Below are 42302 nucleotides of genomic sequence, written 5' to 3'. Positions count from 1 at the left end.
TTTAAAGCATAACAGCAGTTATGTCTATTTCTTTTACCCATTTTTCTACTTTTATTTGTAATTCAGACAATATTTACTTGTCAAAGTGCTTTTGTCAGCTTTGCTGACATGATCTCTCAAGATTCCGAGAGATTATTTATTAATACAATAATTTATTTTTTATTTTTTTTTATTTAATACATATATAATGTAACACCTATCTGTTAAAGCAATATAATGCTTATGTTAAATCTATGTAAAGTCATATCTATATAAAAAAAAGCCCTGAATAATTTATTAAAATTATTCAAGGCAGTTATTATTCTATATCTACATTCTATTAGCTAACACTATAATTTGGAGCTTCTTTAGTTATTTGAATATCATGAGGATGACTTTCTTTTAAGGAAGCGCTTGTTATTTTTGTAAATCTACCATCTTCTCTAAGATCATTAATAGTTTTGGTACCACAGTATCCCATTCCAGCCCTTAATCCACCAAGCATTTGATAGATTGTATCTTCTACAGGACCTTTATAAGCTACTCTTCCTTCTACTCCTTCAGGAACTAATTTCTTAGCATCTTCTTGGAAATATCTATCCTTACTTCCTTTTTCCATTGCACCAAGTGAACCCATTCCTCTATATACCTTATATTTTCTTCCTTGATATAGTTCAGTATCTCCAGGGCTTTCTTCACAACCAGCAAATAGACTACCCATCATACATACATTACCACCTGCTGCAATAGCTTTAACTACGTCACCAGAATATTTTATACCACCATCAGCAATAATAGGTACTCCAGATTCTTTTGCAGCTTCTGCACAATCATAGATAGCTGTAATCTGTGGTACCCCTACTCCTGATACTACCCGTGTTGTACATATTGAACCAGGACCAATACCTACTTTTACTGCATCTACGCCAACTGCAATCAAATCTTTTGTTGCTTCTGCTGTAGCAACATTACCAGCTATAAGTTGAAGTTCCGGATATCTTTCTTTTATTCCTTTAACTGTATTGATTACTCCTTCTGAATGACCATGAGCTGTATCAACAACTATTACGTCTACACTAGCTTTAACTAATGCATCTATTCTATCCATATAATCTTTTGTAACACCCACTGCTGCACCTACTAATAATCTTCCTTGCCTATCTTTTGCTGATTGTGGGTATTTAATAGCTTTTTCTATATCTTTTATAGTAATAAGTCCTGAGAGATTTCCTTCAGCATCAGTTAATGGAAGTTTTTCAATTCTATGAAGTCCCATTATTTCTTTTGCTTCATTAAGAGTTGTACCAACAGGAGCTGTAATCAAGTTTTCACTAGTCATTACTTCTTTGATCTTTTTATTAAAATCAGTTTCGAATCTTAAATCTCTATTTGTAAGTATTCCTACAAGTTTTCTTCCCTCAGTAATAGGAACTCCTGATATTCTATATTTAGCCATTAATGCGTTTGCTTCATATACATAATGTTCTGGGGATAAAAAGAAAGGGTCTGTTATTACACCATTTTCAGATCTTTTTACTTTATCTACTTCTTCTGCTTGCCCACTAATAGACATATTTTTGTGAATTATTCCTATTCCACCTTGTCTAGCCATAGCTATGGCCATTCTTGATTCAGTTACAGTATCCATACCCGCACTCATAAATGGAATATTCAATTTAATTTTTTTAGTCAAATTAGTAGAAACATCTACTTGATTAGGAAGCACCTTAGAATGTGCTGGTATTAATAATACGTCATCAAAAGTTATTCCTTCGCTCACAATCTTATGCATTGTAATCCTCTCTTTCTTTTCTCTACTCATATTTTTTGATAGTATTAGTTATAGATAATCTTTATATTTATAATAATAGAAATATAATTATTTATTATTAAAGATTAGGAATACATTATCCCTAACCTCTTTATTTTATAGCAGGAAATAATATGATAACTATAGGTAACTCCTACTACTTAATAATATATATTTTGTGAGTTTAACAAAAATCCTCTTATTTGTCAACATTAATTATTAATTTTGTTAAATATTTTTTAGTACTGCATTATTTTTCTTGGAATATATTTTTTTATGGCTTTTAACATTTTTTCATTAGGTTCAAGAATAAGTTTTTCTCTTTTACCATTTCTAACTATCATTGCTGCGTAAGTATTGTTGCTATTAGTACCACTACTACAATCAATAACCTTTTCGTAATTTGACAATTGACTAGCATAATCCTTACTATTAACTGGTGCCATAATCTCTATTTTCCTTACATCAATAGATATGAATTTTTTTCTTTTATTCTTGTTGAAGATTTTATCAATATCCAAATCCCCGCTTGTAAAAATATACTCAAACTCTACGTTAAGCCTTCTCATCAAGAAAATTGCTCCAAATATTAGAACCATCGCTATAGGTATAAGAAAACCTACTAAAATAGGTATTATCGAACAGACCATAATTAACACTATAGCACCAATAATTATCGCTACTCTCATAAGATTATCTTTTAGAGAATTGCTTTTTTTAACTAATTGTTCATTAAATATATCACCCATATTTTTCCTCCTATGATTAAATTGCTATCTACGCTGTAAAATAATAATTAATGAATATATTGTACAATTACATCCATTATATAACAATACTCTTCACTATACAACCATAAAAACTGAATACCTTTAATTCCTAATATAGAATCTTTCATTAAATATAAAACATATATTGTATAAAATCACAAAAACCATCAGCGTTAACTGATGGCTTTTTAAAAATTATTATTTATTTAATTACATCATGCCCATTCCTGGAGCTCCACCGCCCATTGGCATTACTGGTTCATCTTCTTTTATATCTGCAACAACTGATTCTGTTGTAAGTAAAGTTGAAGCTACAGAAGTAGCATTTTGAAGAGCACTTCTAGTTACTTTTGTTGGATCAATGATGCCTGTTGCAACCATATCAACATATTCTTCAGTTAGAGCATTGAATCCAATGTCATCATTTGCTTCTTTTACTTTATTTACAACTACAGACCCTTCAAGTCCTGCATTAGTAACAATCTGACGAAGTGGAGATTCTAATGCTTTAAGGATAATATTAATACCAGTCTTTTCATCACCTTCAGCATTATCTAATAATTTAGCAACTTCTTTTGAAGCGTGGATATAAGAAGTTCCACCACCTGCAACAATACCTTCTTCTACTGCTGCTCTTGTTGCTGCTAAAGCATCTTCCATACGTAATTTCTTTTCTTGCATTTCTGTTTCTGTTGCTGCTCCAACTTTGATTACAGCAACTCCACCAGCCATCTTAGCTAATCTTTCTTGTAATTTCTCTTTATCAAATTCAGAAGTTGTTTCTTCTATTTGAGCTCTGATTTGGCTAACTCTAGCATCAATATCTTCTTTAGCGCCAGCACCATCTACGATTATAGTGTTTTCTTTTTGTACTTTAACAGATTTTGCTTTACCAAGCATCTCTATAGTAGTCTCTTTAAGATCAAGACCTACTTCTTCTGAGATAACAGTACCACCTGTTAAGATTGCTATATCTTGAAGCATTGCTTTTCTTCTATCACCAAAACCAGGAGCTTTAACAGCTACAACACTGAATGTTCCTCTTAAACGGTTAAGAACTAATGTAGCTAAAGCTTCGCCTTCTACATCTTCAGCAATGATTAATAACTTAGATCCTGATTGGATTATTTGCTCAAGAATAGGTAATATCTCTTGAATATTACTGATTTTCTTATCTGTAATTAAGATGTATGGATTATCTAAGTCAGCAACCATCTTATCCATGTCTGTTGCCATATAAGGTGATAAATAACCTCTATCAAATTGCATACCTTCAACTAATTCAAGTTCAGTTTCCATTGTTTTTGATTCTTCAATAGTGATAACTCCATCATTAGAAACTTTTTCCATTGCATCAGCGATTAATTGTCCTACTTCTTCATCACCAGCTGAAATTGCAGCAACTTTTGCAATTTGGTCTTTTCCAGTTAATGTACTGCTCATTTCTTGGATAGCTTCTACTGTTTTCTTAGTAGCTTCTTTCATACCTCTTCTAAGAATAATAGGATTAGCTCCTGCTGCTATGTTCTTGATTCCTTCTTGAATCATTGATTGTGCTAATACTGTAGCAGTAGTAGTTCCGTCACCTGCAACATCATTAGTCTTAGTTGCAACTTCTTTCACAAGTTGTGCACCCATGTTTTCAAAAGCATCTTCTAATTCAATTTCTTTTGCTATTGTAACACCATCATTAGTAATAAGTGGTGTACCGAATTTTTTATCTAAAACAACATTTCTTCCTTTTGGTCCTAGTGTTACTTTTACTGTATCTGCTAATTGGTTAACTCCTGCTTCTAATGCAGCTCTTGCACTTGCACCAAATTTAATTTCTTTAGCCATTATGTAGCCCTCCTTATTTTCTTTGTTTTCTTTATTTCAATTCAATGTTTATTCAACTATTGCTAATATATCACTTTGCTTAACAATGATATACTCATTATCTTCTAGTTTAACTTCTGTACCAGCATATTTTGAATAGATAATCTTATCTCCTACTTTAACTTCCATCTTCACTTCTTTTCCTTCAACCATTCCACCTGGTCCTACGGCAACTACTTCTGCTTCTTGTGGCTTTTCCTTTGCTCCAGTAGGTAATACGATACCTGATTTAGTTACTTGTTCTGCCTCTAATTGTTTAATTACTACTCTGTCTCCTAAAGGTACTAATTTCATATTTATTTACCTCCTTATAATTATCTTTCATATTTTCTTTTGTTAGCACTCTCTTTAATCGAGTGCTAATCTCAAGGTATATATTATTAAAATAGGCAATTAATTGCAAATGTTTATTTTAACCATTTTCATCCGTTATATAGTATCAGCTCGTTTTTTCTTTTTTATACTCTTGTTTTCTTCAATTTACTCTTATTTTCATTATTTTTTAGTTTAGATACATATATCCCTTGATTATAATCACGGAAGATATTTGTTTTATCTCTGTATTATAGTCTATAATTTGTGTCATAGCTAATATATATTTTCACCATTAGTACTAAGGTTTATACACCTTAATTATCATTTTTTGCCAATCTTGAAATCCCTAGCATAATAAAATAGGAATTGCTGTGCAAATCCTGCTATGGTTCCATAATGTTCTACCGCAAATTCATGTATCATTTTTATTTTTGTATCCTTATTAAAATAATAATGCTCCATTATTCTTTTAACCCAAACATCAGTAGGAAATACTTCATATCTCTTAGCTCCAAAGAGTAATACACAATCTGCTACTTTTGGACCAACCCCTTTGATTTTCATCAATTCATTCTTAGCTTCTATAATCTCTAAGGAAGCCAAACCAACCAAATCTACTTCATTGTTAATAACTTTTTTACACGCATCAACAATATATGGTGCTCTAAAACCAACTTTCAGATCTCTTAGGTCTTGTTCACTTGCGGCTGATAATTGTTCTATAGTAGGAAAAGAATAGTATTTAACACTATCTTCTTCCCCAATATAAGTACCGTATTTATTTGATAGCTCTTCTATTAATATTTTAATATGTGCAATGTTTTTATTTTGAGATATGATAAATGATATAAGAGTTTCCCATGTATCCTGTTGTAAAATTCTTATACCACCTTTTTCTGAAACTGCCTTATGTAAATGTTCATCTATGTCACTTAGTACTTTCTTAATATCCCCATAATCTCTATCCAAATCAAAATAATTCGTCCATATTGTATCAAAATCATTTGTATTTGTATTATGAAAAATGATTTTATTATCCCCTTGAGTAATTCTTAATATCTTATCATAAGCAATTAACAAATAATCTTTGTGAGATTTTTTATAAAATCTAAAACATTGACCACATTCTAAGATATGTTCAATATCAAAATCAAGATAATCATTAACTAGTATATTATTATTTTCTACAATATATTCCATTATTTTTCCTCCTAAGATAATCTATATATTCTAACTTAACATCAATACATCCATTTCAATAAGTTAATATATTTCCTTAATTAAACTTATCTATCTAATAAACTCTATCACTTATCCCATATCTATGCTATACTCAATATATTCCATATACTTATAAAGAAGCTCCCTGCTTCTATATCATAAAATATATTATAAAACAAGTGGGTGTAAAAATGAAAGAAAAAATATATACAATTCCTGTAATCGATTCATTTAAAGAAGAAGGAGAATGTCCTTTTTGCAATATGTACAAGACCCTAGAGGAAAATACAATTCAATTTGTACTAGGTCCATCTTATATGGAAACAGATGTAAGGGAAAAAACTAATAATCTTGGATTTTGCAAAGAACATTTAACTAAGATGTACACCAACAAAAACAGATTAGGTCTTGCCCTTATGCTTAACAGTCATCTTGATAATTTACAAAAAGAAATTAAAAATCTTATTTCATCTGGCAATCCAAAATCAAAGAAAAAGCTTTTTTCAAAAAATGATAAATTAGACACAAAACTTTTTACCTATCTAAAAGAAAAGGAATCAAGTTGTTATATATGCCATAGAATAGAATCTACCTTTCAGAAATATACTGATACGTTTTTCTATCTAATAAAAAAAGATAATTCTTTACTTGATTTAATCAAATCAAGTAAAGGATTTTGCTTGAACCATTTTGCATTACTTTATAATGAAGCACCAAAATATCTGAATGATTCTCAGCTCGAATCATTCCTTGATATCATAATATCAGTTGAAATAGATAATCTTAACCGTTTAAAAGAAGACTTAGATTGGTTTATTCAGAAAAATGATTACAGATTTGTAGATGAACCTTGGAAAAATTCTAAAGACGCTCTAATAAGAACTATATTAAAAATAAACAGCCTCAATGTTAATTGATTTAACTTATTTAAGGTGTTAATATAGTAGTTTTTAGTATGGTACAAATTTGGAAGATAAGGTTATATATATACCATTAAACCTTATCTATCTTCCTTGATATTAACGTAAAATATATAATCCTATTTCATGTTTATTATTAAAATTTAATCATCAACTTCAATATTATTTTTAGCATTTATCATTTTCTGTTGTTTAACAAGAGCTTTAATATTTCTAGCTTTATCTTTCAATCTCTCATTAGCTGTTCTTGATACTATCACTTTTGATACCCATTTAGTTGATTCATCCAATTTGCCTAACTTTCTAGCTAAATCACCAATTAAATACATTACTGTCATTTCATTCATACCACATACTGGAAAATCTTCGTTTTCATATGTATTAATAAATCCTTCATAGGCTTTTTCTATAAAAATCATTTCATTTTTACGGTTATTTTCTATTAATTCATTAGAATGATTCTCATTTTGTAATAATTCTTCAGAATAACATCTGTATAACCAAGCAATCTTAAGACATATATAAGCTTTTTCACTTGCTTTCACTTTTTTCACTACGGCACTAAGTAATGCTAATTTGTACCTTTCAATAGCTACTTCATACGTATATTCATCTGGGTATTGTCGTCCTCTATAGGTATTAGCTATCTGTTTTCTAATCCAATCTGACTGTGTAACAGTTATCTTTTTAAAAAACTTACTTAGAGCCGCATACCCACAGCAATTACAAAGGATAACATCATACACATAAGGAGTGATAATATCATATTTAGGTCTTAGATCTGTATCAATAGACAATAATTTAGCTTTACCTGCTCTTACCGTTCTAGTAATAAATTTTTCACCACAAACCGGGCATAATACTTTTCTATCATAAAGTAAATCTATTGCTGAAATTTTAGACGTTTTTTTTATTTTCATTTTAGCTCTCTTCTTTTTTTCATCTTCAAATATATCCATAGTTTTTATATTGTTAAATCCTAGTTTTTCTAGTCCAGAAAATATATCACTCATAAAATTACACCTTTTCTATTGTGGTATATTAGAATCAATTGAGTATTTCTTATGTTATCATCTTTTTTAAGATATGTTTTAATTATAAGCACAAGAAAAAATACATTAGGAAATGTAATATTATATTTTTGTTCTACCTATTTTTTTCTTTATTAGTATATAATATCATAATATGTAAAAATTTCATAGACCTATACATAATAATTTAATAGTATTTTTAAAAAAAAATATAAATAAATAAAATATTGTCTATTTATAGGGACTATTATTCAATCTGATACTAGCTTATTTTTATTAGATATTGTATTATAAATATGGAACTTTTTACAATTTAGTTCGTCTAATAGACATACAAACATTGAAAAGAAAGGAAAATTATAATATGAAATACAAAAAAAAATATGTTGCATTAGCTTTGGCAGGAGTATTAACACTAGGAGCAGGAATGACTTCACAAGCGATGACAGACCAAAAAATAATTTGCTATAATAATGAGGTGACATTGGAAAAACCTGTTTTAATTAATACCAATATAGGAGTAGAAGGTTTATCTTATCAAAAAGACGGGTATTTAATGTTGCCACTTAGACTTACATGTGAAAGATTAGGCTATGATGTTAAATGGATTGGCAAGACACGTTCTGTAGAGGTTTCAAAAGATAATATATGGACATCTATATCAATAGGTAAAGACGCTTATTTCAAAGGCAAAGCAACTCCATTTCCACTAGGTATAGCTCCTGAAATAGTAAATGATTCAACTTATGTACCTGTAGAATTCTTTGAGGAAATACTTAACCAAGATGCTTTTGATATTTTTGAAAGAAATAAAGTAGATGGTAATGTAAGTAACATTCTAGAAACAAAAAATGGGCATATGATTACTGTTAAATATGGAGAGGATAGCATAATATTTCTTGTTAATAAAGATACTAAAATCGTAGACCCATCAACTGAAAAAGAATTAAGTGTTGAAGATATAAAAGAGGGAGACAAATTATTAGTTCTACATGACTCAATTATGACTAGGTCTTTACCTCCTCAAACATATGCTTATAGAATTAATATAGTAAATGAAAATATCGTAGAAGGCACGGTATCTGAAATCAAAAAAACTAAAGATGGACATATGCTTACTGTAGAATATGGAGATAAAGAGGTAATTATTTTCTATGTTAACGAAGAAACTAAAATTACTGATCAATCCACGGGAGAAAAATCAAGTATTAAAGATATAAAAAAAGGAGATATTTTGCTCGTAAAACATAGCAATTTTATGACTTTTTCAATACCGCCTCAAACACATGCATTAGAAATTGATTTACACTTATTACAAGTATGTGATTAAATAATTAATTGCCTAATAACTTATACATGATATGATATTATAAATAAATAGTGTCAAACATATCAAAATAGACTTAGTATAATATAACTAAGTCTATTTTTTTAACCTACAACACATATGAAAGCTGAAGAGCAGACTTGAACTGCCGACTTCTTGCTTACCATGCAAGTACTCTACCGAACTGAGTTACTCCAGCATACTGGCTAATTTTATAATATTTAATAGTATTTGTCAAGTATTATTATACTCCCTTTTCAATTAAAATAAGTTCAACCTTTTTCTTAATTCTCTGCAAAGCATTATCTATTGATTTTACTGGTCTTTTTAGATTCCTAGCAATCTCAACATAGCTTTTTCCATATATATAACTTTGTAAAACTTCTTTTTCCAGTTTACTAAGTCTCTCATTAAGTTCATGCTCAATAATACTTAGATTCTCTTGTCCTATCAATAAATCTTCTGGATTAATTATTTTTCTTGAAGGCATCTTATCTATTAAAGTTGTTTTATCATTCTCTTCTTCATAAGAAGGTTTATTCAATGATATATATGAATTTAATGGGAGATGTTTCTGCCTTGTTGATGCTTTTACAGCTGATATAATCTGTCTGGTTACGCATAAATCTGCAAAAGAATAAAAGGACGCAGTTTTTTCTTCTTTAAAATCCCGAATTGCTTTAAAGAGTCCAATCATGCCTTCTTGAATAATATCATCTCTACTAGCGCCAATTAAAAAATATGACTTTGCTTTTTTTTCAACTAAAATCTTGTACTTGTTCATTAAATAATCAAGTGCTTCATTATCCCCATCTCTCACTAATCCCACAAGTTGTTCATCTGAATACGTAACATATGAATCGTCGTACCAAGTAGCATAATCCAACTACATCAACCCCTCTATCATTCTCTACGCATCTTTTCCATCCACTCTAAAACTTTAGGGTCTAGGTGACCTTCTAAACGATTATTATCAATTTGAACTTTTTCAATGAAATTCTTACGAATATCACTTTCTATCATATTAACTTCATTATGTAATTCTCTAGCTGATATACGACTTGCACCTTTTCCTAGTATTATAGTTTGTTCTAGACCATCAGATGTAGCAACTCTTACTCGATAATCTCTACCTATTGAATGAGCAACTTTTTCAATATAATGATCCGCTGTCTCAACTTCCTTTGTAAATACTACATCTATATTATTGTATTTCTCTATTTTCCTAGTTCCTTTTACTCTATGTGCATCAAATACAACTATAACTTCGATTTTTTTATATCCCTGATAATTGGACATTATATCCAATAATTTTTTTCTGGCAATCTCTAAGCTTTCTTCTTCTACTGCCCTTTTCAGCTTGTCCCAAGCATAAATAATATTGTAACCATCTACTAATAAAAATTCTCGTGTCAAAACATATCCGCCTTCCTTTAATTTGAAAGCATATTTTAGTATACTATATAATTTTTAGTTTGTAAATGTAATTACAATAGATAATTTTATAGAGTCTAGTCATAATCTCTTTGCCTTAGAGCTTCATATGTTAATATTCCTGCTGCAACTGAAGCATTAAGAGAAGTTATCTCACCTTTCATTGGTACTTTAACTATAAAGTCACATTTTTCTTTCACATTCCTTGATACTCCTTCGCCTTCGTTACCAATAACTATAGCAAGAGAACCCTTCAAATCAACATTATACATAAGTTCTCCATCCATATCAGCACAAGCTATCCAAAAACCCTCTTTTTTTAGTTCATCAATAGTTCTAGCAACATTGGTTACTCTAGCTACTCTAGTATGCTCTATAGCACCAGCTGATGTTTTAGCAACAGTAGCTGTCAATCCTACAGCTCTTCTCTTAGGTATTATTACCCCATGAACTCCAGCAATATTAGCGGTTCTTAGTATAGCTCCTAGATTATGTGGATCTTCAATGCTATCAAGAATTAATATAAAAGGTGCTTCACCTTTATCGTTAGCATATTGTATCATATCTTTTACTTCAACATAATCATATGCTGCTGCATAAGCTATGACTCCTTGATTCTTTTTAGTTACTGAAATATCATTTAATTTATCTTTACTTACAAAATTCACGATTATGTTCTTTTTTCTAGCCTCAGAGACTATCTTTTTTATTGGTCCATCATGTTTACCATCTATAATAAAAATCTTATCTATACTTCTATCAGCTTTTAATGCTTCTGTTACAGCATTTCTTCCTTCTAGAATCAAATCATTATTTTCCATTGCTATTCCTCTCTTGTCATTTAATAAGTTTCATGCTTTTAAGTTTTCGTGTTATTTTTTTATTATTAGGGATAAATACAAAATCTTCTTCTTGCAAAGTTCTAGTCAATATCAGCATAAATATATATATAATCATACCAGATACAATTGCTAGAAGAGTTGATATTGCATTGCTATTAATAAGCTTATACATACCTTGATAAATTACATAAACACCTAATCCCATAATTCCTGCTGATAATAAGGGTTTAATAATTATCTTGATAACATTAAGTTTCAGTTTAGTTTGTCTCTTTATCATCAAGTAATTTAATAGGACATATACCACATAATAGCATATTGAGCCTATAATTGCTCCTTTTAATTGTAGATCACTTGCTACTAGAGAATAGTTTATTATAATTTTTATAACTACACTTATTGCAAGGGATGCTAATGGAAAAAAATATTTACCCATTCCTTGTAGTATACCTGCTAACGCCTGTCCTAATATTATAAATATTAAGCAGATAGCATATAACATAAGATATTCATATCCTGTAGAAGTTGGATATAATAATTCCATTATTGGTTCAGCTAGTAAAAAGAGTCCCACTGCAGCGGGTAAAGCAAGTAAAAGAGCAAATCTTATTGCTAATTTTATCTTAGCTACTAAATCAGAATTATTACTCTTAGCTACAGCAACTGATACAGCAGGAACAATACTAATCATAAGAGCTAAACTTATTGTCAAAGGTACATTGACTATGGTGAAAGCATTACCCATCTGTCCATACATATCAACAGCTTGTTGCTTGTCAATAAATATGGCACCTAACCTTTTATATATTGTGCTAGAATCTATCAAATTCATTATAGAATACGCAGCCGAAACAATTGTAATAGGTATAGCAATTACTATTAGTTTTTTTGCGACTTCACCAAATCTGATGTGGTTCTTGCTTGCTGTCGCCATTACTTGTTTATTTATATCTTTTCTTTTCTTAATATAATACAAGATAATAAATAATGTGGATACTAAAAATCCAAGAGATGTTCCAAGTGCAGCTCCACCTACTGAATATGGTACACTATGATTCATTTGTATCAGCATATAAGTAATACCTATACCTAATACCACTTTTGTTATATTTTCTATTATCTGAGTCATAGCAGTAGGTACCATTATCTGCATACCTTGAAAATATCCTTTGAAAGCTCCTGTAATAGATATAAATATTGGAGATACAGCTAGTCCAAATATTACATATCTAGATTCACTTGGCCAATCCCCCATATTAATAATCTGATCTACACCAAGTACCATTAACAATGATATAAAAGCACCGAATATGGTAATTATTATCATTGAGTATTTATAAATATAATGTGCATTATAATAATCTTCCTTAGCTATTTTCTCTGATGTAAGTTTTGACAGGGCATTGGGTATTCCTACTAGAGATGCAGAGACCAATAATGAATATAATGGATACACGGTAGTGTAATATCCAATCCCTTCTGTTCCAACTAAGTAAGCTAAAGGAATTCTATATAGAGCACTAAATATCTTTGCGATCAAACCTGCAAGTGAAAGAATCATTGCCCCTTTTACAAATGTTTTCGTTTGTGTAGTCATTATTTTACTCCTCTAACAATCAATTCAATAATTCTTTTGAATCTATTCTCTAAATATAGAAAACCAATTAATGCTTCAAGGCCAGTTGCAACTCTGTAATCAATTAAATCAGCATTCTTAGGAACTGTACCCGACTTAGCATTTCTTCCTCTTTTATATATGTTCAATTCTTCCTCGGTCAACATGTCCTCAATTTCTCTGAACATTTTTGCTTGAGCTGATGCTTTTACATAATTACTTGTCTTTTTATGTAGTCTATTAACAGGTGAATTACCTTCTGCTATAACTTTTGATTTGATTATTAAATCATATACACTATCTCCAATATATGCAAGAACTAAAGGTGAATATTGCTTAGGATTTACGTCTTTTATATCAAGACTATCTTTGAAGTAGTCAATAAAATCTTGCATTAATTCCATTCCTTTCTCATAAGTAACCTATTACCCTCTATGCCAACGTACACCTTCACGTGTGTCTTCAAGAATAATGCCTTTGTCTTTTAAATCATCTCTTATTTTATCTGCTAATGGGAAATCTCTATCTTTACGAGCTTGTTGTCTTTTTTCAATTAGATCATTTATATCCTCATCTAGTAGAATTTCCTTTTTCTTACTTACTATTCCTAGTATACCACATAGTTCATCAATTAGTATAATAATATCTTGAATGAATTTTTCAGAAGAATCTGAATCAGTTTTTTTATTAGCGAATTTTACTAATTCGAATATAGCTGATATAGCATCTGCAGTATTGAAGTCATCCTCCATAGCAGTTTCAAATTTTGTTTTATATTTTTGTAATTCTTTATCTTCATTGAATATGGATTCTTTTTCATTATAATCATCTATTTGTGCATTCCTTTGTAAATGCTCTAGATTATCTCTACAAGTCCTAATTCTTTCAAGTCCGTTAGCTGCAGCCTGTATTAGCTCCCTACTGAAATTGATAGGACTTCTATAATGAACATTCAGCATAAAGAATCTTATAACATCATAAGAAAATTCATCAACTATTTCTCTTACTGTGAAGAAATTGCCTAGAGATTTTGACATCTTCTTATTATCTACATTGACAAATCTATTGTGCATCCAGTATTTAGAGAATTGCTTATCATTAACAGCTTCACTTTGTGCTATTTCATTCTCATGGTGTGGAAAAACAAGATCTTCTCCACCGGCATGTATATCAATACTATCTCCAAGATATTTCTTAGCCATTACTGAACACTCTATGTGCCATCCAGGTCTACCTTCACCCCAAGGTGATTTCCATGCAGGCTCTCCTTCTTTCTTTGGCTTCCATAAAACAAAGTCCATTGGATTTCTCTTTTCAGTATCAACAGCAATTCTAGCACCTGCTTCTAAGTCCTCTTGATTCTTATTAGATAGCTTACCATAAGATTTGAATTTTTTGGTTTCAAAGTAAACACTGCCATTAACTTCGTAAGCATAACCTTTTTCAATTAACTGCTCAATCATCTTGATCATATCATCTATTTCTTCAGTTGCTTTTGGATAAATAGTAGCTGGTTTAACATTCAATCCCTGAGAATCAATTAAAAATTCTTTCATATATTTATTTGATATCTCGCTATACTCTACCCCTTCTTCATTAGCTTTCTTAATTATTTTATCATCTATATCAGTAAAGTTAGAAACATAAATAACTTCATAATTTTTATACTCAAAATATTTTCTGACTGTATCAAATACTATTAATGGTCTAGCATTTCCTATATGAATATAGTTATATACTGTTGGACCACAAACATACATTCTTACCTTGCCTTTCTCGATTGATTCAAATGTCTCTTTTTTGTTAGTTAAAGTATTATATATTTTCATTTTATCCTTTCCTTTCTCTATTAGAATATGTTTTATCTGCTAAATTTTTCACAGTTAAATAACTTGAAGTAATCTTCAGGTGGTATTGATGCTACCTTTTGTTCTAATCGTTCTATTCTCGTTAACAATTTGCACATTTCCATTCTAACAGGGTCTGGTAGATGTGTTTGGTCGAGAGTATCACAGGGAGATACTTTTTCATTGTTTCTACGAACAACTCTAGCCGGTATACCAACAACAGTACAGTTAGGCGGTACTTCATTAAGCACAACTGACCCTGCTCCTATTCTACAGTTGTCACCAATTTTGAATGAACCTAATACCTTAGCCCCTGCACTTATCATAACATTATTACCAATAGTTGGATGTCTCTTTCCATGCTCTTTTCCTGTTCCACCTAGTGTAACTCCTTGATATATTGTCACATTATCGCCAATCTCACAAGTTTCACCTATGACCACTCCATGTCCGTGGTCTATAAATAGATTTTTTCCAATTGTGGCTCCCGGGTGAATTTCTATTCCCGTTTTTCTTGCCGCTCTTTGAGAAACCCATCTAGCTAAAAAATAGTGTTTTTTTCTAAATAGTGAATGAGCTAATCTGTAACTCATTATAGCTTTGAAACTACCATAAAGGAATATTTCTGATGTAGATTTTATAGCTGGGTCTCTATCTTTAATTACATTTATCTCTTCTCTAATATACTTTATCAATCCCATACTATCACACTCCTTATTGTACATATTAAGTCAAATGACTCAGTAACATAACAAACTCAAAGAATTTTTTTACAAAAAGCTATCCAATAATTCTGAAATAAAAAAACTCCATCTCTTAATTAATAAGAGACGAAGTTATTCCGCGGTTCCACTCTTCTTGAATAAATATAATTATTCCAACTTCAGGCTGTATAACGGTCAGCACCGTACCCAACTACTATTATTTCACTGGACAAGCTCAAGGATGCACTTCATTTAACTTCACTTAAGGAATGCTCTCAGCCGATGACACTCCATCTCTTTTAAGATTCATTTAACTACTCTTCCTATCAAAGCTATTAATATTATATGTTCTATATTCTTTTTTATTATTAACTAAACCTAGGTTGTATATTAATACTATTATTATATGTTGTGTTTTAATTTTTGTTAACTTAATAATATATTACCTTTAATAATTAGTCAAGAATAAATTTATTACAGCCTCAGTAGAAATAAATCTAAAATTTTCTTTACTTGAACTAGAGCATAGTATTCCTATTCAACTTATAATTATTTTTGATTATAAGATACAAAAGTATCCAAAGCTTTTACTGACGATCTTATATCATCGTATACAGCTACTTTACCTTCTTCCATTATTGATATGAATTCACGATAAAACTTACCAGCATTAACAGAAACTGTAATAGGTTTATTATATTTTTTTACCAACCTTACAAGTGAATTAGCCAAACTATCATCATCATAACATGCGTTAGGTAAAGCTCTCAGATCATTTGCATGGGGTACAATACTTACAAACATAGCATCTACAGCATCATCTTGAATTATAGCCTCTATATATTTAGCATATAGAACATCTTCAGTCATTGGAGTTACATCAATTATTGAAGAAGATGTATCTATAAGTCCATGATAGTTGAGCTGCTTTAGTTTTTCTTTAGTTTCTTCACTAAAAGTTGCTAACTCCAAGTTCCCTAATTCATCAGCTGCTATAGTTGCTTCAAAACCTGCATTAACCACACCTGCTACTTTTCTTCCTTTTACCTTTTTGTCAGCAAGTAAAGAAAAGGCTTTTATACAATCATAATATGTTTTTATATCATCAATGAGAATGACTCCTGCTTGCTCACATACAGCCTTAAACACATTATAATCACCTGTCATAGCAGCCGTGTGGGAAGCTGCTGCCTTTGCTCCTGCATCTGTCTTACCAGATTTATATATAATGATTGGTTTATCTATATCTTTTGCCAATTCATAGAATTTTCTTCCTTCCCCTTGATCAAAACCTTCAACATAAAGGGCTATATTACTAATCTCTTCTTGTGGAGCAAAATACTTAATTAGATCAACAATCTTAACATCATATTTATTACCGAAGCTGACTACGGATTTAAATATTTTTAAATGACTAAATTTATCAATAAGAGTAAGAGCCATACCACCGCTTTGAGTCAAGAACACAGTATTACTATCTTCACATGTATTCAATTCCAATCTTTCTTCATCAATGAATAATGTATTCACTCCTAGATTATTTTCATCATCTCCATAGAAAACACCCATGCAGTTTGGTCCAATGACCCTGACGTCTTCTGGCATTACTTTTGACAGATTTTCCTTAAATTCATCATACTTCATATCAGAAGGAATACCTGGAATGAGTACTACTGATTTTGGGATATTAGTTTTCATTTCTTCAAAGAATGAGAAAACATATTTAGCTTTAGCTACATATACTGCTAATTCAGTTTCAACTGGTATTTCATCTATACTTTTATATAGCTGATATTCTTTATCACCAATAACGGTTTTTCCACCTTTTATATTAACGAAATATATATCTTCTCTACCAAGATCATGTAAGAGTTTAGCTATTTCTCTTCCCATACTGTGCTTATCTGGATTTGCTGAAACGCCAATAACAGCTATCCCTTTTGGATTAAAGAATGGTTCAATATTTCTAATATCAGCTTCTTTCATCACCTCTTTATTGTCTTCCACTTTTTCAAATTGTGCAAATCCATCTACAGCAATAAATCTGTTATCTCTTGTAATAACAAATGGATTAATGTCAATAGCCTTTACAATATACTTAGTCTTCTCTTTGCAAGCATTTGAATAGTGAAAAGCAAATGAGCTTATCAAACTTGCTGCTTTTGCCATTAGCTCAAGATATTCTTCATGACCAATATCTTTGAATTTATGACAAATGTTCAAATCATTAACAAGCTCTAAGGCTTTATTATACCTGAAAGGAGGAAGGAATAAATTAGCAGGATCATAATATTTAGCGAAAAATTCTGCATCATCTCCACCTTTTGTAAATGTTATTACTGGACCGAATGATGAATCATCTTTTGAACCAATAAGTACTTCATATCCTATACTTTGTGTATGAGGAATGAATTCTACAATTAAGAATCCTTCAATATTTGGTTCATGTTCAAAATGTGAAAGAACCTCTTTTCGCATTTTATCTAATACATACCCCACATATAACGTTTCATGATTCTTTACTACTTTTACCCCACCTAATTTTTGTTTATGGGAAATATCTGATGAAACAATTTTAACTACAATATCACGACCAAATTTTTCTAACATCTTTTCAGTCAATTCATTGGAATTCTTTATAAATACAAATTTTGGAACATCAAGGCCTATATTCTTCAAAATCATATATACTTCATGTTCATATAGAGTTTTTCTTCCATTTTCATAAGCATTATCAAATATATTATTGATTGTGCTCATCGATTCTACTGAAATATTCATTTAACCACCCCGCATAGTATTCTTAAAATATTACATTGCTATTATAGCAAAAAGCAATTTATAATAAAAGTCAAATGGAAATTAATTTTATTTTATAAAGATTATTTTACTATTATTTAATTTTTTTAAGTGGTTAAAGCAGAATTTAGAGTTATTCTAGTATCACTGGTACAAAAAAAGGGCTGTATTATAACAGCTCCTTAATATTTGGGGTGGTTGAAATATTGCTAGCATACTATTTATTTATTCTGTTACACATTTGTTGCTTCTTCTTACAATATATATTCGTTGATTTACATTTAGGACAATGAGCTGATTTTGAAAAATCAAATTCATATTCATGATTACAATCTTTACATATCACTTGACATTTTTTAGTACAATAAATGCCTCCAGTAATATTTATTGCCATACCCCTAGTCAAAGCTTTAGTAACTTTTTGCCTAGCACTATCAATAATATTTTGAAAAGTTTGTCTTGAGACATGCATTTTTTCTGCACATTTTTCTTGATTTAATTTCTCAATATCCTTCAGTCTCATAGCCTCTAATTCTTCTATATTCAGAATAATTTCTTCCAACTGTTTGTCAGATTTGCCTCTAGGTCTAAAATAGGTATACTCGGGAAAAAAGTCCACTTTTCTACACTTTTTTGGTCTTGGCATAATTATTCTTCAATTATTCCATCAGTTATTTTTTCGAACATGTTAGCTATTTCATCTGACTTATTAATTCCATCTCTTGCAATTTCTTTAGTCATTGGTAGTTCACCTAATAATCTAATACCCATTTTATCTAAGAATTCCTCTGTATTACCTTCAAACATTTTAATAGTTTTACCACAATCTGGACATTTGATATAACTCATATTTTCAATAACACCGATAACATCTACATCCATTTTCTTAGTCATATTGATTGCTTTTTCTACAATCATAGATACCATATCATGAGGTACAGAAACCATTACTACACCTGTAATAGGCATTACCTGCATAACCGTAAGTGCTACATCACCAGTTCCTGGTGGTAAGTCAACTACTAGATAATCCAAGTCTTCCCATAGTACGTCTGTCCAAAATTGTTTTACTGTTCCAGAGATAATTGGACCTCTCCAGATAACAGGTGTATTTTCTTCATCAATTAAGAAGTTAAGTGACATAACTTTTAATTCATTTTCAGCAATAACTGGTAAAATACCTGTCTCAAGAACTGTTGCCCTTTTATCTTGTAGTCCTAATAATCTAGGTATACTTGGTCCAGTTATATCTGCATCTAACAATCCTACTTTATATCCTTTTCTAACTAAGTCGTTAGCAAGCATAACAGATACTGTAGATTTACCTACTCCACCTTTTCCACTCATAACTCCTATAATATTTTTAACATTATTAATAGGATTATTTTCCACCATACAATTTTCTTTCTTGCTATCACTGCAATTACCTTTTGATGCACATGTATCACATGATGCCACTTTAAATCACTCCTATCATTTTTATTTACTTTTATATTAAAAATTGAAACGTTCTATTTATGAACTCTTTTTGGCATTATACACTATAAATATCTTTCTATTTATTAGCATATGCCAATCAAAATATACACCTTTTTTTGTATATTGTCAATTAAATAATTTCTAAGTCAATCTAGTCTAACTGGAGTAATAATAAAACCATAATAATATTTTTTATTTGCTAATAGTTTATAAGGCTCTTTTAGATATGCCATAGCAGGTAAATCTCCTCCAACTCCTCTTTGACCATAATCAATATTTATTGTATTAAAATCTCTTCTAGGCATTTTATAGCTATGTGTTGTATCCTCTAGATCCTTCATGGTATAAGGCCACATACTCATATTAATGAACTCTCCTGTTATATCAATAATCTTAATCCCCTCTTGATGTTTGTTAGTTATCTTAGCCCATCTTATGTCAGTGCGATTCCCATTTTCTTGTGGTACCAAATAGTCATGAACCAAAGCCTCACAATCTGCCCTATAAACACCAACCATTGCACTTTCCTTCCTATCTACATATGATTCGTGAACGCCTCTACCATACCAAGTCATAGTATTATAATCCTTTTTAACAGCCATCTGCATTCCGAATCTTACCATGTCCTTAAGAGGAATAATATTATTTTCTACTTTAACTGCTCCATCAGAATAAAATGTATATGTAGTTGTTAACCCATCTTCAGTATTGAATACTTTTGACCTAACAATAACTTCTACAATATCATCTTTCTGATTAATAACAATATTTTCTACCTTCCTATTTTCTGTAGCCTTTTTCCACCTCTGACCTATATTCATTCTCTTTAGTATTGGAAACATATCTTTTAATGTATAGAACCTATCATTATCTATCGGCGCTCTCCAAAAATTAGGTTTTAATTCTTCACATAATAATTCTTCATGATTATATTTAAGTGAATTGATTCCACCACTTTTCTTATTTATAATTGCATGGAAATTTTCATTGTATATAATTACATCATTACTATTATCTTTGGTAATAATACTCTCAGTATTATTATTCACTTTATATTTTTTAATAAGTGTTACATTGTTAAATCTTATTTGAGACCATGAAATTACCTCTTTAGCGTCCATCCAAGTGGCTTTATCTTTTAATAGGAATCTTGCATTCAAGTAATACTCCTTGTTCTTTTTGAATTCATAATTATTGTAATTAAGTTTTATTTGTCTAATTTCATCAGGAAGAATATTATCTAGGTTAACCTTACCTTTTAATATTACGAAACCATCCTCTATTACTTCCCACACTAATTTTACAAATGATAAATCAATGAAATTATATTTATTTCTTATATTAACTACGCCCTTTTGTACATCTACATCTTCTACATTAATATTTTGATAAACTTTCTTTACTTCATAGAGAGCAGGATGAGGAGTTCTATCTGCTGCTACAATACCATTACCACAGAAATTGTAATCATTAGGATAGTCTCCAAAATCTCCTCCATATGTCCATATATCTTTACCATCTATAGATTTTTTACGTATACTTTGGTCAGAAAAATCCCAAATAAAACCTCCTATACATCTTTTATATTTCTCAAAAGCTTCCATATAATCTTTGAAATTCCCAAGACTATTACCCATACAATGGGCATATTCACAAAGTAAGAATGGTTTATTCTCATACATTTCTGGTGTTAATTTATGACCTAGTAGACCTGTATTTTCACCTATTCCAACTCGTACAGCCTTATTCTGTCCAATTTTATTGACCTGCTGTGTGGTAGCATACATCATACTAAATATATCAGTGTATTCTAATTTATGATCCCCTTCATAGTGAATTGGTCTTGTAGTATCAATTTTCAAGGTAGCCTCTCTCATCTTTTTGAAAATTTTTCCTGTTCCAGCTTCATTTCCAAGAGACCAGAAAATTATACAAGGATGATTCTTATCCCGTTCAACCATCCTTTTCATTCTATCAACACAGGGCTTAATCCATTCTCTTCTGCTACTTGGAATTTTATTTCGAATGCCATGAGTTTCTAAGTTACATTCGTCCATAACATACATACCATAGATATCGCATAAATCATAGAACCATTGACTATTAGGGTAGTGAGAAGTACGAATGGCATTGACATTATTGGCTTTCAATAGTCGTATATCTTCTTCTGTCTTGGCATATGGTACTGCGTGACCATAATCTGGATGAAATTCATGTCGATTTACTCCTTTAATAAGTACAGATTTACCATTAATATATAATTGATTATTTTTTATTTCAATTTTACGAAATCCAAATTGACAATATCGAATATCCATCCTCTTATGCTTATTATCCAATAAGCTTATAATAACCCTATATAAATAAGGTGTTTCTGCCGTCCATTTATGAGGACTACTCAACTTCCCTGTTAATCTAAGCAGATCCCCATCAATACATTTTATATCACAATAAAGTTCACGTTGTTCATTATCAAAAACTTTGACTTCAACCAATCGTTGCTGACTATAATACTCACATGCTATCTTAGCATCAATAATTAAGGTAGCCTCTTGATAATCATTATCTAGATCACAATGAACGTAAAAATCCTTTATTTCTTCTTTAGGTCTGCTTATCAGATCTACATCTCTATATATACCTGATAACCGCCACATGTCTTGATCTTCTAAATAGCTTCCATCACACCATCGATAGACCTCTACAGCTAAATCATTTTCGCCAAGTTCTACATATGAGGTTATATTGAATTCAGCAGGAGTAAAAGACCCCTGGGAATAACCTACTTTCTGTCCATTGACCCAAAGATAAAAAGCTGAATTTACACCTGAAAAGTTGATGAAAACATTTCTTTCTAACCATTCTTCATCAATGTTAAACTTTCTTTTATAAGACCCTACTGGGTTATATTCAGTACTTATATTTGGAATATTTTTTAATTTTATACTGGTAGGATATCTAATATTGAGATACATGGGCTTTCCATACCCTTTTAATTGCCAATTGGAAGGTACTTCAATCTGTTCCCAATTATTAATATCGTAGTCCCTTTTATAAAAATCCACTTCACGATTAGACGGTCTGGTAACCCATTTAAAATACCACCTTCCATTTAAACTCTGCTTCCATCTGGATTCCTTATCATCCAGAATTTGCTCAATATTGTCGTAAGGTAAGGCGACTATATGAGGTGGCTCTTTGCTAATCCCAATTACTTCTACATTGTTCCATTCAACCTCCATTTTCCCTTTCATAAATACCTCCTAATTTTGAAATAATCTATGTTATTATAGCCCCCAAAAGAAGAGTTTATCTATATAATGTACTTAACAAAAAAACATCTTTTAGTAGCAATATTACTACAGAAAGATGTTTTTTATTAATTCAATAACCTTGATACTCTTAAGGTACGAAAGTCATACTCTTATCTAGTTCTTCTTTTGGCATTTCACTAAGATTACCTGCTATATAATAAACTTTTATTATTAAATTTATTCCAACAAACAAATAGCTTGGGATGCTATCCCTAGCCCTTCCCCAGTAAATCCTAATCCTTCTTCTGTAGTTGCTTTTATATTTATATTTTCTATTTCAATATTTAGAATATTTGCTATATTCACCCTCATTTCTTGTATATAATCAGCCATCTTAGGACGTTGAGCAATAATCGTTGAATCTATGTTTATTATACTATATCCCTCACTAGTAAGTAATTCTTTTACTTGTGCCATTAATTTTAGACTGGATATTGATTTTAATTTGTTATCTGTATCTGGAAAATGCTTACCAATATCTCCCTTACCCATGGCTCCCAGCAAAGCGTCCATAATTGCATGGACTAGAACATCTGCATCAGAATGTCCAAGCAAACCTTTCTCGTATGGAATTTCAACACCTCCGAGAATTAATCTTCTATCTTCAACTAATCTATGTACATCATAACCCATGCCAATCCTCATTAGTAACACTCCTCTTGTCTATTTTTCCTTTATTATACCTTTGTGATATGCTTGAAGTAGCATCTTCAATCCGATAATCTCCTTCTTCAATTCTTTACCTATATCAGTGTTTTTTACTCTTAACCTTTTATTGTTCTTTTCTAATATCTGATATGAAGATACAATGTCTTTTTCGTTTTCAATAGCTTTTTTCTTAGATTCAAATTTCTCATGAGCAACCATAAGTAGACCATATGAATTATAAATGAGTGTGTATCCTGCTATTCCTGTTATATGCTGATAGGCTTCTGATAAACCTCCATCTATAACTAATAATTTACCCTTTGCTTTTATTGGACTTTCACCTTTTTTTACCTCCACAGGAACATGACCATTAATAATATGAGAATTATCTTCACTTATACCAAATTCGTGTAATATCTCTCTACATTTTTCTTCGCTGTCTCTATATCTATAATAACTATTTTTATACTCTTTTTTGATATCCTTGTCATTAAGGAAATATCTTTCAAAAGTAGCCATTTTATTTTTACCGAACAACGGTGAATTAGGTCCAGTCCATAGATACCAAAAATAATCAATATTATTAAGTTCATTATTGTTATTAAAATAATACTCCCTGATTAACATTTCTATCTTATCAATAAGTTTTTTACCACTATAGCTTTTACCATCTATAGTAACTTTATTAAATACTCCTTTTATATCCATAGGAATACAACCATGAAATAGTAAATTAGAGTTATATGTTAGATACATACTGCCCTTTGAGAACAAGAATCTTGTATGTTTTTGTAACTTTTCATTATTCCTATAGGACAATCTTAATTTTTCCATTACATCTTTTTCTTCAATTGTTAATTCATATGGGTTTTTTGGATTAATAGTAGGAAAATAATTATCTGAGAGTTTATAAGTCTTTTCAGCTATTTTAATTGTGCCTTTTTCATAATCTATCATATTAAGTAATAGCCTGTCATTCATTATATAATTAGGATTTCTTTGTATTATCTTTCCCTCTAATTTGAATTGAATTATAGATATTGCTTTATGGATTTTTTTAATAATATTGATTTCTTTACAGGTGTATGCACTTTTATCAGACACCACCAAATCAAAATTGTCACAATTATCATCTTTATAATACTCCATAGCAAAAGTAGCCAGAGGTAATAGATTAATACCATATCCCTCTTCAATAGTGTTCAAGTTGCCATATCTAGCCGATATTCTTATTGTACTAGCAATACAAGCTAATGAACCAGCTGCTGCTCCCATCCATAGAATATCATGATTGCCCCATTGAATATCTATAGAATGATGCTGCATCAATTTATCAAGTATAATATGTGCTCCAGGTCCTCTATCATATATATCACCAATTATATGAAGTCTATCAATAGCTAACCTTTGAATTACTCTACAAATAGCTATCATAAAATTATCTGCTCGGTTAATTTTAATGATCGTATTAATTATTCCATCATAATACTCTTGTTTATTAACTTCTCTTTGTTGTTCATGAAGCAATTCCTCAATTATATACTCAAAATCTTTTGGAAGCGCTTTTCTTACCTTTGACCTGGTATATTTTGAAGATATTTCTCTACATACCAATACCAACCTATGAAGTGTTATCTCATACCATTCCAACAAGTTCTCTTCTTCATTTTTTACTCTTTCTAGTATTTGTTCTGGATAATATATCAACATTGCCAACCGTCTTTTTTCATGCTCTCTGATGGTATTGTCGAATATATAATCGATTTTTCTTCTTATAACACCTGATGCATTATTAAGTACGTGTATAAAAGCTTCGTATTCTCCATGTATATCAGAAAGATAATGTTCAGTTCCTTTTGGTAAGTTAAGTATAGCCTCAAGATTAATAACTTCTGTACATGCTGAATTAATAGTGGGGTACTGTTTAGACAATTGTTTAATGTATTGTATGTTGTTATTGATTTCTTGGTCCCAATAATTATTCATAATCCACCCTTCTTTATAATTTAATATATTTTTATGTATATAATCCATTTAAATATTTACTGTCCATTTAATTTACATACTTGATTATACAATAAAATTATTATTCAATCTATAATTATAGTAAAAGTATTAAAAAAAGAACAAAAAATTGGAATCAATTTATTAAAATAAAAAGATAAAACATATTCTATACGTTAGTTAAATATAAAATATGTTTTACCACTTTTATTAGCTCAAACTATTAATCAACTGTATCTGCATCTCTAGTCAGTACTATATTAACTCCTTCTACTATATCTCTAATAGCAATATTACCTATTTTCATAGGAGCCTCTAAAACAACTTTATTTATTGCTTTCATGCACTCAAATAGTGATTCTTTTGGTAATGGCTTATCAGACTTAACTGACACAAGAGGATTCTTGCCATTACGCACTCTCATAGTAGTTGTCAATGTTCTAGTAGGATGAGTACATTCTGCTATAGCATATGTTTCTCCTCTTTTACAAGTATTTCCTTCAACATTTATTACTTTACCTTCTTCCAATGTAACTGCTATATTACACCCGATTGGACAGGCAATACATACCAACTTTCTTTCTTCAATCATGCTAATACCTCCATTTCAATAATAAAGAATTATTGTTTCTCCAACATAACTACTAAATTTTCGCCTTCTGTCATGGCATCTAATATTTTATTAGTTAATTCTATACTTTCCATTTCTCCTGGAGCTACCTTAGGTCTTTTCTTAGAATAGATAACTTTATCTTTTGATTTTAATACTATATTAACTTTCTTCTTAACATCTACTACTCTAAAATAGAGTTTATTCTCATCTTGAACTAATTCTTTATTAATTAAATGAGGAACTACATATCTAATACCCTCACCAGCAAATGTCTTAATTGTATCTTTTTGTTTTACTTTTTTATTATCGCTTATGTATCTAGCGGCACATCTTCCTGCTAATCTACTTTCAGCTGTAACAAAATCCACTAAATCATGAACATGAACTACATTACCACAAGCAAATACACCTTCTACAGAAGTTTCCATAGATTCTGTCACAACAGGACCTGATGTGACTCTATCAATTTTTATACCTAATTCATGTGAAAGCTCATTTTCAGGAATTAGTCCAACTGATAATAATAGCGTATCACAAGATACGTACTCATATGTTTCTTTTATAGGCTTTCTATTTTCATCAACCTGGGCTATCGTTATACCCTCCAAACGTTCTTTTCCATGAATGTTAACAACTGTATAACTTAGTTTGAGAGGAATATTATAATCATCAAGACATTGTACAATATTTCTTGTCAAACCTCCTGAATAAGGAAGTAACTCACATACCATCTTGACTTTGGCACCCTCTAGAGTCATTCTTCTAGCCATAATAAGTCCAATATCTCCTGAACCTAATATTACTACTTCTTTTCCAGGAATGTATCCCTCCATGTTAACAAAACGTTGGGCAGCTCCTGCTGTATAGATACCAGCTGGTCGTAAACCAGGTATATTAAGAGCTCCTCTTGTTCTTTCTCTGCAACCCATAGCAAGTACAATAGCTTTGGCTTTTATATTAAGAAGTCCATCTGAAGAATTTACTACTGTAACAACTTTATCTTTACTAATGTTTAATACCATGGTTTTTAGCTTAAAATGGATTCCTAACTTTCCTACTTCTTTTTCAAATCTATCTGCATATTCTGGTCCAGTCAACTCTTCTCCAAATATGTGAAGACCAAACCCATTATGAATACATTGTTGTAAAATTCCTCCTAACTCATTATCTCTTTCAATAATTAGAATGTCATTTATACCATTCTTATATGCCTCAATTGCAGCAGCCATACCTGCTGGTCCTCCACCAATAATGGCTAAATCAACTATGTTCATATGTAATTCACCTCATTTTAGTATTTATTATTCATTATTAACTTATCTATAAATCTATTTTGTCTTTCCTACAAGCACTTTGGATTTTCCACCCATTTTCGTTACTTGTTCTTTTGAAATATTAAGCTCTCTTGCAATAATATCTACAACTCTTGGAGTACAGAAACCGCCTTGACATCTACCCATACCTGCTCTTGTTCTTCTTTTTACAGCATCCAAATTTGAAGCTCCAATAGAACGGTGAATACAATCAACTATTTCCCCTTCAGTAATAGTCTCACAACGACATATTATATTACCATATAAAGGGTTTTTCTTAATTAATTGATCCCTTTCGCTTTCATCCATTTCACGAAATCTATAAACAGGTTTTCTAGTACTAATGTAATTCTCTTTTTCTTCTAACTCAATATCCATAGACTTAAGAATTTCAATAACATATTCACTTATGGCTGGAGCAGCTGATAGCCCTGGTGACTCAATACCAGCCACATTTATAAGTCCATCAACTTTTTTTGATTTTTCAATAACAAAATCTCCTACGGATGATGATGCTCTAAGACCTGCAAAAGATGTTATTACATCCCTAGTATTAACTGATGGAATAGACTTAACTGCTCCTTTAATAACTCTATCTAGACCTATACTAGTTGTAGAAATATCGGCTTTGTCTAGGATATTTTCAGCTGTTGGTCCAAGTAGTAAATTTCCATCAACAGTTGGTGTAACCAGTATACCTTTTCCCATTACAGTAGGTGGTTGGAAAATAACTTTGTTCACTACATTTCCTTGTCTCTTATCAAGTAATAGATATTCTCCTTTTCTAGGATTAATCTTAAAACTATCATCTCCTGCCATAGCTGAAATATCATCACTGAAAAGACCTGCTGCATTTATTATGTACTTGCTTACTATTTTACCTCTTGTGGTATTAAGCTCAAAATTATTATCTACTTTATTAATATCTTTTATAGCACAATCTAAAATCAATTCAACCCCATTGTCAACAGCGTTTTCAGCTGCTGCAAGAGTCAATTCATAAGGACATATAATACCCGCAGTAGGAGCATATAATGCACCAATTACCTTATCTGACATATTAGGTTCCATTTCCCTAACTTCTTCTTTAGTTAATATCTTCATGTCAGATACTTTGTTTTTGATACCATAAGCATATAAGGTATTAATCTGCTCCATATCATCTTCATCAAAAGCTATTACAAAAGAACCAATTCTTTTAAAAGGAACATATAATTCTTTTGTAATGTCACCCATAATTTCATTACCTCTCACATTAAACTTAGCCTTTAAACTACCTGGTTTTGCGTCATAACCCGCATGAACAATTGCACTATTTGCTTTACTAGTACCCATAGCAACGTCTGATTCCTTGTCTAGCAGACATACCTTTAAATTATACTTAGATAATTGTCTTGCTATTAGTGAACCAGTAACTCCTGCACCTATAATACTAATATCATAAATCATATCAAGACCTCCATTATATTATTAATGTAATTAAATAATAAGAAACACACAAAAAAGCCACACATAAATAGAGCTAACTCTATTTAAATGTGACTCCCATTCTCCTACATTTAAATTTAACTAATTGTATGGAACTTATTCAATTTGTATGGAACTTATTTAATTAATTTAATATTTAACTTCATTATACTACAAATGCTGATAAAATGGAAGAGTAAAATAAAAAATACTACTACAAATCTACAATACTAGGAACAAAGAGTTTTGACTAAAATATATAATTTATATATTTTAATAGACTACAAAATAACAATGAATAATTATTATAATTCTTTAAATCATATTGAAAATGCTTATGCTTTTTGTTATTATAATAGTATATTAAATAGAGGAGGAATAGTTTGAAATATATTATTAACCACAAAATTTTTATTTTATTTCTTACTGTGATTTGGTGCATTCTATATGGCAGTTTTTCAATACTTACAATAGCAGAAGGCTTTCTTCTTTCATCTTTTTCTGTTTTTATAAGTTGTCATATACCAGGAGGTTCACAATTTTTGCACAGCATAAATATATCTTTTTTTATGTTTATAAAATTTATCTTTATACTATTCATTGATATTTATTCATCAACGTTTAGTATATTCAAGTTAATATTTACTTCAAATATTAGTCCTAGATTAGTACCTATAAAAACAACGTTAAACAACGAGTGGTCAATATTTTTATTAGCTAATGCAATAACTCTAACTCCTGGGACTGTTACTGTAAACAGAAAAGGTAATAAGCTATTAATATTAACTACATATCCTGAAAAATCTGAGAAAATTATAAATAAGAAACTTGTGAAAGCACTGAGAAAAGGAGTGAAACATTGATTTATTATTTATTTTCATTTTTGCTAGTATTATCTATATTAAGTATATTAATAATAATTAAAGGTCCAACTATTTGGGATAGACTTTTGGGACTTAACCTGTTCTCAGCAAAAATAATACTGTTGATACTTCTCTTTTCAATCTTATTTGATTTACCTTATTTACTTGATATCGCTATAGTATATACATTACTAGGTTTAATCGGCATAATATTCATTTCAAGATTTGTAAAAGGAAAGGGGAAAATTTAATGGTTATTACTATTGGATATATTATTATATCTATTGGTCTTATATTCATGTTAATAGGATTCATTGGACTTTTTAAATTCAAGAATTTTTACTCCAGAGTATTAGTATCTTCTGTTATTGATACCGCTTCATTTATAACCATAACTATTGGTATTGTTTTTATAAAAGGCTTTAGCTTCTTTAGCCTAAAAATATTACTTATACTTTTACTTATGCTTTTTTTGAACCCTTTGGCGACACATACTATTGCTAGAGGAGCATACACTAGCGGTCTAAGGATAGGAGATGATGACTAATGTTAGAAGTTGTATTAATACTATTAGTTGTATTAGCTGTTCTCTCTGTTCAAACTAATACACTTAGAAGAGCAATTGTATATTTATGTGTTTTTTCATTACTCTGTTCTTTTTGTTATTTATTATACCAAGCACCAGATGTTGCTATTGCCGAAGCTGTTATAGGTTGTACACTATCAACTATAATATATCTGGTTGCATTAAACAAATATAAAGTTTTTAGAGTATATTATATTATCGAAAAACCAAAAGATACTAATTCCATCATACAAAAAAATGCTTTGTGTAAAACATTAAGTAACTACTCATATGAAAAAGAACTAGAACTTGATATTGTCATATCAGATAAAAATATTGAAGAAATAGTTACTGATTACCCCTACGATGTAATTGTACAACATAATGTTACTAACACAACTATTTATGGTGATAAATCAAATTATCATTTTGATGATTTAATAAGCTATATTGATATAAACAGTAGCATTAATGTTAATCATGATTACATTCTTGAAGATGAAGGAGATTCGTTGTTATGAGAAGAAAATTAATAGCTATATATTTGATATTACTTTTTTTCCTATGTATATCTTTTGATATCATACCCATAGATAACGCTACTGATGTACTACACTATTATATTAAAAATAGCTATAGAGAAACTGGCAGCATTAATGTAGTTACATCAATCTATTTGAACTATAGAGTGTTTGATACAATATTTGAAACTTTACTATTATTAGTAAGTATTATAGGTATAATCTACTTTTCTAGACATGAAGGAGATTATTAATGAGGAGGTAGGTTATGAGAAGCAGATCCGAACTTCTAATGAATTCACTGGGAATATTGTACCCCATCATATTTTTATTTGGTATCTATATTACAATAAATGGCCATAGTACACCTGGTGGCGGTTTTCAAGGTGGCGCAATTATCAGCTCAACATTTATAATTCAATATATCATAAATCCTGAATTAGAGGTTTCATTATCTAGATTACAAAAAATCGAGAAAATCCTTTTTCTGTGTATTATATTGATCGTAACTATATTCGTAATCCATCTAAATGGAACCTCTATACCACTACTTAACCAAATATATCTTATAATCATGAACATCTTGATTGCGACTAAAGTTTATTGTGGTCTAAGTATAATTTTCTTTAGATTTGTACTTTTTGAAAGCAGATAATATAGAAAAGGGGGTTTGTAATATGAATAATATAATAAATGGCCAAACTATAGGTATAGCATTGTTTTTTATAGGAATGTATGGTCTTTTGGCTAGACGTAATATAATTAAGACAATTATCTCTATGGGAATTATTCAATCTGGAATAATCTTATTTTTTTTAACAATAAACTATACTACTAATTCTATACCTCCTATTGGTGAAAATATAGAAAAAGTTACTTCTGACCCATTACCTCAAGCTCTGATGATTACAGCAGTTGTAATAGGTATTTCAATAACAGCAGTTAGTCTTACTATGTTCATCACATTATATCATCGTTATGGTACAACTAACTGGTATAAAGCTACTAAAAAAAGAGGAGAGAATATATGATACAGCTATATTATTTTATTTTACTACCAATTATAATTGCATCAATATCCTACCTATTCAAAACTAAATACAATAAGCATTTAATACTAATATCTCAACTAATTCTATTTGTATGTAGTGTTATTAATTTTACTCATATAAAAATTAATAGTCAGATAACTAGCATTATAGGTAATTATAAAGCTGGTGTAGGTATTGCACTAAAAGCTGATATTATATCTTCTGTTTTTGTTATGCTTACAATATTCCTCTTTACATGCATGATAATATATAATTTCAGAAAGCATTATATGAATAATTTGTTTTTATTCTTATTCTTGATACTTCAAGGTTTGATAAATGGTATTTTCCTATCAATGGATTTTTTCAATCTATATGTTCTTATTGAAGTATCCACTATTGTTGTTAGTATACTTATTATGTTTAAAAAAGATAGTAGGTCAATTTATGACGGCATGCTGTATCTACTTATAAATATAGTAGCTATGACTTTTTTTCTCATAGGTATTGGATACATATACAAGATTTTTGGTTCTCTGGATATTACAATCATCCAGGATAAGATGTTTAGAGTTAAAGATATAAAATCATTGATACTGCCTTATAGCTTAATCATAACTGCTATTAGTCTAAAATCAGCAGTTATGCCATTATTTAGCTGGCTGCCTAGAGCTCATGGAACCCACTCCTCTCCTTCAATTGTTTCAGCTATATTGTCAGGATTATATGTTAAGTGTGGTGTTTATTTATTTTTTAGAATTCAGAATATGTTCTCACCTGCATTTGATACAAGTAACATATTCCTTATTATGGGTTTTTTGACTGCTGTAGTGGGATTTATTTTTGCATTATCTCAAATAGATATAAAATTAATTCTTTCTTATCATACTATAAGTCAAATCGGTCTAATTATTTTTGGTTTGAGTTTTAACAACACGTATAGTTATTGGGGTAGTATTTATCATATCATCAACCATGCCATTTTTAAATCCGTATTATTTTTAACAGCTGGTATTATTATAGAAGAATACGAAACCAGAGATATACGTCAGATAAGAGGAGTCTTCAAGCGGATGCCCTTCGTTAGTATATTTACTTTTATAGCTATTTTAGGTATAACAGGTGCTCCCTTTTTCAATGGTAGTATTTCCAAATATCTAATACAAAAAGGTAGTTACAGCGGCTTACTAGATTATGGATTAATACTTATTAATATTGGTACTATTTTATCTTTTGTAAAATATCTAAGTATGTTCAAGGGTTCTTATTATGGTAAAAAATATTCTCCACCCATTAATCAAAAAATAGCAATAGCCATATTAGGAACATTGTGTTTCCTAGGCGGTATAATGGGAATCGAGTTGATAAAATTCCTATTTAATGTAAATCTACATATAACATTAGATGGCTATATAATTAAAGGCTTACTCTATATAGTTAGTATCATACTTGGTCTATTATTTTATAGATTCTTGTACAAAAAAATAAAGCTATTTAATAATATTAGAGAAATCAACTTAAGTTTCAATCAGATTTGTTTAACCATAACAATTTACTTTTCAATAATTTTAACTACTATGTTAATACTTGAAAAATATAATTATATATAATAATACTTATATCTGCTGTTTTTCTAATTCATCAACCAGATTTATTGGCTTATCTATTAAATGCTGTTTTAGTAATATGGCATTTAATAGATATTCCATATCTTGAACCCTAATTGGCTCAGCTCCCCTTTTCAATGTAAAACCAAATTGTCCATTAGGTTCTAATGTTCCTTTTTCAATGTAATTAAGATTAGGTATTCCTTCTTGTCTAACCCTAGTCATAATCTCTGCTTTGGTAAGCTTAAGTTTTTTTAGGTTTGCAGGTACAAAATTCCCATCTTCTATGATAATGACTTCTTTTCCAACTGCTATTTTTTCAAATAAGTGAAAATGAAATTCCAGGTATTCAAATAAAAGTAATAAAACTATATATATTGAAGCTGCAATTATGGTTTTTATAATATCCTTATCAGCAAAAGGCTCTACAATAATTGCTCCAATAGATATAACCATTACTGTCTGTGCAATGGTCATCTGCGCTAATGACCTTCTACCAGTAATTCTAAGTAATAGAATAGCTACTACATACAAAACTATGGGCTTTAATAGAAAAGGCATATATACCACTCCTTTTATATTGTTTTATGTTAATATATACTATTCTATTTATTATTTCCAAATAATTGATTAAAATTCAATTGTATAAAGTATATTATATGATTAAAAGGCGGATAGCTATATCCACCTTTTAATCATAACCATATAAAATATATAAATAAAAATATAAGGAGAATTCCTGCAGCATATATCATAATAATAGGTAATATAGCTTCAAAAACGCCTATCATAGCAGCCCATCTTTCTCTTCTATTAAGTGAAACTCTTACTTTACTTGATACTTTACTCTTTTTTCTATACCATGGCATACCAGGAACATTCATATCAGCTATAGTAACATCATTGTCATTAAACTGCTCTTTCATATGTATCACCTACCTAATTATAAAGATGACAGGCAACATAATGGTTATTACCAATATCTTTATACTCAGGAGTTTCTTCTCTACAGATTTTTTCTACATAAGAACATCTTGTACAGAATTTACATCCTTTGGGAGGATTTGCTGGAGAAGGTATTTCACCTTGTAGTATAATCCTTTTTTTCTTAAGAGTAGGATCAGGTACAGGTACAGCACTGAATAAGGCTTTGGTATATGGATGTAATGGATTCTTGAATATTTCATCCCTACCTGATTTCTCTACCAAGTTACCTAGATACATAACTCCTACTTCATCAGCAATATGTTCAACCACTGATAAATCATGAGAAATGAATACATATGCCAATCCTCTCTCTTCTTGAATATCTTTTAACAAATTGATAATCTGAGCCTGAATAGATACGTCTAGTGCTGATACAGGCTCATCAGCTATAATCACTTTTGGATTAAGTGCTAATGCTCTAGCAATACATATTCTCTGACGCTGTCCTCCTGAAAATTCATGTGGATATCTGTCTATGTGATAATTTTGCAAACCACATTCTTCAATTATTTTTATAATATAGTCTTTATATTCTTCTTTTAAAACGATATTATGTTCTTTTACTCCTTCACCAACAATTTCACCTATCGGTAATCTAGGGCTAAGAGAACTATATGGATCTTGGAATATTATTTGCAGTTCTGGTCTTAACTTTCGCATTTGTCTTTGCTTCAACTTAAAAATATTTTCCCTATTGTATATGACTTCTCCATCTGTAGGTTCAGTTAATCTTAATATAGTTCTACCAGCGGTAGTTTTACCACAACCTGATTCACCAACTAAACCAAAAGTTTTACCCTCTTTTAATTCAAATGATACTCCATCAACAGCTTTTACATGACCTACTACTTTTTGTAATAATCCAGCTTTAATAGGAAAATATTTCACTAGATTATTTACTTCAAGTATTGTATCTGTCATTTTTTCCTCCCCCTCTCATATAGCCAACATGCCACTTTATGTGTATCATTTATATTATTATAACAAGGATACTCCCCTTCACATTTGTTAATACATGAATTACATCTATCCTTGAAGAAGCAATGATTTGGCATAGCTATTGGGTTAGGTACGGAACCTGGTATAGTATACAAACGGTCCACATATTTATTTACTACTGGCTTACTTTTTAGCAACCCAATTGTATAAGGATGTTTTGGATTTAGGTATATATCTTCAGCAGTACCTTGTTCTACAATACGACCAGCATACATAACTATTACATAATCCGCCATCTCAGCAACAACACCTAAATCATGAGTAATCAATAGGATACTGGCATCAATTTTATCTTTTAGATCTCTTAATAAGTCAAGTATTTGTGCTTGAATAGTTACATCCAAAGCAGTCGTTGGTTCATCAGCAATTATCATTTTTGGATCACATGCCAACGCCATTGCTATCATGACTCTTTGACGCATTCCTCCAGACAATTCATGTGGATATGAATCGTATATTCCTTCTGCTCTAGGTATTCCAACTAATTTTAACATATTAATTGATTTCTCTTTTACCTTTTTCTTATCCATATCACTGTTATGTAGTTCAATTACTTCATTGATCTGATTACCAATTCTAAATACAGGATTCAAACTAGTCATTGGCTCTTGGAAAATCATTGCTATATCATTGCCACGAATGCTTTGCATTTTCTTGATAGGAGTTTTGGTTAAATCAATAGCATAATCTCCTACATTGAATCTTATTTCACCTTCTACAATTTGACCAACCGGTCCTTGAATTAGGCGCATAAGTGATAGACTACTTACTGATTTTCCACAGCCTGACTCACCTACAATAGCAACTGTCTTGCCTCTTGGAATATTATAACTTATTCCATTAACAGCTTTAACTGTTCCCATATCTGTATAGAAAAAAGTCTTTAGATTATCAATTTCAATTAAATTATTCTTGTCTCTCATACTAGTTTTATAATGACTAAGGGGTATATTATTTTTTCTTTTATTTTTATTATATTTTTTAAAAACTCTTTTATTAGTTTTTGATACTTGTTTGAAATATTTTTTACTCTCAGTTTTACTATCCACTTTGTCACCACCTATCTTCTCATTTTAGGATCAAATGCATCTCTAAGTCCATCACCAACAAAGTTAAACCCCATAACTGTAGCTAATATACAGATTCCAGGTGGAATCCAAATATATAAATATTTTTTCAAAATGATAGGGTCTGTTACTGCACTAACCATATTCCCCCAAGATGCAAAAGGAAATGGAACACCAAATCCTAAAAAGCTTAAAGCAGATTCGGTAAGAATGATTCCACCAACTCCTAATGTTGCTAAAACGATAAGTTGAGGCATTACATTAGGAATAAGATGTTTAAAAATTCTTTTTCTAGGTTTTAATCCAATTGCTTCCGTAGCGATCATGAATTCTTGTTCCCTAAGACTTAGTATTTGACCACGAACTAATCTAGCAACTGATGCCCATCCCAAAATTCCTAATACTAACATTAGGTAGTATATTTTTTGTGAACCAGGCACTTCTAAAGTAATTAAAGCAGAACTTAAAATCAATACAATAGGTAAAAAAGGTATACAGAAAAATATATCAACTATACGCATTATTATATTATCTGTTTTTCCACCAAAATAGCCTGCTATACCCCCTAGAATAACTCCTAGAAACAGTTCAATTGCTACTACCACAAATCCAATAACTAATGAAATTCTTCCTCCATACATCAATCTGGTAAAAGTATCACGACCATCTCTATCAGTACCTAGCCAATGTTTACTTGAAGGTGGCGCTTTAATCAATACTTTTATATTTTCATCATCATAATTTTCGATGTCTTCTGTGAATTCAACACCGTCTTTTTGAAAAAATATTTCATATTCACCATATGGTGAAAAAAAAGGACCTATAAAACTAATTAAAAACATAGAAACCAGTATTACAATCCCTATAATGGCTAATTTATTTCTTACGAAACGTTTCATTACTAACTGCCCTGGTGTAATTATTTTATCAACAACAATTTCTCTATCATTACTAGTTACTTGTTCATCATTAATATCAATCTTTGATTTTTCTAACATGATTATCTCTCCTCTCTAATTATTTTAATCTTACTCTAGGATCTGCAACTCCATATAAAATATCTGATAACAGAGTTCCCAGAAGTGTTAAAACTGCAGAGAATGTAAGAAATCCCATCATGTAATTAATATCTCCTGATTTCAAAGCTTTAAATGCTGTAAAACCTAACCCATCAATAGCAAAAATCTGTTCTGTAATAATAGCACCTGAGAATAATGATGGTAATAAACCACCTAGCATAGTTACAATAGGTATTAAAGTATTTCTAAAAGCATGTTTATATATAACTTTCTTTTCACTTAAACCTTTTGCCCTAGCTGTTCTTATATAATCAGCATTTAATACTTCAAGCATGTTTGTTCTTGCATATCTCATAAGACTTCCAATGCTTAAAAACGCCAATACCACAATAGGTAGTATAAAATGCCATGCCTTATCCCTAATTAGTGCCCAGCCTGTATAATCCATTCTAGCTGTTATCATACCTTGTAATGGTACCCATCCCAATCCAAAAGCAAATATTCTTTGAAGTATAGCTGCAAAGAAGAAACTTGGTAATGAGATACCTATAAATGCAAAAATAGTTACACCATAATCTAATTTTGAATACTGTTTTGTTGCAGATATTATACCAAGTGGTATGGCTATTATCATTTGTAATATATAAGCAATGAATGCAATAGTAAAGGATGTCCACATTTTACTTTTTATTACTTCACTGACCGGTTGTTTATATAAGAAAGACTCTCCAAAGTCTCCTTGAATAGCTTTACCTAACCAATTTATGTAACCTTTAAATATGTTTGTTTCTGTCCCGTATAATTTCCTAAGTGATATTTTCATTTCTTCTGTAACGTTTGGATTTCCTGCAGTTAGAGTTTGAACATAATCACCTGGCATTACTCTTATTAGTGTATAGATTATTATAGAAACTCCTAGTAAAATAAATATACAAACGAATAATCTTCGTATAATATATTGTCTCAAAATTATTCCACCATCCTTTCAACTTATATTAAAATTAGATATGATTTGCAACCCGAAGGCTGCAAATCAAGTTACCTATTATTTTAATTCTAATGTCTGTATTTCTTTGAAATATCCATAGAATGGTGTCATATCTTTAGGTAGTGTTTCTACATCAATTACTTCTGGGTTGAATATAAACATATTCTTACGTTGATAAACTGGCATTTCTACTGCTTCATCCATAATGATATCAAGAGCTTTTGAATAGTACCCTTTTCTTTTTTCAATATCATTTGTTGATCTAGCATCAAGAATTATTTGATCTAACTCTTCATTTTTTATACAATAATGGTTACTAGGTCCATTACTATGATAAGTTTGATACATATCAGGATCAATAGTCGCTTGCCATGCAGCAACCCACATATCCCAATCTTTAGCATCTAATCTATCAAATAGAATAGTTACATCAACATCAGAGATATCTAATACACCACCTAATTTTTCCATTTCATCTTTCATTTGAGTCAATATTGGAGCAGATGGGTGATTCATAATACCATCTCCACCTATACCAATTTCAATCTTTAATTGCTTACCATTTTTTTCTAATACTTTTGTACCATTCTTATCTACTTGTTTATACCCTGCTTTTTCAAAACATTCTAGAGCTTTGGCAGAATTAAATTCATAATAAGATTTTGCATTCTCTGGATAAGCCCATGATACTCTAGACATAGGTCTTTCTATAACGCTAGCTAATTCACCATAATAAGTATTAATAGCTGGTTCCCTATTCATAATATGCATTAAGCCTTTTCTTACATTTTTATCTTTAATCCTATCAGCATTAATACCGATATATCCATAACCTAAGTTTTCAATTAATTCATAATGGAGTCCTGCATCTTTAACATTTTGTACCATTTCAGGACTAGCTGTTGGATCAGAGATATCAACTTCTCCTAGTGTTACAGTTTCAAGCTTATTAGAAGATGAAACAACTTGATATTTTAAATTTTTGATTTTTGGTTCACCTTTATAATAATTTTCATTAGCCCTAAAAGTTACAACATTGTTCTCAAACTTTTCAAATTTGTATGCACCAGCTCCAATTGGCATATTGTTTTTTTCTTTTACTTTAGTTAGATCACCTTTTTTGAATCCTTCACCATAATAGTGTTCTGGAGCAACTTCAATAGCGCCCAAATTCCAAATTGCTTTTGGATCTACTCCCTTAATGGTAACTTCAACAGTTAAATCATCAACTTTTTTAATACCTTCAATATCAGGAACCTTAATAGTTCCACTAGATAAATTCTCTTCAATATATTTTTTTTCTAACTCTTTGAATTTATTATCTATAGCTTCCACTTCATAAGTACCATAACAGCAATCTGTTTCTACTTCAATAAATTTAGCTATAGATGCTTTTTTCAATTCTTCTCCCTCTAAACCGTCAGGATTATTAAAACCTGTATATCCATCAATAGCTTCTGCTCCATATGACTCATATGCAGATATCATACAAGCTTCAACCTCTTCTTTGATTACATCTTGTGAGCTAACTTTTAAACCTTCTATTATTTCCGCATAATTAGGATCATCATAGCGATATTCATTTATTCCTAGAATTGGAGTTGTGTATATAGTAGAAGCTCCATCATATTTTGGATCACATAAAACTTTATATGTAAATATAATATCATCAGCAGTTATTGGTTCTCCATCGCTAAACTTTAAGTTATCTTGAAGTTTAAATCTATAGACTGTCATTATGTTACCGTCATCATCTTTGATTTCTTTTGGTGTTTCATAAACAGCTAAATTAGAAGCAGGCTCTCCAAGACGATTATTGGTTATTAATGATTCTTGTGTTCGGTCTGTTATCTCGACATCATATCCAGTTGTAGCAAAAAATGGACTGAATACAGCATTAAAATCAGTTGAACCTAAAACTAATGTATCATATTTAGTTTTCTTTTCTTTTGGTTCTTTTTCTTTTTCATTAGAAACTATTGTATCTCCCCCATCGTTTTCTTTGCTTGTTGTTTTTTCTTCCCCCTTACAAGCAGTTAAACTTAGAGTCAAACATAAAACAAGAAAACAAGTTGAAACTATCTTTGTAATATTCTTCATATTACTCCTCCTTTTTATATATTCCAGCTAAGATTTTATGTATAACTTTTTATTATCTTTTTATGATTATAATGGCTCTTAAGATAATAATATAGGTTCTTAGCCAACCTATCTTATATATCTGTTATATATTTATGTAATTATAATGTTTATTGAAGTGTATTTATAATAATACATTAATATAAGTATTATCTTATATTAATTATATTGTTTTTTATTACAAATGTAAAGTTGATTAAAGAATATTTTGTATTTACAATATTATTATTATTGTTTTTGCTAATATATTGTATTTAATTTTATTTATTAAATAATTAGTTTATTTTATTATTATTCTTTTAATTTTGTGCGTATTTTTAGTCGTATAATGGAATTTTTAGCAATTATAGAAATGACATAATAGATAATATATTGTTTGTACTATAATAATATTATATTAAAAATATAATAGACTATGAAACTAAATCATTTATAGTTTTCTTAGATGTACTCTTATTATTATAAGAAATATTTTCTAAATAAAAAAACTTATAACATATAGTTATAAGTTTTTTAGTAGCGGAGAACGGAGTCGAACCGTTGACACTACGGGTATGAACCGTATGCTCTAGCCATCTGAGCTACTCCGCCATATTATTAAATTGTAAAAATATAATGGGCGCAACAGGGCTCGAACCTGTGACCCCCTGCTTGTAAGGCAGGTGCTCTCCCAGCTGAGCTATGCGCCCTGGGAATATTATTATAATAAATTAGTTTTACTACTAACGACCTAGAAGGGACTCGAACCCTCGACCTCCGGCGTGACAGGCCGGCGTTCTAACCAACTGAACCACTAGGCCAGATAAAATTAATTGTATACATTGAATAACTCATCTGTATATAACAGGGGCAGCAGGACTTGAACCCACGACATTCGGTTTTGGAGACCGACGTTCTACCAACTGAACTATGCCCCTAAATAATAAACGTTCAAAACAACACATTGTGAACAACAAATCATCTTATCAACCTCTGCAAAGCTACATAACTTATATATCTTAACTCTTAGCTTAACTATCATACATTCAAATCTCTTTGAATCTATTTAGGTCAAGCCCTCGACCTATTAGTATCGGTCAGCTGAACATGTTACCATGCTTACACCTCCGACCTATCAACCTTGTAGTCTTCAAGGGGTCTTACTACCTTTCGGTATGGGATATCTTATCTTGAGGGGGGCTTCACG

Annotated in this window: 39 protein-coding genes, 5 tRNA genes, 1 rRNA gene and 1 other annotated feature; of the genes, 10 read left to right on the top strand and 35 right to left on the bottom strand. The window is 30.3% G+C overall.

Features of this window, described 5'->3' with window-relative positions; genetic code table 11:
• Window positions 1–319 precede the first annotated feature (319 nt).
• The 5 genes from guaB to N4A55_RS03960 all read right to left on the bottom strand — a co-directional run bounded on the left by guaB (window position 320) and on the right by N4A55_RS03960 (window position 5952).
• The gene (gene guaB, locus N4A55_RS03980) at window positions 320–1771 is read right to left on the bottom strand and encodes an IMP dehydrogenase (RefSeq protein ID WP_293754204.1); all 1452 of its coding nucleotides are present in this window, start codon (window positions 1769–1771) and stop codon (window positions 320–322) included.
• Between the two features lie 257 nt (window positions 1772–2028).
• A complete protein-coding gene (locus tag N4A55_RS03975; RefSeq protein WP_293754203.1) occupies window positions 2029–2538 on the bottom strand; it encodes a DUF6106 family protein in 510 nt (169 codons plus the stop codon).
• Between the two features lie 231 nt (window positions 2539–2769).
• Window positions 2770–4398, bottom strand: a complete 1629-nt coding sequence (groL, locus tag N4A55_RS03970) for a chaperonin GroEL (RefSeq protein WP_293754202.1) — start codon at window positions 4396–4398, stop codon at window positions 2770–2772.
• Window positions 4399–4446: 48 nt separating this feature from the next.
• Window positions 4447–4731: a co-chaperone GroES gene (gene groES / locus N4A55_RS03965; protein WP_113674600.1), complete on the bottom strand. Its 285-nt coding sequence runs from the start codon at window positions 4729–4731 to the stop codon at window positions 4447–4449.
• A gap of 342 nt (window positions 4732–5073) precedes the next feature.
• Entirely contained in the window at window positions 5074–5952 is an 879-nt protein-coding gene (locus N4A55_RS03960) for a DNA-3-methyladenine glycosylase family protein (RefSeq protein ID WP_293754201.1), read from the bottom strand.
• A gap of 212 nt (window positions 5953–6164) precedes the next feature.
• Here N4A55_RS03960 and N4A55_RS03955 point away from each other — a divergent pair, with 212 nt between their 5' ends.
• Window positions 6165–6890, top strand: a complete 726-nt coding sequence (locus N4A55_RS03955) for a DUF6062 family protein (protein WP_293754200.1) — start codon at window positions 6165–6167, stop codon at window positions 6888–6890.
• Window positions 6891–7036: 146 nt separating this feature from the next.
• Here N4A55_RS03955 and N4A55_RS03950 read toward each other — a convergent pair whose 3' ends face one another.
• Window positions 7037–7906 (bottom strand): DUF2225 domain-containing protein, encoded by an 870-nt coding sequence (locus tag N4A55_RS03950; RefSeq protein ID WP_293754199.1) that lies wholly within the window; start codon window positions 7904–7906, stop codon window positions 7037–7039.
• 382 nt (window positions 7907–8288) lie between these two features.
• On the opposite strand from N4A55_RS03950, the gene N4A55_RS03945 reads away from it, so the two are divergent.
• The gene (locus N4A55_RS03945) at window positions 8289–9254 is read left to right on the top strand and encodes a stalk domain-containing protein (protein WP_293754198.1); all 966 of its coding nucleotides are present in this window, start codon (window positions 8289–8291) and stop codon (window positions 9252–9254) included.
• A gap of 122 nt (window positions 9255–9376) precedes the next feature.
• On the opposite strand, the gene N4A55_RS03940 is transcribed toward N4A55_RS03945, so the two are convergent.
• The 17 genes from N4A55_RS03940 to N4A55_RS03860 all read right to left on the bottom strand — a co-directional run bounded on the left by N4A55_RS03940 (window position 9377) and on the right by N4A55_RS03860 (window position 29309).
• Window positions 9377–9450, bottom strand: a tRNA-Thr gene (locus tag N4A55_RS03940).
• A gap of 45 nt (window positions 9451–9495) precedes the next feature.
• The gene (sigH, locus tag N4A55_RS03935) at window positions 9496–10137 is read right to left on the bottom strand and encodes an RNA polymerase sporulation sigma factor SigH (protein WP_293754197.1); all 642 of its coding nucleotides are present in this window, start codon (window positions 10135–10137) and stop codon (window positions 9496–9498) included.
• Between the two features lie 17 nt (window positions 10138–10154).
• Window positions 10155–10667, bottom strand: coding sequence for an NYN domain-containing protein (locus tag N4A55_RS03930; protein ID WP_293754196.1), 513 nt, complete (start codon window positions 10665–10667; stop codon window positions 10155–10157).
• Between the two features lie 95 nt (window positions 10668–10762).
• The gene (rlmB, locus tag N4A55_RS03925; RefSeq protein WP_293754195.1) at window positions 10763–11506 is read right to left on the bottom strand and encodes a 23S rRNA (guanosine(2251)-2'-O)-methyltransferase RlmB; all 744 of its coding nucleotides are present in this window, start codon (window positions 11504–11506) and stop codon (window positions 10763–10765) included.
• Window positions 11507–11522: 16 nt separating this feature from the next.
• The gene (locus tag N4A55_RS03920; protein WP_293754194.1) at window positions 11523–13124 is read right to left on the bottom strand and encodes a putative polysaccharide biosynthesis protein; all 1602 of its coding nucleotides are present in this window, start codon (window positions 13122–13124) and stop codon (window positions 11523–11525) included.
• Window positions 13124–13546 (bottom strand): Mini-ribonuclease 3, encoded by a 423-nt coding sequence (locus N4A55_RS03915; RefSeq protein WP_293754193.1) that lies wholly within the window; start codon window positions 13544–13546, stop codon window positions 13124–13126. The genes N4A55_RS03920 and N4A55_RS03915 overlap by 1 nt, the downstream gene beginning before the upstream one ends.
• A gap of 21 nt (window positions 13547–13567) precedes the next feature.
• Entirely contained in the window at window positions 13568–14971 is a 1404-nt protein-coding gene (cysS, locus tag N4A55_RS03910) for a cysteine--tRNA ligase (RefSeq protein WP_293754192.1), read from the bottom strand.
• Window positions 14972–15003: 32 nt separating this feature from the next.
• Window positions 15004–15690, bottom strand: a complete 687-nt coding sequence (gene epsC, locus N4A55_RS03905; protein ID WP_293754191.1) for a serine O-acetyltransferase EpsC — start codon at window positions 15688–15690, stop codon at window positions 15004–15006.
• Window positions 15691–15812: 122 nt separating this feature from the next.
• Window positions 15813–16032 (bottom strand) — a binding site (T-box leader).
• 210 nt (window positions 16033–16242) lie between these two features.
• Window positions 16243–18474, bottom strand: a complete 2232-nt coding sequence (locus N4A55_RS03900; protein ID WP_293754190.1) for an acetate--CoA ligase family protein — start codon at window positions 18472–18474, stop codon at window positions 16243–16245.
• Window positions 18475–18709: 235 nt separating this feature from the next.
• A complete protein-coding gene (locus N4A55_RS03895) occupies window positions 18710–19138 on the bottom strand; it encodes a DUF134 domain-containing protein (protein ID WP_293754189.1) in 429 nt (142 codons plus the stop codon).
• A 2-nt stretch (window positions 19139–19140) separates the two neighbouring features.
• Window positions 19141–19950, bottom strand: a complete 810-nt coding sequence (locus N4A55_RS03890; protein ID WP_293754188.1) for an Mrp/NBP35 family ATP-binding protein — start codon at window positions 19948–19950, stop codon at window positions 19141–19143.
• Window positions 19951–20117: 167 nt separating this feature from the next.
• Entirely contained in the window at window positions 20118–23225 is a 3108-nt protein-coding gene (locus N4A55_RS03885) for a glycoside hydrolase family 2 TIM barrel-domain containing protein (protein ID WP_293754187.1), read from the bottom strand.
• A gap of 237 nt (window positions 23226–23462) precedes the next feature.
• Window positions 23463–23930 carry a 2-C-methyl-D-erythritol 2,4-cyclodiphosphate synthase gene (gene ispF, locus N4A55_RS03880; RefSeq protein ID WP_293754186.1) on the bottom strand — a complete coding sequence of 156 codons (468 nt, stop codon included), beginning with the start codon at window positions 23928–23930 and terminating at the stop codon, window positions 23463–23465.
• A gap of 18 nt (window positions 23931–23948) precedes the next feature.
• The gene (locus N4A55_RS03875) at window positions 23949–25919 is read right to left on the bottom strand and encodes a fructose-1,6-bisphosphatase (RefSeq protein ID WP_293754185.1); all 1971 of its coding nucleotides are present in this window, start codon (window positions 25917–25919) and stop codon (window positions 23949–23951) included.
• A 241-nt stretch (window positions 25920–26160) separates the two neighbouring features.
• Entirely contained in the window at window positions 26161–26529 is a 369-nt protein-coding gene (locus N4A55_RS03870; RefSeq protein ID WP_293754184.1) for a DUF1667 domain-containing protein, read from the bottom strand.
• A gap of 29 nt (window positions 26530–26558) precedes the next feature.
• Window positions 26559–27824: an NAD(P)/FAD-dependent oxidoreductase gene (locus N4A55_RS03865; protein ID WP_293754183.1), complete on the bottom strand. Its 1266-nt coding sequence runs from the start codon at window positions 27822–27824 to the stop codon at window positions 26559–26561.
• A gap of 54 nt (window positions 27825–27878) precedes the next feature.
• Window positions 27879–29309 carry an NAD(P)/FAD-dependent oxidoreductase gene (locus N4A55_RS03860; protein WP_293754206.1) on the bottom strand — a complete coding sequence of 477 codons (1431 nt, stop codon included), beginning with the start codon at window positions 29307–29309 and terminating at the stop codon, window positions 27879–27881.
• Window positions 29310–29713: 404 nt separating this feature from the next.
• Between N4A55_RS03860 and N4A55_RS03855 the strand changes: the two genes are divergently transcribed.
• From N4A55_RS03855 to N4A55_RS03820, 8 genes are read left to right on the top strand one after another with little or no spacing between them, the layout of a single operon-like run.
• On the top strand, window positions 29714–30193 hold the full coding sequence (locus tag N4A55_RS03855) for a Na+/H+ antiporter subunit E (RefSeq protein WP_293754182.1): 480 nt from the start codon (window positions 29714–29716) through the stop codon (window positions 30191–30193).
• Window positions 30190–30444 (top strand): monovalent cation/H+ antiporter complex subunit F, encoded by a 255-nt coding sequence (locus N4A55_RS17010; protein ID WP_443083808.1) that lies wholly within the window; start codon window positions 30190–30192, stop codon window positions 30442–30444. Before N4A55_RS03855 ends, N4A55_RS17010 begins: the two co-directional genes overlap by 4 nt.
• Entirely contained in the window at window positions 30444–30740 is a 297-nt protein-coding gene (gene mnhG / locus N4A55_RS03845; protein ID WP_293754181.1) for a monovalent cation/H(+) antiporter subunit G, read from the top strand. The genes N4A55_RS17010 and mnhG overlap by 1 nt, the downstream gene beginning before the upstream one ends.
• On the top strand, window positions 30740–31279 hold the full coding sequence (locus tag N4A55_RS03840; RefSeq protein WP_293754180.1) for a DUF4040 domain-containing protein: 540 nt from the start codon (window positions 30740–30742) through the stop codon (window positions 31277–31279). Before mnhG ends, N4A55_RS03840 begins: the two co-directional genes overlap by 1 nt.
• Complete coding sequence (gene mbhE / locus N4A55_RS03835; protein ID WP_293754179.1) at window positions 31276–31533, top strand: hydrogen gas-evolving membrane-bound hydrogenase subunit E; 258 nt, start codon at window positions 31276–31278, stop codon at window positions 31531–31533. Before N4A55_RS03840 ends, mbhE begins: the two co-directional genes overlap by 4 nt.
• Before the next feature lie 14 nt (window positions 31534–31547).
• Window positions 31548–31934 (top strand): MnhB domain-containing protein, encoded by a 387-nt coding sequence (locus N4A55_RS03830; protein WP_293754178.1) that lies wholly within the window; start codon window positions 31548–31550, stop codon window positions 31932–31934.
• A 22-nt stretch (window positions 31935–31956) separates the two neighbouring features.
• Window positions 31957–32310 (top strand): sodium:proton antiporter, encoded by a 354-nt coding sequence (locus tag N4A55_RS03825; protein ID WP_293754177.1) that lies wholly within the window; start codon window positions 31957–31959, stop codon window positions 32308–32310.
• Window positions 32307–33920, top strand: coding sequence for a complex I subunit 5 family protein (locus N4A55_RS03820; RefSeq protein WP_293754176.1), 1614 nt, complete (start codon window positions 32307–32309; stop codon window positions 33918–33920). Before N4A55_RS03825 ends, N4A55_RS03820 begins: the two co-directional genes overlap by 4 nt.
• Before the next feature lie 6 nt (window positions 33921–33926).
• On the opposite strand, the gene N4A55_RS03815 is transcribed toward N4A55_RS03820, so the two are convergent.
• From N4A55_RS03815 to N4A55_RS03760, 12 genes are all read right to left on the bottom strand, one after another.
• A complete protein-coding gene (locus N4A55_RS03815) occupies window positions 33927–34478 on the bottom strand; it encodes a DUF421 domain-containing protein (protein ID WP_293754175.1) in 552 nt (183 codons plus the stop codon).
• Window positions 34479–34612: 134 nt separating this feature from the next.
• Entirely contained in the window at window positions 34613–34843 is a 231-nt protein-coding gene (locus tag N4A55_RS03810; protein ID WP_293754174.1) for a hypothetical protein, read from the bottom strand.
• 13 nt (window positions 34844–34856) lie between these two features.
• Window positions 34857–35825, bottom strand: a complete 969-nt coding sequence (locus N4A55_RS03805; protein ID WP_293754173.1) for an ABC transporter ATP-binding protein — start codon at window positions 35823–35825, stop codon at window positions 34857–34859.
• The gene (locus N4A55_RS03800; RefSeq protein ID WP_293754172.1) at window positions 35822–36952 is read right to left on the bottom strand and encodes an ABC transporter ATP-binding protein; all 1131 of its coding nucleotides are present in this window, start codon (window positions 36950–36952) and stop codon (window positions 35822–35824) included. The genes N4A55_RS03805 and N4A55_RS03800 overlap by 4 nt, the downstream gene beginning before the upstream one ends.
• Before the next feature lie 11 nt (window positions 36953–36963).
• Entirely contained in the window at window positions 36964–37968 is a 1005-nt protein-coding gene (gene opp4C, locus N4A55_RS03795) for an oligopeptide ABC transporter permease (RefSeq protein WP_293754171.1), read from the bottom strand.
• A gap of 19 nt (window positions 37969–37987) precedes the next feature.
• Window positions 37988–38956, bottom strand: a complete 969-nt coding sequence (locus tag N4A55_RS03790) for an ABC transporter permease (RefSeq protein ID WP_293754170.1) — start codon at window positions 38954–38956, stop codon at window positions 37988–37990.
• A 78-nt stretch (window positions 38957–39034) separates the two neighbouring features.
• Window positions 39035–41077, bottom strand: coding sequence for an ABC transporter substrate-binding protein (locus tag N4A55_RS03785; RefSeq protein ID WP_293754169.1), 2043 nt, complete (start codon window positions 41075–41077; stop codon window positions 39035–39037).
• A gap of 556 nt (window positions 41078–41633) precedes the next feature.
• Window positions 41634–41707, bottom strand: a tRNA-Met gene (locus N4A55_RS03780).
• Between the two features lie 25 nt (window positions 41708–41732).
• Window positions 41733–41805 (bottom strand) — tRNA-Val (locus N4A55_RS03775).
• 37 nt (window positions 41806–41842) lie between these two features.
• A tRNA-Asp gene (locus tag N4A55_RS03770) sits at window positions 41843–41916 on the bottom strand.
• Between the two features lie 44 nt (window positions 41917–41960).
• Window positions 41961–42033, bottom strand: a tRNA-Trp gene (locus N4A55_RS03765).
• 129 nt (window positions 42034–42162) lie between these two features.
• Window positions 42163–42302 (bottom strand): 23S ribosomal RNA (locus tag N4A55_RS03760); the annotation flags it as partial.

The sequence above is a fragment of the Vallitalea sp. genome (assembly GCF_025211055.1).
In the GTDB taxonomy this organism is placed as follows: Bacteria; Bacillota; Clostridia; order Lachnospirales; family Vallitaleaceae; genus Vallitalea.
The sequence above is the reverse complement of the archived record's forward strand: the minus strand, read 5'-3'. Positions and strand labels throughout refer to the sequence as shown.

Coding starts and splice junctions, on each gene's coding strand:
- guaB (WP_293754204.1), bottom strand. CDS start 1,771: ATGCATAAGATTGTGAGCGAAGGAATAACTTTTGATGACGTATTATTA.
- N4A55_RS03975 (WP_293754203.1), bottom strand. CDS start 2,538: ATGGGTGATATATTTAATGAACAATTAGTTAAAAAAAGCAATTCTCTA.
- groL (WP_293754202.1), bottom strand. CDS start 4,398: ATGGCTAAAGAAATTAAATTTGGTGCAAGTGCAAGAGCTGCATTAGAA.
- groES (WP_113674600.1), bottom strand. CDS start 4,731: ATGAAATTAGTACCTTTAGGAGACAGAGTAGTAATTAAACAATTAGAG.
- N4A55_RS03960 (WP_293754201.1), bottom strand. CDS start 5,952: ATGGAATATATTGTAGAAAATAATAATATACTAGTTAATGATTATCTT.
- N4A55_RS03955 (WP_293754200.1), top strand. CDS start 6,165: ATGAAAGAAAAAATATATACAATTCCTGTAATCGATTCATTTAAAGAA.
- N4A55_RS03950 (WP_293754199.1), bottom strand. CDS start 7,906: ATGAGTGATATATTTTCTGGACTAGAAAAACTAGGATTTAACAATATA.
- N4A55_RS03945 (WP_293754198.1), top strand. CDS start 8,289: ATGAAATACAAAAAAAAATATGTTGCATTAGCTTTGGCAGGAGTATTA.
- rlmB (WP_293754195.1), bottom strand. CDS start 11,506: ATGGAAAATAATGATTTGATTCTAGAAGGAAGAAATGCTGTAACAGAA.
- N4A55_RS03920 (WP_293754194.1), bottom strand. CDS start 13,124: ATGACTACACAAACGAAAACATTTGTAAAAGGGGCAATGATTCTTTCA.
- N4A55_RS03915 (WP_293754193.1), bottom strand. CDS start 13,546: ATGGAATTAATGCAAGATTTTATTGACTACTTCAAAGATAGTCTTGAT.
- cysS (WP_293754192.1), bottom strand. CDS start 14,971: ATGAAAATATATAATACTTTAACTAACAAAAAAGAGACATTTGAATCA.
- epsC (WP_293754191.1), bottom strand. CDS start 15,690: ATGGGATTGATAAAGTATATTAGAGAAGAGATAAATGTAATTAAAGAT.
- N4A55_RS03900 (WP_293754190.1), bottom strand. CDS start 18,474: ATGAATATTTCAGTAGAATCGATGAGCACAATCAATAATATATTTGAT.
- N4A55_RS03895 (WP_293754189.1), bottom strand. CDS start 19,138: ATGCCAAGACCAAAAAAGTGTAGAAAAGTGGACTTTTTTCCCGAGTAT.
- N4A55_RS03885 (WP_293754187.1), bottom strand. CDS start 23,225: ATGAAAGGGAAAATGGAGGTTGAATGGAACAATGTAGAAGTAATTGGG.
- ispF (WP_293754186.1), bottom strand. CDS start 23,930: ATGAGGATTGGCATGGGTTATGATGTACATAGATTAGTTGAAGATAGA.
- N4A55_RS03875 (WP_293754185.1), bottom strand. CDS start 25,919: ATGAATAATTATTGGGACCAAGAAATCAATAACAACATACAATACATT.
- N4A55_RS03870 (WP_293754184.1), bottom strand. CDS start 26,529: ATGATTGAAGAAAGAAAGTTGGTATGTATTGCCTGTCCAATCGGGTGT.
- N4A55_RS03865 (WP_293754183.1), bottom strand. CDS start 27,824: ATGAACATAGTTGATTTAGCCATTATTGGTGGAGGACCAGCAGGTATG.
- mnhG (WP_293754181.1), top strand. CDS start 30,444: ATGGTTATTACTATTGGATATATTATTATATCTATTGGTCTTATATTC.
- N4A55_RS03840 (WP_293754180.1), top strand. CDS start 30,740: ATGTTAGAAGTTGTATTAATACTATTAGTTGTATTAGCTGTTCTCTCT.
- mbhE (WP_293754179.1), top strand. CDS start 31,276: ATGAGAAGAAAATTAATAGCTATATATTTGATATTACTTTTTTTCCTA.
- N4A55_RS03830 (WP_293754178.1), top strand. CDS start 31,548: ATGAGAAGCAGATCCGAACTTCTAATGAATTCACTGGGAATATTGTAC.
- N4A55_RS03825 (WP_293754177.1), top strand. CDS start 31,957: ATGAATAATATAATAAATGGCCAAACTATAGGTATAGCATTGTTTTTT.
- N4A55_RS03820 (WP_293754176.1), top strand. CDS start 32,307: ATGATACAGCTATATTATTTTATTTTACTACCAATTATAATTGCATCA.
- N4A55_RS03815 (WP_293754175.1), bottom strand. CDS start 34,478: ATGCCTTTTCTATTAAAGCCCATAGTTTTGTATGTAGTAGCTATTCTA.
- N4A55_RS03810 (WP_293754174.1), bottom strand. CDS start 34,843: ATGAAAGAGCAGTTTAATGACAATGATGTTACTATAGCTGATATGAAT.
- N4A55_RS03805 (WP_293754173.1), bottom strand. CDS start 35,825: ATGACAGATACAATACTTGAAGTAAATAATCTAGTGAAATATTTTCCT.
- opp4C (WP_293754171.1), bottom strand. CDS start 37,968: ATGTTAGAAAAATCAAAGATTGATATTAATGATGAACAAGTAACTAGT.
- N4A55_RS03785 (WP_293754169.1), bottom strand. CDS start 41,077: ATGAAGAATATTACAAAGATAGTTTCAACTTGTTTTCTTGTTTTATGT.